21 protein-coding genes and 1 pseudogene are annotated in these 44,357 nt (G+C 46.8%); 5 read left to right on the forward strand and 17 right to left on the reverse strand.

What is annotated here, in order from left to right; genetic code table 11:
- Nucleotides 1-112: 112 nt before the first annotated feature.
- The 3 genes from TOI97_RS11215 to TOI97_RS11225 all read right to left on the reverse strand — a co-directional run bounded on the left by TOI97_RS11215 (nucleotide 113) and on the right by TOI97_RS11225 (nucleotide 3,004).
- Complete coding sequence (locus TOI97_RS11215) at nucleotides 113-688, reverse strand: efflux RND transporter periplasmic adaptor subunit (protein WP_321554219.1); 576 nt, start codon at nucleotides 686-688, stop codon at nucleotides 113-115.
- Nucleotides 689-1,020: 332 nt separating this feature from the next.
- A complete protein-coding gene (locus tag TOI97_RS11220; protein WP_321554220.1) occupies nucleotides 1,021-2,349 on the reverse strand; it encodes a sensor histidine kinase in 1,329 nt (442 codons plus the stop codon).
- Nucleotides 2,339-3,004, reverse strand: a complete 666-nt coding sequence (locus tag TOI97_RS11225; protein WP_321554221.1) for a response regulator transcription factor — start codon at nucleotides 3,002-3,004, stop codon at nucleotides 2,339-2,341. Before TOI97_RS11225 ends, TOI97_RS11220 begins: the two co-directional genes overlap by 11 nt.
- A gap of 258 nt (nucleotides 3,005-3,262) precedes the next feature.
- Here TOI97_RS11225 and TOI97_RS11230 point away from each other — a divergent pair, with 258 nt between their 5' ends.
- The 3 genes from TOI97_RS11230 (at nucleotide 3,263) to TOI97_RS11240 (ending at nucleotide 6,425) form a co-directional block, all read left to right on the forward strand.
- Entirely contained in the window at nucleotides 3,263-3,646 is a 384-nt protein-coding gene (locus TOI97_RS11230; RefSeq protein WP_321554222.1) for a PepSY domain-containing protein, read from the forward strand.
- 61 nt (nucleotides 3,647-3,707) lie between these two features.
- The gene (locus TOI97_RS11235) at nucleotides 3,708-4,181 is read left to right on the forward strand and encodes a DUF2271 domain-containing protein (protein ID WP_321554237.1); all 474 of its coding nucleotides are present in this window, start codon (nucleotides 3,708-3,710) and stop codon (nucleotides 4,179-4,181) included.
- Between the two features lie 18 nt (nucleotides 4,182-4,199).
- Complete coding sequence (locus TOI97_RS11240) at nucleotides 4,200-6,425, forward strand: PepSY domain-containing protein (RefSeq protein WP_321554223.1); 2,226 nt, start codon at nucleotides 4,200-4,202, stop codon at nucleotides 6,423-6,425.
- 142 nt (nucleotides 6,426-6,567) lie between these two features.
- Here the strand turns inward: TOI97_RS11240 and TOI97_RS11245 are convergent, their stop codons facing one another.
- The 10 genes and pseudogenes from TOI97_RS11245 to TOI97_RS11285 form a co-directional block, all read right to left on the reverse strand.
- Nucleotides 6,568-7,206 (reverse strand): hypothetical protein, encoded by a 639-nt coding sequence (locus TOI97_RS11245; protein WP_321554224.1) that lies wholly within the window; start codon nucleotides 7,204-7,206, stop codon nucleotides 6,568-6,570.
- A 90-nt stretch (nucleotides 7,207-7,296) separates the two neighbouring features.
- Nucleotides 7,297-8,673 carry an exopolysaccharide Pel transporter PelG gene (gene pelG, locus TOI97_RS11250; protein ID WP_321554225.1) on the reverse strand — a complete coding sequence of 459 codons (1,377 nt, stop codon included), beginning with the start codon at nucleotides 8,671-8,673 and terminating at the stop codon, nucleotides 7,297-7,299.
- On the reverse strand, nucleotides 8,674-10,188 hold the full coding sequence (gene pelF, locus TOI97_RS11255) for a GT4 family glycosyltransferase PelF (RefSeq protein WP_321554226.1): 1,515 nt from the start codon (nucleotides 10,186-10,188) through the stop codon (nucleotides 8,674-8,676). It abuts the gene before it with no gap.
- A complete protein-coding gene (locus TOI97_RS11260; RefSeq protein ID WP_321554227.1) occupies nucleotides 10,175-11,143 on the reverse strand; it encodes a tetratricopeptide repeat protein in 969 nt (322 codons plus the stop codon). The genes pelF and TOI97_RS11260 overlap by 14 nt, the downstream gene beginning before the upstream one ends.
- The gene (locus TOI97_RS11265; protein WP_321554228.1) at nucleotides 11,121-12,464 is read right to left on the reverse strand and encodes a PelD GGDEF domain-containing protein; all 1,344 of its coding nucleotides are present in this window, start codon (nucleotides 12,462-12,464) and stop codon (nucleotides 11,121-11,123) included. The genes TOI97_RS11260 and TOI97_RS11265 overlap by 23 nt, the downstream gene beginning before the upstream one ends.
- Nucleotides 12,465-12,466: 2 nt before the next feature.
- Entirely contained in the window at nucleotides 12,467-12,982 is a 516-nt protein-coding gene (locus TOI97_RS11270) for a penicillin-binding protein activator LpoB (RefSeq protein ID WP_321554229.1), read from the reverse strand.
- A gap of 23 nt (nucleotides 12,983-13,005) precedes the next feature.
- Nucleotides 13,006-14,283, reverse strand: a complete 1,278-nt coding sequence (locus TOI97_RS13410) for a hypothetical protein (RefSeq protein WP_456077551.1) — start codon at nucleotides 14,281-14,283, stop codon at nucleotides 13,006-13,008.
- Nucleotides 14,284-14,418: 135 nt separating this feature from the next.
- A pseudogene (locus tag TOI97_RS13415) lies at nucleotides 14,419-16,560 on the reverse strand (tetratricopeptide repeat protein); the annotation flags it as partial.
- The gene (locus TOI97_RS11280) at nucleotides 16,538-19,348 is read right to left on the reverse strand and encodes a bifunctional glycoside hydrolase 114/ polysaccharide deacetylase family protein (RefSeq protein WP_321554230.1); all 2,811 of its coding nucleotides are present in this window, start codon (nucleotides 19,346-19,348) and stop codon (nucleotides 16,538-16,540) included. The gene TOI97_RS11280 and the pseudogene TOI97_RS13415, both read right to left, overlap by 23 nt.
- A gap of 407 nt (nucleotides 19,349-19,755) precedes the next feature.
- The gene (locus TOI97_RS11285) at nucleotides 19,756-21,228 is read right to left on the reverse strand and encodes an MFS transporter (protein ID WP_321554231.1); all 1,473 of its coding nucleotides are present in this window, start codon (nucleotides 21,226-21,228) and stop codon (nucleotides 19,756-19,758) included.
- Nucleotides 21,229-21,622: 394 nt separating this feature from the next.
- Between TOI97_RS11285 and yedE the strand changes: the two genes are divergently transcribed.
- Nucleotides 21,623-22,822: a selenium metabolism membrane protein YedE/FdhT gene (gene yedE / locus TOI97_RS11290; RefSeq protein WP_321554232.1), complete on the forward strand. Its 1,200-nt coding sequence runs from the start codon at nucleotides 21,623-21,625 to the stop codon at nucleotides 22,820-22,822.
- Between the two features lies 1 nt (nucleotide 22,823).
- A complete protein-coding gene (gene yedF, locus TOI97_RS11295; protein ID WP_321554233.1) occupies nucleotides 22,824-23,063 on the forward strand; it encodes a sulfurtransferase-like selenium metabolism protein YedF in 240 nt (79 codons plus the stop codon).
- 26 nt (nucleotides 23,064-23,089) lie between these two features.
- Here yedF and TOI97_RS11300 read toward each other — a convergent pair whose 3' ends face one another.
- The 4 genes from TOI97_RS11300 to TOI97_RS11315 all read right to left on the reverse strand — a co-directional run bounded on the left by TOI97_RS11300 (nucleotide 23,090) and on the right by TOI97_RS11315 (nucleotide 43,530).
- Nucleotides 23,090-23,233: a transposase gene (locus TOI97_RS11300; protein WP_407651348.1), complete on the reverse strand. Its 144-nt coding sequence runs from the start codon at nucleotides 23,231-23,233 to the stop codon at nucleotides 23,090-23,092.
- A gap of 166 nt (nucleotides 23,234-23,399) precedes the next feature.
- On the reverse strand, nucleotides 23,400-32,264 hold the full coding sequence (locus TOI97_RS11305) for a BapA/Bap/LapF family large adhesin (protein ID WP_321554234.1): 8,865 nt from the start codon (nucleotides 32,262-32,264) through the stop codon (nucleotides 23,400-23,402).
- On the reverse strand, nucleotides 32,254-34,164 hold the full coding sequence (locus TOI97_RS11310) for an Ig-like domain-containing protein (RefSeq protein ID WP_321554235.1): 1,911 nt from the start codon (nucleotides 34,162-34,164) through the stop codon (nucleotides 32,254-32,256). The genes TOI97_RS11305 and TOI97_RS11310 overlap by 11 nt, the downstream gene beginning before the upstream one ends.
- Before the next feature lie 516 nt (nucleotides 34,165-34,680).
- On the reverse strand, nucleotides 34,681-43,530 hold the full coding sequence (locus tag TOI97_RS11315; protein WP_321554236.1) for a BapA/Bap/LapF family large adhesin: 8,850 nt from the start codon (nucleotides 43,528-43,530) through the stop codon (nucleotides 34,681-34,683).
- Nucleotides 43,531-44,357 lie beyond the last annotated feature (827 nt).

Consider the following 44,357-nt stretch of genomic DNA (forward strand, 5'->3'; position numbering starts at 1 on the left):
ACCGCGTTCGGTTATTTGTTTGATGGCCTCAGCTTTGAATTCAGGTGTAAAACGTGGTTTTGCCATGATGCTCTCCTAAAGGTTTATTCTAACTTAAGGAGTGTCTAGTGTTTTAGGGGAAGTCCATGACATACTGCCCAAGATCAACATGACGCAACCCCAGTGCTCCGGCAAAAGGCGCTCGAATGTGTTTATTACGAATGCGGGCTTGCAATTGTTTGACATGAGCTGCAGCTTGATCACGCTCAGTTTGTCGCTGATGCAGCACCTCTTTAGACGTAGCGCCTGAGTGGGAAAGCTTTTCTGCCCGTGCATATTGCTGTCGTGTAAAAGAAGCTTGAGCCTGTGCCGCTGCTAAGTCAGCTTGTTCAATTGCATCGTCTAGCTTAATCAGCATCGCGCCTGCTTCGATATGTTGTCCAGCTTCAAAAGCAATATCTGCCACACGACCTGCCACCTCAGCTGCTAACATCACCTGCCGGACCGCCCGCAACTCACCAAAAGCCTGCAAGCTCACTGGTGCGATCTCTGGGGTGACAGTAATAGTCTTGACATCAATGGGCCCAGCGACGCCCCAAACACCTGGATTGGTTCGATGTTCTCGCCAATACCATAACCCTGAAACCAACAATGCAAAAACAACCAGAACAATAATAATCGCTTTAAAACTTGAGGACCTCTGGGTCATTGCTTTCTCTCCAATGATGATGGTGCATGAGACGTCCGCCCAAGCAGCGGTCAAACAAATAAACGTACGACAAACTAAGGTTTATCTTCTACTAAGTTTGACGCAGCTTGTTCACAACGTACATCGTCCAAACTGCTGACATCTGCTATAGCAATAACCATCCACATTTAGTAATGTTGCGAGGCTCTTAGCTGTTCCCTAGTAATGATCAACTCGCAAGCGCAGGCAAATGCAGCCTAAGCTGGTTAAGCCTGCAAATATGAAGAAAGCCCTATAGAATCCCAGTCATTATGCCGGCAGCATCCGTAAAGCGCCTATTACAGTACGAGACCTCACACGACTACAATAATATTCAATGACACCTCAAAACCATCGCAGCGACCTCTAGCCGGAGAATATAGATGCAGCTCAATACCAGCACTACTGGTGATGGCATCAACGATGGCTAAGCCAATACCAGCTCCCAAACTTTTACTGTTCGAACGTACAAAACGTTGACGCAATACTGCCAGTTGCTCTGCTGGCACCACAGTACCGCCATTGATGACACGTAACAACCCATCTGCACTCAAGCGAATGATCACCGGTTGCTGTGGATCACCATGGCACAGAGCATTTTCAATAAGATTACGCAACAAAATAGCGAATGCATCAGGATCTAAGTGAGATTTAACCGCTTGCTCTGGTAACTGCAACAGCATACGTCCAGGTGCTTTATAAGCGTAGTCGCGCGCCAGCATTTGTATAATGGGGACTAAATCATTGAGCTGTTCGTTTTGTGTACTGCCTCCTTCTGCTTTAGCCAATTCCAGTAGCTTTTCCGATAAGCGTGACAACCTGCGCAGTGAGTGTTCAATTTCTTGCACTTGAGTTTTGAGCGGCTCATCTTGCAACTGAAGTTGTAGACGCTGCAACTTAGCTAAAGCAATCGCCAATGGCGTGCGTAATTCATGAGCACTATTGGCGGTAAAACTGCGCTCAGCATCCAAAGCACGACGTAAACGGGCCAGTAATCGGTTTACAGTATCGATTAAAGGAGCAAACTCTTCTGGCAAAGCCTGCACTTCGACTTTAGATAGATCGCCTGCATCACGGACCTCCACCAAACGCTGCAACTGAACCACTTGACGCAAAGCACGACGCGTCAGCCACCAGACGCCTATAAAACTAAAAGGTATTAACAGCAACAAAGGCTTGAGCAACGACAAAGTGATACGCAAAAATGCCGCTTGACGATGAGCTAAGGGCTCCGCTACTTCAATATAGATGGTACCTTGCACAGCAGCTATACCATGAAAACGATGGCTGGAAGTTTCATAGAAACCCGCTCGCGGGAGTGTCGCAAAAACACGCAAATCTACATCATGGGACTGCAAGAGTAACTCACCGTTACGCTGGCGCACTACATAAGTCAAATATTCATGGTGAGCCTGTAAAGCAGGAGCACGCTGTGGCCCTGTATCGCTGTCGCGGCTTAAAATATCAGCAATCGCTAAAGGTAAAATACGTTGCGCCGTTTCCTCTAACGCACTATCAAACACCTGATTCATTTCATAGCGCACAATGAAGCTAGCACTAGCCACGGCCACTAACCACAATAAAATCACGCTGGCAATGAGCCAAAGACCCAGACGCTTCTGTAAGCTCGGTTTATGCTGCATAAGACCCCAAACGATAGCCCATACCACGCACCGTCACAATCACCTCTCGCCCTAATTTTTTTCGCAAGCGACTGATATAGACCTCAATGGTATTACTCTCGATTTCCGCACCAAAGGCATATAAACGATCCTCTAGCTGAGCTCGTGATAACAATGCCCCAGGATGCTGAATAAACCCCTCAAACAAAGCCCACTCTCGAGCTGTCAATTCAATTGAGTCACCCTTTCGACTAATACTGTGCCCTGTCAAATCTATACTTAAATCCCCAACCTGCAATACTGGATTAGGGTTTCCGCTATAGCGACGCGCGACAGCCGCCACACGTGCTGATAACTCAAAAAGATCGAAAGGTTTAATAAGGTAATCATCGGCTCCTGCATTCAGCCCTGCAATACGTTCGCTGACCTGATCCAATGCGCTTAAAATAATCACGGGCGTCACAGCCCCACTACTGCGCAGCTGTTTTAAAAAGCAGACACCATGCCCGTCAGGCAACATTAAATCCAACAAAATCAAATCATATTGAGTGGACTGCACACTCGCTTGAGCTTGACTTAAAGTCTGCACCCAATCCACAGCATGCCCATCATCACTGATTTGATCACGGACTGCCTCACCTAAACCCAGTGTATCTTCAACCAATAGCACTCGCATCCTACTCCTCCAGTTTAACGAGGATGCACAACCACCCCCTTGTACTAAAATCAATCGACGTCATAAGCACTACATCCTTTCAATACAGCACTTAACATTAAACCAGACGCCCACTCCTTTGCAGCAAGATACTACAAGCTCTAGCTGACAGCAGCCTGAACAGCTGTTCTCGCTACCTGCACATTTATTTTTAAAAATTCAGCGTACTGTCAGGTTGCCCCCTTAAACTTGCCACTAACCACTCTGAGGAGACCTATCGTGAAAATCCAACCCATTGCACTGACACTTTCATTATTTGCTCTAAGCACCGCAGCTTTGGCTGACGATGACTGCACTGACCCAGTATCTGATTGGCAACCACGGGAAACACTACGTCTACAACTAGAGGAGCAAGGCTGGGATATCCAACGCATTAAAGTCGATGACGGCTGTTATGAAGTAAAAGCATTAGACGCCAACGGCCATCGTGTTAAAGCTGAATATGCCCCTGCTTCACTGAACCTGATGGAAATTAAAATCAAAATTAATCGTGACAATGCCAAAGATAATGAGGACTTTCGTCACCTCATTGAAACTTTCAACAAAGTCACCCCTGCACCACAACATCAAGAGCCATCTACTCTAGCCACCCAATCACAGTAAGAGCCAACCCCAGTGGCGGCTCACCCCGCCACGCACTGCTCAACTTAAGGAGAGCATCATGATGAACAAGATTTTTTTTGCCCTTGGCCTCACCGGTGCACTTACCCTATCGGTACACGCACAGGCACAACCCATAAACTTCACCACACAGCTGAATAACTATGGTGGTGACGGTGCTTACGTCGCCCTCTACCTCACTGACGTAAACGGTAAATACCAAAAAACCCTCTGGATATCCGGCAAGAAAAGCAAATATTACAAGCACTTACGTGACTGGGCACGTGGTAGCGGTCTAAAAGCAGCTGAGTATGACGGTATCAGCGGAGCTAGCATCACCAGCGGAGAGACTTTTACTCATACCTTAGAGGTGGACGACGCCTTCATTGATGCTGGCTATCAATTACGCATTGATACCGCAGTAGAAGATATGCGCGAAAACCGTGCTGAAATCATTGTACCATTGACCCGTTCCGGTGCTGGTCAAGTTGTATCTGGTCGTGGTTATGTACGCTCATTCACCTACGATCTGAAATAACCCCAAGGGACATTCATCATGTTACGCAAGCTTCACGGCTTACCCGGACTGCTCGCTACTTTATTCTTCTTAGTACTGACAACCTCTGGCGCCGTTTTATCTATAGTACCCAGCTTGGAACGCTCAGCAGCCATCATACCTGCCGCAGGTGAACTTTCTGTGGCCCAGTTGGCTGAGCGAGTACTGACAAACTTTCCTACGACCGAACAAATTACCCGCACAGCATCCGGTGAAATCATTGTTTATCACAACGGTGATAATCAACCAAGCGCGGTTTTAGTCAATCCTATCCAGGGAACCTATCTTGCACCTTACCAACCATCCACATGGGCACGTTGGGTTAAGAACCTCCATCGCTCTTTCTTACTCGGTGACAGCGGTCGTGCATTGGCCGGTATATCAGCTGTTTTAATGGTATTGATATGCCTGTCCGGCATCACCTTACTGGTACAACGCTTAGGCGGTTGGTCTGCATTACTGCGCCCGATTGCAGGCTCCGGAAGCCAGCGCGTTCATGCCGAGTTGGCCCGCTTTACAGTGGTTGCTTTATTGATCTCAGCTCTAACCGGCAGCTATATGTCGTCAGTGCACTTTGGGATTTTACCTGATGCCGCCAACAATGAGCCTAGCTTTCCTGAGCAAGTCTCAGGGGGCACCCCCGTGCCTGTAGGCACTTTAACCGCTCTACAAAACGTAGATAGCTTACAACTCAAAGAATTGGTTTTCCCCTACCTTAATGATGTTAAGGATTTTTACTCACTGACTACTACTCAAGGGGCGGGCTATATCGACCAAGCTAGCGGTGAATTACTGCAGTTCACCCCTTCATCCGGCAACAAACAATTACAACACTGGATCACCGTATTACATACAGGTAAAGGCCTTTGGTGGTTTGGTCTACTGCTAGGTTTCGCTTCACTTGGCGTACCAGCCCTGTGCATGACAGGCATAAAAATATGGTGGCAACGCCGTTCTAACACGCTAAAACCAACCGTCAGCGCCAAGAGCGAACAAGCAGACACTATTATCTTAGTTGGTTCTGAAGGCAACTCCACTTGGGGCTTTGCACAAAACTTACAGCAGCAGTTGGTACAAGCTGGTAAAACTGTGCACTGCGCCGCGATGAATGAATTAGCCAGTGATTACCCCAAAGCCACAACCTTATTTATCTTAACGTCCACTTATGGTGATGGTGGAGCACCGAGCAACGCCAATAAATTTCTCGCTCAGTTAGACCTCTTTAATCCTAAACCACAACTGCACTATGCAGTGCTTGGCTTTGGTGATCAGCAATTTCCTAAATTTTGCCAGTTTGGCTTAGATGTGGATCAGGCTCTCAGTCAAAAAGGCTTACAGCGCATACTGCCTATCACGCGCATTAACCGTTGCTCAGCAACAGAGTTTCGCCACTGGGGGGAAGACATCAGTAAGCACCTCAATATAGCTCTGACACTCAACCATAATCCAGCACCGGCAGCAACGACAACTTTTCAGCTGATTGATCGTATCGATTACGGCGTTGCGGTGAATGCCCCCACAAGCATATTACGTTTTAAACCTGTGCAATCATCCAAAAAACTGTGGCATACACTGCGCTTAAAAAAGCGTCAGCCAGTCCCTTCCTTTGCACCAGGCGATTTATTCGGCATCACCCCACCTCAGGGGCACAGCCCACGCTTATATTCACTCGCCTCATCCAGTAACGATGGTGTTTTGGAAATTTGTGTACGTAAACAACCGCAGGGCTTGTGCTCAAACTTTTTACACAACTTACATATTGGCGATCAGATCGATGGATTTATTCAACACAACCCAAGCTTTCGCCCGGCTCGTGGCACCCAACCAATCATTTTGGTTGGCGCTGGCGCCGGAATTGGTCCACTAGCCGGCTTTATCCGTCAAAATGTTGCCCACAATCCAATGTATCTATATTGGGGTGGTCGCAACCCTGAGTCAGACTTTCTATATGAACCAGAGCTCAACAACTACCTAAAAGATGAGCGTCTCTGTGCCTTAAATACAGCCTTTTCTCGTGCAACAGAAAAAGCCTATGTACAAGATGCTATTCAAGCCGATGCGCAAGACCTACGCCAACTGATTGCAAAAGGCGCACAAGTATTGGTGTGTGGTAGTCGTGACATGGCTAATGGCGTCAGCCAAGTATTCGACAATATTGTCCAACCTTTACACCTCAGTGTTGCGCATTTAAAAGCTCAAGGACGTTATTTAGAAGATGTCTATTGATGCTATCAATAAGGTCTCGCTGCAGCTTTAGCAGCGAGCCCCTTTAAACTAAGGTACGAGCTGCAACTGACGCTTATGGACGCTGACATCATAAACATGAACAATACGCTCGGTTCAATTTCTAAGTCCTAAACCTAAACATTTAATTATTACGTTTACGTTCCATTTCTAATTTAGGCAAAGAAAATTGTATATATAAATAACTACCCACTTCTGAGTCAGCAAAAATTGTCAATTCAGCTAAACGTGTATCGTTGGGTGATTTACTCACAGCCTCTGCACTGTTGCTCATTTTCAATAACTCATTTGCCGGTCGCTCAACTAAAATGTAAGAAAGCTTACCTTGAGCCAAACTGATATCTTCAAACTGATTCACAATTGGCAGTATTTTGTCTTTATCTTCAAGGCTATTAGACAGCTGCACCATATCTAAAAGCTGTACAGGTCCTTGTAAAGCGACCAAAGTAAAGCTCTGAGTCAAAGCCCCCATCACCTTGGCAAACAGCGCATCATCATAAGCATTCAATAAGGTTACTGACTTCAAACCGTTATCAGTGAAGGATAAAGCTAAGCTGAATGATTCATTTGTAAAGGGTATATCATCCAGACAGCGGGACATCATGCCCATTTGTGCTGAGCAATCGTAGTAACCTTTTTCCTCTGTAAAAGCAGAGTGACTGTCTCCAAATCGATAACTATCAAATAAGTCAGCAGCCGCAACTTGCGTTGCTATACTCAACGTGAGCCCAATCGTCAGCAAAAATGTGCTTAGTTTTTTCATTACTCACCTTTATTAGATCATTTATTGAACGTCTTGCTTCCCATACTACAGAAAAAATAAGCTCCACCTTAAGTATTCAATAATACTGATCTAGTCAGTACGTAGCATAAAAGTGCTATAAACCAATGAATCCAGCGTTTTAGACAATTGATACAATGCCACTAATGCACAAACCAAAAGCGATAAAGTAAACCCATAACCAAAATATAGCGGCCCCAACTGCTGACTGAGCAAGGTTAAACCTGCATTTAACACCACAAATAATGCACATAAACTTAATACGATGGTGCGCTTATCTAAATAAAAAAACACATTCAGTAAAGCCATAAACACCACTTGAATACTCACCCCCACCACATCAATATAAAACAACGGTAAATGGTAACGGGATATACCCAACCAATCCAAAATATTAGGTGCAAAAATCAGTAAAACCACAATGGTTACTGCTTGAATCTTACAAATAGCAAACAAGCCTTCTCGGATAGCGCCAGTCATCTCATCACGAGCATGATGGATATAGCTTAATGTTCCACCATCACGCACAGCATTAAACAGTTTTTCATACCATTCAGCAAAATCCGTTTCGATTTTTACTAAAAAGACAGCCATACCCAGAATAATGGCTAAATAAGCTAAAAAGATGGGTAAATCATAAAGTAATGAACCACGTAGCGGACCAATGACTTGATGAGAGGTTTCTGGATTAAACCAAAAAATAAACTTATCAATCCAGATGCCAAAGTTATATAGCAACCCTGTCATAATTAAACTGAAATATAATCGCGTACTTTTTAAAAACTCAAAAGAAACCAATTTACCAGATGGATATAAACGTAAGATTTCCGCTAAAAACACGAACAATAAAGTGGCATGACCAATTAATAAAGCGCTGAGCAGTCCATAAACTTTCCATTGATCCAACAATAAGCTTGCCCCGATCATTACGCTATAACCCAACAACATCGTCAGCAAAATTCGATTATAGGCTTTCATCCCCGAGAGAAAGATAATCACAATCCACAAATTACATAGCACCACAAAGTTGCTAAACATCAGCACGCCATACAGCCATGTAGTACCTTGAAACAGGAACACAATACTGATCAAAGCCATTGCACTGGCAGTAACAGTGATCAGTAAAAGAATGCCTAATAAATTGGGCATTACAGTGTCATCACGCTGCTCAAACAGCCTGTCGGAAATATAACGGGTAAAAAACAGTTGCCAGCCGCCAGTAAAAATCAAAGAGCTCGCCATCAAATAAGTGACAGAAATCAAAAACTGCCGCACTTCTAAAGCGGGAACCAAAGCTCCTAGGCTTAATAAACCAATCACCATGACACTTAAAATAGACAAAGCCCATGGACCTGAGCTGATCATCCCTGCATACAAATAGGCCCTTAAAGTTGCTCCATAAGTGTCTTTAGCTAAAATTTTACGCAACTGAAAACCAATACCTGCCATCTACTGCACCTCCGTTGCATGCTGATACAGTGCGCGGTAACGGTCTAACATCAGCGCTTCACTATAAAACCGATTCACACGCTGCAAACCATTTCTCTGCAGTGTTTGCCAATATACTGGATCTTGTAAAATACGACTGATACTGCGTGCACTGGCTAACGGGTCTGCAATCGCCACCACCTCGCCAGCCGGCCCAATCGCTCTATCCTCTTCGCTAATCCCGCAAACCATTTCCCGACACGCCCCTACATCAGTAGCGACCACAGGAGTTCCAGCAGCCCAGGCTTCTAAAATCACCAAGGGCTGTGCTTCACTGATTGATGTCAGCACCATCACATCCATTTTTGGAAGGATTTCTTTGATATTTTGAAAACCTAGAAACTGTACCTGTGCTTGCAATCCTAAGCTTTTTACTAAGCTACGACACTCGCTCACATAATGTGGGTCTTCCTCCTCCGGCCCAACAATCCAAGCCTGCACATCAGGGATGCTATTCACTAGGCTGCGAACACTGCGAATAAAAGTTTTAATGTCTTTAATGGGTACAATCCGACCGATCAAACCAATGACTGGCTTCCCGCCTGTTGCTCGCTGCTCTGGAATGCCTTCCCAAGCTTTTAGATTAATGCCATTAGGAATGATCAAAGTGCGCTGTTCTGCAGCTCCGTCCTCAATCTGACGCAAACGGTTCCCATTATATAAGGACACAATCGGATTGGCTGCCTGATACACCAACAACCCAATGCGCTCAAAAAACCGAATCCATAGTGCACGCATATAACTGGAACTGGGGGCCAAGCCACCACGTAAAGTTTGATCCGAGCTTTCCGCAATCCATTGTGCTTGGGCTAAGTCAATTTTACGTTCTTTAGTGTAAATACCGTGTTCACTCAAAATAAAATTGCAGCCCCAGAGTTTGCGTAGCACACAGCCCATAAAACCAGCATAGCCAGTGGAAATAGCATGCACAGCCTTAGCTCGAGGCAAATGATGCGCCATGCTTGCCAACGCTAGCAAGGGCGCTTGCATGGTACGCACCGTCCAAAAATAGTCTATAAATGAAGGGGCACTGCAATTTTTCTCATAATCTGCGCATAAAACCTGCCAACTGCTTTCAGTGCGCATGATTAAATCCCGCGTCACCTCCCCTTTGAGCAAGGACTCAAGCACCCGCTCACCCGTGGCAAGACTCGGAACTTGTTCGGCATGTAAGAAGTTAAAAAATGCAGCAATCGCCTCTGTATTATTAGGCTCTTGCACCCGCTGTGGCAGATCATTTTTTAAACTCCACGTATCCTCAAGATAGATTTCATCAATATGCTTAACATTCTCTGGAATCTCATATTGACGCTCAGGATAAGCATCCCGCGCTCCACCAATAAATAAAACTGAAAATGTCACATCTGGCATGCCAAGAATCATTTGATTGATCCAACTGGAAACGCCACCGCGTACATAAGGCCAAGTGCCTTCCAATAACAAACAAATATCTGCACTCGTTTTATGCGCTGACATGCCAATAACCCACGATTGCTAAAAAAGGATAGCGCTGACGTATAGCTTCCGGTAATTGAGCCAACAACGCAGGAATCTCATGGTAACGACCCGCTTCATAAGCTATTTCTGCTAGATAAGGGATAACATGTTGTTTATGCATCCCCATCGCTAACGCTTGTGTAAAGCACTTATGAGCCTGCTCTAACTGCCTTTGTTGCAAAGCAATACGTCCTTGCAATAACAACAGTTCTGAGGTTTCTTTATAGTCAATCGCCTGCTGAATATGGAATTGTGCGCGTTCTAACACATGTTCAAACACGGCTCCCTGTGCCAAACCTAAATACGCTAATTCCCAGTAGTTTCGCGCAACTTGTTGATGCAGTTGTGCCAGTTGGGCACCTTGTGCCTCAGCTAACTGCTCCTGCACCCGCTCTAACTGAGTATTAATTTGCGTCTCATACTTATCCAACATCGCATAAGCCAACAAACGAATATCATCGGCTGGGTCGTGCAAAGCTTTTTTTAAAATAGGAATGGCATGCTGCTGTTTCATATTACCAATGGACAGTAACGCATTGAGCCGTTTGTGCTCATCACTTTGTAAGGTGAGTACATCTTGCAAGCTGCCATCGTTAAATAAAACCGAAGCCTTTTCTTTCAGTTGGGTATAGGGCAGCTCAATTTTTTCCTGCACGTTCAAGACAGACTCTTTCTGTCGTTTCGGACAATGTAAACTCGGCAGCACAAACAGTAACAAACCCACAGCACCGACGACCGGCATCAGCATAGCAAAACTCACAAGCAAAGGGAGACTGAGCTGGATCGGAAAACGATATTTCGCTGGTAATAACAACCACGCTAACACTGCCACACAAATGCTGAGCAACACATGAATAGCCAATAGCCCACTCAGCTGCTCAACTTGGAGCAACGGATTGAGCACATCAACGTTAAACAACCAATTGCTGTTCATTTAAGCCACACTCTTGGTAAACAAACTGCCGTACCGCCGCAGATTGTGCTTGATCCAGCTGGAACGTCCTCACTGTTACAGCGAGTCTGGCCAGATTCATATCAGGAAACTGCTGCTCTACCAATGCATTGATTCGCTCTAAATAACTTAACACTCCAGTCGGGCGAGTTAATGGCAACAACACTAATAACACATGAGATCCACGGTTATTTATCACCTCCAATTGTAAATCTAAACCACGCTGACTGTGTTCGAGCAACATTTGCAATTCAGAGTTTTCATTGGTCATTTCAAAAGCACAAAGGGCTGCACTCAATTTATATTTATGAGTATTGAGCACAGCTCGCTGCAACTGTTGCGAGAAGTATTGGGCGTGTGAATCCTGTAACTGCATGACTGCTTTATTTGCGTGTAAGGCGTCAGCAATGTAACCAGAAATTAAGGTCAGCAAATTCAGAGTCTGCTCCGTCATAGCAAAAAAGGGTAACTGCGCAATAGCCAAAATTCCGACCCAATTTTGCTCAGTATCCAATAAAGGTACACAAACTTGCAGCTGAGAAGGGTTTTCACCTTTATCTAGGAGCTCATCACGAATACTAACGGTACGTTTAGCCTCTAAACATGCTTTCAGCAATACATCATCAATATTAATTTGTGGCATCTGCCCAACAACAGTTAAGGCCTTGAGCTGTATTCCTTGTTTTGCATCCACCGGATACAAAGCAGCAGCAGTAAAAGCACTATGCTCACTAAAAATCTGCATGGCTTGCTCTGCAATATTAGCCAAGTCGGGCTGGCGGGACTGTTCAACCGCCTGTAAAGAACGACGTAGAGACTGTAAAGTACTGCGCAAACTGCGGTTCCCCCCAGCAATCCGCAACTCTAAATCATCATGGGAGATCTGCAGTAAGCGATACGAACGAGTAAAGTCATCTAAACGATACTGACGGTACTCATTAGCTCTTTGCAAAAGAATTAACTTTTTCAACCATAGATCATGAAACTCCCCCGCTAAAAAAGTGGCAAGCAATAAGCCCACCATATAACTGATCGGCAGGTGCGTTTGCTGCTCAACACTGAATAGTAACCCTGCAAGTATTAAACTCACGCTAAATAAGCCTGCTAACAACCCATAACGTACCGCTACCAATAAAGGCGCAAACAGCATCCATGGAAAATCAGCGGCCACCAAAAATGGATCCTGTGGGGACAAGCTATACCCAAGTCCAATAGCAACAACAGTGATAAAAACTGTTTCCAACCAAGCACTTAAAGTATGAGTGCGCAGCGGTACTACGTAGTCGTTATAAAGCGTTCGCATAATTACTGGAGGCGTAACTGATTAATAAGTTTATTCAGCACTTTTTGAGCACTGCCCGCTAAGCTTTCACGAGACCAACCAGAACGCGCACCACTGTGACTCCACAAGGTTTGCCCTGTTGCAGGGTCAACCACTTGCAAACTAATGCCTACAGCTGGCTCACCGTCTAAACCATTTTTATACTGCCACTCTTCAATACTTCCGGTGATCACATAATCAAAACCCTGCTGACGGGCCCACTCCCATGCTGTATCTAAGCGTTTTTGATCATCTAACAACGGCATACTTGAGTTTTGCTGGTATGGATACATATACACTTGAATACCTCGTTGTGATAAAACGCTTTGTAAGATTTTCTCGGTACGCTCACCCGCTTGTGGTGCTTGTGAGAAGTTAACTACCGGCAACAACCCCCAACGTGCCTGTTGATTAAACTCAGCCCCCTTATTGCCTGTGGTAACACTGCAAGCACTGAGGAGCACACTAAAAAACACCGCTGCCCAAAGATGTATTCGCATAGCTTTCTTCCTTTTTTATATAATTAACGACCAAAACGTAAACTGTAACTGACGCCCAGAGTTGCACCTGACTGGCTTTTAAGTTGATTTTTTGGAGATGATTGATAGCCAAAAGTAAAAGCCAGCTCATCATCTCCCATCACTTGTACCCCAACCCCAGCAGTCAGTGCATATGTCATTTTATTATCAGGCCACTGACGGCCAATCACACCATCAATAAGCCAAGTATATTGCGGCTCAGTGCGGTTTAAAAAACCGGGCACGCCACGCTGTAAGCTGGTACCAATATAAGCATATTTGTATGTTTCACTAAGCAATGACCCCGTGGTGAAAGGAACACCATCCCCAGGATTACTTGGCAGACCAGATAAGTTTTTATCATTTAAAGCATTGGTTTGATAATCAAAACCAGCCTTTAAGATCCACGTAGGGTGTTCAAAAAACACACTATGTGCCAGCTGCAATTCAAAGCCTTTACCACTGCCTAATTTTTTATTATCTCGGGTTTCATATTGTGTTTTCTCCACCCCCCAAGATATAGAGTCACGCCCTGTGACTTGCCTATAACCACGTAACCACAAGCGATTTTCTTGGCCTAAGCCATACATTAAGCCTGAAGCTTCACTGCGGTCACGCCAGTCATAACCTAAACTCAGACTACTTTTTTGCGATACTTGCCAATTGCTAGCGATGGAAATACCGCTACGTGAACTCACATCAGAATCGCTATGGTTAATGCTTAAATCTAAACTGCCGCGGGATAACTGACGATTCAGCGCTAATTCCACATATTTTTCGTTAGTTAAAGCTCCTTTTTTACTGTCTTTAACTTCAAGCTGCCCTTGATCCGCATTAATGCGTGCATACCAACGATCATCTAAAACCTTTGCAACCGAGGCCTTTGCACCAGAATACACAACACCGCCAAAGTCACGCTGCTGCCAACCTATTTGCGCGCCTTGTGGAAATGTTTTAAGCGCTTCTAAAGCCTGCCGGCGTAATGGATCACGACTGTTCACGCTCTGCTCATCACCTAATTCAGACACAGCTATAGCGGCTGCTCGGTGACCAAAATTCAAGACATTAAGTGCTGCCACTTGCTGTGCTCTAGGCATACGTTGCGCCACTAATAAACGTTGCACTTCTGCAAGGTTCATCGTACGCAGCGCTTCTTCCATTTTCTCAAAGTCACTTATGATCAATTTTTTCTGTTGCGCCCAACGCAGCCAATGACTTTTCTGCTGTTCCTGTTCAGGTAAGCCTAACAGGCCTAATTGCTGCTCAAACCAAAGCTGTAACATGCTCGGTGAACCATCTTGCCAAGCCAACGCCTGATTATGAGCCGTTTTTTGTCCGTAATTGGCCACCAATAAATATAACCACGTACGATAATTTTCTTCTGTGGCTGCTGTGAGCACAGGTGACTCAAGTAAACGGTGACGCAACCTTAATGCAGCATCATAGTATTGAGCCCCCTCCAAAGCATCGGCAAAAGCAGCCTGACTGAGCCAATCCGAGGGATTCAGTTCTAAATGACGTTGGTACCAAACCAAAGCCTCTTTAGAGCGATTTAGCAACTGGTTTGAAGCAGCAAAAGGCAACCATAAACGGCTATCGCCCTGAGCTAACCTATGCCATTTACTCAGTAAGTTTTTAATCGGATCTAACTGATTCGTGTCTAGGTATCACCACAGCAATTGTTCACGAAACACTGTACCTTGGGGATATAAAGCAATAGCTTGCAACCAAATAGATTCAGCTAACTGAGTATCTTGCTCATACCACGCTAAACTGCCGCGAGCGAGTAATGCAGGCTTACTGTGAGCCAGTTTCGGATGCGCTTTGGTTTCATCAACCAAGCGCTGTATTGTTGCCCAATCTTTAAGGTCTAAAGCGAGATAAACCACACGTACAAGGCTTGTCAACGCTCCTTCTGCCTCCCAGCGTTCCATAGCCAACTGCAGCGCTCTCTTGGGGTCAGTCTCACTTAATAAAGCGATCAACTGATCCAGCTCACTACGATGCAGCTTAATATCATTGCGACGCATGTGCTCAAGTGCTAACAATAATTGCTCATCATCTTCCATCTCCCAAGCGACAGATGCTTTTAAACGCCAATAATACGCATCGTCCATGAACTCTTTTGCATCCTGATTTAAAACACGCCAAGCTCCAGGCACATCGTAGTTATACAGGTGCACTTCAGCCCAACGCATGATTTCTTTACTCGTCAGCGTAAAGTGCTGCGCCATGCGCTCCCATAAAGCAATTTCGGCACTGTATTGCTCGGTAAATTCAAGATTTTGTTGCAGGTAACGCCAAGCCAAACGGTGCCGCGGATATTGTTCAATATAACTGCGCAGCCATTGCTCCGCCTGCTCCGGCGTACCGCGCGACTCATGTGCAAAAAAGACTGCTTCAATTTCAATATCAGTGAGTGCGCGCTCCTGCGCAATAGGATGCAACAGCTGTAAGCCACGATCGAAATCAAAAATCTGCAATGCAATACGCCACGCATGCTCATAATGCTTAGGGTCATATTTCAGCTCTAGCGCTCTCATCCAGAGTGTTAAGGCAGCCGGAAAATCATTATTCCATTCCCCTAACTCAGCCATTTTCAACAATAACTCACTATTATTGGGCTGATGCTCCAACAACCAGTGGCGTGCTTGCCAAGCTCGTTGAATATCACCAGCCGCTAAGCTCATATCCACCTCAGCCTGATGTGCATCAATATTGTCTGGTTCTAATAAGAGTCGTAGATCATTAAACTGCAAGGCACTTGACAGGTCTGTAGCTAAAAGTGCTGCATTGACGCCTACACTTAGCTGCTCGAAGGTAAGCTGCTGATCATTCTCATCAAGTAATGCTTGTAAATAGTGCACTGCAGCAGCAGGGTCATCTCCTGCCAGATAGTCCGCCACCACTTGTTGTTGATACTTCAGACGCTGCTGCCCTATGCTTTGTCTGGCTAATAAGGCATGCAAGCGTGCCGATTGATGGTGTTGATTGCCGGCAAAATACCACAGCGCAGCACGCTCATAGTGCTCAACCTGTTGTGCACCTTCAGTGTGCTTTCCCAAGTACTCATAAATACCAGCCGCCACCGGTGCAGCATCTAACCGCAAAGCTAAATCAGCTAAATGCTCTTGCTGATTCACGGTTAACTCTTGGTATTTAAGACTTTGCAAACGCTCGCGTAAGTCTTCATATTTCGCACTCTCTCCCAAACCAAGCGCCTGCTGTGCTGCGATATTAAATTGATAATATGCTTTAACTTGTGAGTTTACTTGCTGCAGCAATAACCAATGGCGTTGCGCATCAGCGAAGCGAGCTAAACCAAGATAGAGGTCAATCAACTTAAGGCGCAGCGCATCATCACCTGGAGTTTGCTGCAATAACAATTCACTGTAACCGGCAGAAATTTCATCGGGATTATTAGCATCCGGTGCAAAAGCACGATCAGTGCTACGCAAAAAAAACAATAAAGCAAGCACCGCTACCAATGCCACAATCACAGCACTGGGAGCAATTAAACGATACTTGTTACGGGGTTTATTCACAGATAAGTTTTGCATCACTCACCCGTTTATGAGGTATAGAGAACTGATGTAAATCCAGCTGTCTTTCTGCGTGATAATTTTTCCCCTTAAATTGCACAGAACAACGTCCTTGATAGCGCACACTAAAGCTCAAGGGGAATTCGCCAGAGAAAGATAACTTAAGCTGCTTCCCATTAACATAATGCCAAGACGTGAGAGGAATATTAGCCTGCTCAAGGCTTGGGGCAGTATCACGCTGCGGTTGCAAATAGAGGACCGCCTGCGCATCACTTAAAGTGATGTAACGTCCCTGCTCTAAATCACGTACACCGGCAACACCTTGCGATTTAAGTAAGTTTGGCCACCCCATTTGCGGATCAATCCGTACCGTACGCAACTGTTCTAAGCCTTTAATCTGCCAACCGCCATCTAAACGCTGAGCTAAGCTGCTGTTATACATGCCCTTAACACGTTGAATATATTGAGTAATCCATAGCGATAGAGGCTCAGCATTCTGCATGTATTGGTAAATATTGTGCATGGTTTTAATCGAAGCTTGTTTGGTACCCGCATAAAAGTGGTAATACAGATTAAAGCCTCTTAAACGGCGCGGTTTATCAGTAAAATCGTAGGTATAAAGCAAATCACGGAAACCATAAAATGGACCGTGCCATAGGTTGGTATAAACGTTTTCATTAATGATAGGCGCATAATATTGCAGGCCACCGGCCGTCGGCCGCAGCAGCGGATTAATCCCCGTCACCGAAGGGTTAGAGGGTTTGACTGCTGTCACCGCTCCATTGATATTCAGCACCCCTTTATCGTAAGTCAGCTTTAAGGTTTCTGCTGATGGCAAAGCATCACCGGTCCAAAAGAATACCTTAACGGGTTTATCTGTTGTCGTTAAACGTTGATTAATATAGTCAATGGAACCCAACACTTCGCGTTCATAATCCACAGTGTCATAACCTGGGATCTCCATCATGTAGCCATACTCTGGATCAAAGTCCTCTTTCTGCTCTGCAAGCTCTGGACGCCAAAAGAATGGATGACTGAAACTATGACTCGCAACCTCTACTGTATCTAAAGCAAAAATTTTGCGTGCAATGGGTTCTAAAACCGATGACAACTCTGGATACTTTCCTTTTGGTCCCACCTCTCCTTCAATCATGGAAACAGAGGTTAAAAATGGATACTTTTTTAAAAATGCTGCTAAAACCACCTCACCAGAATATGGCGTGTCTGGGATTTCTGCCTTTGATGGAAACCCATCTCCATCAATATGCACTGTAGCAATCCGACGCCCGTTTTCCGTGGTACTGTCCACTCGCGGCATAGCTGGCAAGCGCAAAGTTTTCTGTAAAAAAGTAAAAGGATCTATAATCCAACGACTTTGATCCAAACCTTTTTCTAGCACATAAGGATCTAAAGCGTATCCACCCCAAGGTGCTAGCAATACTGGATGATAAGTACGTCCTAGTGGATCAGAGAGCTGTAACACAACCTGGTTTTCGTCATTGGTACTCAACAATGGTTGTAAACCACGTGTACGCACCCGCAATGGCGCCTCAAAATGCCCTAACAACTGTTTAGAGTATTGATCAACTCCGAGCTTCTTGCTGACATCCCCTGAGCGCTTACGTAAGCCTAAGCGTTGTAATAAAGCTGCATTTTCAATGGGCATGCCACCAAAAAAAACTATAGGGATATTTTCCTCAAGGCGCCCTTGCAACCAATTATAAAAAGGCCCGCTATTCACCGGTGGACCGCTTTTAATCCAGCTCACAATACCCGCATACAACTCCGGCATATTCTGCACTGGCAAAGGCTGATCGACACTAAAGTAATCGACTCGATAACCAAAATACTCCAATAAACCGCCTAAATAGACATGCCCACTATTAACCGTCAAATCACCATCACGCTTATCGTAAATAACAGCTAAGCGACGCGGCTGCACTTCAATAGTACTCAAGCCAATAGAATCTAAATGCGGTGTACCTACATAAGGAATAAAACCTTCAACTTGCAGTTTTTTCACCAGTTCACGAGCTTCGACACGACGAGAATAGGGTAAATACTCAATAGCAATCAGCGCAATACCTGCTGCGCGAATAGGATCAAGCTGCTGTTTTAACCAAGCTCGGTCATTGTCACTCACAGCAACATACTGACCATTACTGGGACTCCAGCCGGCATAGATCGATTCAACCGCGACCGCTGCTGGCTTATGTGGCAACTCATGTAGCACTTCAAAGCCGCGATTAAAGATCAACTGAAAACCTGGAAGGTCTTTTTGCAAGCGGCTCAATAACTCAATTAAGCCACTGCGTTGCTGCTGTTGCTGTGCTTGTGGTAATAACTGAAAGCTATCTAAAGTGTCTAAAAATAAACCTTGATAGCCTTGCTCTTGTAAAGCCTGTGCTCGCGCCAATATATAGCGATGCCAGTTCGGATCAGCTAAATTCATCACATGGCTACTCCATGCATGATTCACTGTACCGCTAGTACTGTCCGCTAACCCAGCACGAGCCAAGTGCTGCTTGTCTCCATCAAATTCACCAATGGATAAATAAGCAAATAACTGAGTATTTTGTTGCTGTAAAACACCACGCGCTTCAGCATCAAAATGCGCAGGCTCCACAACTAAAACATCAAACTGAGAAAGTTCAATCAATGGTGGGTTCGCCGCATACCAAAAACCAAGACTGCCTTGCAAAGCTGGGCCAACTTGATTCTGCGCCATACTCTGCGCCCCGAAAACAGCAAGCAATAAAGCGAAAAAAAACTGGGCTAAAGGTATAAAACGAATTGCATTTTTCATAAATTGCTCATACTGACTGTCCTTGTACTAACTCATGGCAACGACTTTTAAAACAATGGCAAGATGACAGACATCAAGGTCTGTCGCAACCTAAAATTTCTCTTTTTGCAACGCACTCATCTAAAATAACTGGCTCACTTCTCTATTGGCTAACAACTCCCTCTCTCAACGTCAGCCTCAAACCGACCTTAAACGCCCTTAAAGTTCCGCTCTCGCTTTTCTACAAAAGCGTCTACAGGCTTCCGTATGATCTTGAATATGATGCGCTAGAGATTAGTAAGCAGAAAATTACTCAAGTTGTCTGCCTATCAAGTTGTCTGCCTATACTGTTCAGAAATATACCAATGGTGCAGGTAAGGCCTAAGGGCTGCATAGTCAAACAGAGCAACGTATTACAGTTGAGTATGTCACGGTATGCCAACGTCACTGCTTCGGCTTTTGCGATCACGCAAGTCTATACAAGCAACAACTAAGGCAAATAAAACAACTAAAGAGACCGTGAGCAATCCCACACTCACTGCAATGGGCCAAGATGTATAAGGCAGCACTGTAAATACTAGCGCGGTAATCACAGCAATCCCCACCGAAGTACCAATACGTTGACCCGTTTGCACAATAGCCCCTGAACTACCAGCATAAGCCAAAGGCACCTCTGCAAGGGTTAATGTTTGATTTGGACTGATTACAGCACCCTGGCCAAGACCAAAGAAGGCTAAAGAGAACAACAACCACCAAATATTTAAGCCCATATATTCATTTAGCAACACCACTGCAACTGTGGCCAGCACCCCAAAAATAGCCAATGCTAACCCTCCAATCACCACTTTACGGCCATAGTAATTAACCCTTTTTCCAGCCCAGTTTGCCGAATAAGCTGATAGCAAAGCTGAAGGAATACCAACCATGCCCGCCTCAAAAGCTGAAAAACCTAACCCCAACTGCACATATAAAGGAATCAAAACCCAAACACTGGTCATTCCTAAAAAATACAACAGCATTAAAATGCTGCCGTTACGGTAACTGGCTGTGGAAAAAATCTTTAAATCCACCATCGGACTATAGCCTCGTCCGGTATACCAACGTTCCCAGCGTGCCCATAGATAAAACAAAAGCAAACCCGCAGGAAGCAATAGCCACATCCACGCCGAAGGATGTGTTTCAACAAAAGGATAAAGCACCGCTAAGACTGCCAACCCGAGTAGCACAGCACCAACCGGATCTAATGAGTTTAAACCTTGATCTTCTTTAGCCTTAGGTTTATGTATTAATGGACGAGGAAACCACAACAAGGCGAGCACAATTGTTAACACCCCTACAGGCACATTAATCAAAAAGGTCAAACGCCAACCTATCTCTAACCCACCCAACTGAATCAGCAAACCACCTATGACAGGACCGATAGCCACTGATACGCCTACGGTGGTACCAAAAAAACCAAAAGCCCGCCCTCGCTCTGGGCCGCTGAAATAATTCTGGATCATCCCCACTGCTTGTGGGTTCATAAATCCAGAACCTACACCTTGGACAAAGCGCGCACCATTGAGCCATTGAGCATCTGGCGCTAAACCAGCAGCAACTGATGCCATAGTAAAGATCACAACCCCAAGGATAAAAATCCCCCCACGCCCCATTAAATCCCCTGCACGCCCTGCACTAACCAATACCACACCAAAGGTCAGTGCATAGCCCGATAACACCCACTGAATATCAGAGCGAGTTGCGTCCAAAGCGTCTTGAATTGAAGCCAAGGCCACATTAACCACACTGACACTCATCAGAGACATAAAAATCGCCATCAACAAGACAGCCAAAACCTTCCAACGCACTGGATCACTGCTTGGATCAAAGGTGTTTCGGTGCTTTGCTGCTGGTTGCGTCATACAAACTCCTAAAAATAAGACTTCTTCAGTGCGCTCATTGCAATATTTAAACACCACTCAGCATATTAAGGGCACTCAACTACAGGGTTACGACTACACAGATTAAAATCCTACTTAAAATTGCAGTCTTCATTATGCGTACGGTCAAATCAAACCAACAGACACAGTACAACACCCTACCGCACCTGATTTACATAAAGACAACCCACCGAACTTATAAAGCGAACTTTTCTCCTGAAGCTAAACGCTGAACACGTTAAAATAACACTCATGTACACCCCTACAATCACCAAGCACAGTAACGCTTGCTACAAACGACTGTGGCAATGAGCGGCATTTTGATACAACAAGCCCAAGTCGTACTCTATCCACTCCCACAACCAAGAGATTACAGATGAACCCAGTGACCACCACTAGTATGTTTCAACGCCATTGGAATCCCTACCTCGTACTTATCCTTGCCGGTATACTCAGTGCGGGATATTTTGGCCTCACTTCGACCGTTTGGGCAGTAACCGGTGAGTTTACGCGCTTAGGCGGTGAGATTCTCGAGTTGTTTGGTGTGGATGTATCCGGTTGGCAATACTACCAAATGGTTAAACTTGATGGTGACACCTTAACTCGTGCCGATGGTTGGATTGTGTGGGGTATGTTTACCGGTGCACTACTGATGGTGTTGCTCAGTAATAGCTTTAAAATCCGCTTACCCCAACAAAAGCGCCGCTATCTACAAGGTTTTTTCGGTGGCATTGTTGCCGGTTTTGGTGCGCGCCTAGCCTTAGGCTGCAACCTAGCAGCCTTCTTTACCGGTGTACCACAGTTTTCCTTTCACTCATGGATTTTTATTATTGCCACAGGTATTGGCACCTATTTTGGCGCGAAACTGAGTCAAACACGCTGGTGGAAAGGCCGCCCAACCTTAACCCGCGGTACTGTAAAACCATCCAAAATTAACAATCGAGTAATTCAACCCTACCTCGGGGTGGCATTGGCTCTAACCTATGCCAGCTTACTGCTATATTTCTTTACTACTGGTAAAAGTTTGCTGGGCTTAGGTGCCCTGTTTGGCCTGTGTTTCGGTATTTTAATTGAACGCGGACAAATCTGCTTTACCGCTGCTTTCCGTGATTTATTCTTAGTAGGTCGCAGCTTAATGAGTAAAGCTATTATTCTTGGCATGGCGGCCAGCTCGATCTTAACCTTAGCCATGATCACCCTGTATGACCTGACACCAATCACCCAAGTGGCAGCCTTGAGCACTTTGGTTGGAGGGGTATTATTCGGCTTTGGCATTGTACTGGCCTCAGGTTGTGAAACAGGAATGATGTATCGTCTAATGGAAGGCCAGGTGCTATTTTTACCTGTATTTGCTGGTAATGTAATTGGTGCAACCTTCTTAGCTTATGCTTGGGACCACCTGGGCATCTACAATGTATTGGTCGCTAGCGGGAAAAAAATCAACTTGATCAATAGCATCGGCCCCGTTGGTGCAATCATTAGCACTTTAACAATGTTGGCTGTGCTCTATGGCTTAACGCTATATCGTGAAAAAAATTACCATCGACACATCCTATTAAAACGAGCAGCGAAATAATATGGAAAAGAAAAAAGAAGCAGACTTCACTCTAGATCTTCGTGGCGAGTCCTGCCCCTACCCTGTCATTTACACCTTAGAAGCTCTAGAGAGCATGAACAAAGGCGAGCTCTTACAAGTGATCACCGACTGCCCTGGTTCCTTCCGTAACGTACCCGAAGAAGCTAAAGCTCACGGTTACACCTTCGCTCAAGAACCAGTAAAAAATGGACAAGAATATTTGTTTTATATCTATGCTTAAGTGCAATAAAGATACGGCTCAACGCTTCATGAACTAACCACCACTTTATAGTGAAGCGCAATGCGATCAAAAATCTCTTTTGCCCTGCTCGATACAGCAGCATCAAATACCTTTCTGCGGTACTTGCTGACAAGTATCAAGTGATAATTGAGCAAAAAGACTAAATGCACATTTGTATCTAAAAGTATTTATTTTCAGACCTCTTTAGACTGAGCTTTGTTTTCTCATACAAACACTTAAGAGGTGGGGGGATTCTGCTAGGTAATTGTTAAAAAATAAAAAACCCTTTGCAGATTACTCTGCAAAGGGTTGATTTACACTAAAGAAGCAATGTGATTAATATATAATTTGCTCGTTATTCAACAAATCATCCAAAGTTTTCGACTCCGCCTGTTCTGTTAATACCAGCAGTTCTTCAAAGCCGAATCCATCGGCTGCACCGTCGCGGTCAATACTTAGTGTGAGTGTTTCCTCTTCTACATTATGCTCCAACTTCAAGAACTCATTCAGATCAATCTCTTCCGAACCCTTCAGTAGTAGGTCAGAAATATCGATCACATCAGCATTGTCGCCCGTACCAAAATGAAAGTCGGTCCAAGTATCAACACCGTTGCCTCCGGTGGCGTCATCCTCATCGAGCAAGTCGAAGTTTAAGGTGTCTGAGCCTAAACCACCCTTAAAGGTGTCATTGCCCGCCGTGCTCGTGATGACATCGTCATACTTGGAGGCAGTGATGTCCACGGCCACGTTAATTTCTAACGTGGCCGTTTCTTTAATACCTGTTACCGAGGTGGTCTCATAGGCAAAGATCTCTATCCCGTAGGCTTCACCGCTCGGTGTATAGCTATAGGTGCCATTTTTCTGAACAGTCAAAGTTCCGTAGAGCCCTTCAACCTCTATGCTGTCAGCGCCCTTGTTTGGGGCACTGACAAAGACTGTTTTATTACCGATTTTCAGTTCAGCAACATTATGACTACCAGCATCATTTTCTAACAATACGCCCATGACAGGGTTAATTGCCGTTGGGGTGTACTCGTCAAAATGGAATGACTGAGTCTCGAACAACACACTATTGGTTAGCATGTGACCACCTCCCTTGACTCGTTCGATTGTGACTGTGTACTCACCTGGGGCTAAGCTTGGAATAGCGACATCCAATGCACCATAGTTAGCAACTAAATCACCATTGTTGACAGCTTGACCTGAAGCAACAACCTGACCTGTTTCATTATTCGTAATGGTATAAGCCAGCTGCGTACCGATAGTTGTTTTATCCGCTTTTAAGATTGCTGATGTCAATGTATTCTCATCAACTGTGAATACTTTAGAAATCTCTGTCGTTGCTCCCGGTACACCATCAATAACCTTTTCAGTGGTTTCTAGGTTTTTCATTGCAACGCTCACATCATTGAAATCATCAATGGCAGTATGAGTGCCAATTTTGATGTTTAGCGTTTCAATAGTGGTGTTGCAGTTAGCATCTTCGGTTACTAACCGGAAGGAGTCGACCTTGCCATAAGGTGGCTCCCAGCCAGTCATATCATTAGGTTTAGTAACACTGTAGGTGTAAGTACCATCGCTATGGATAGTTAAAACACCGTATTCCCCTTGAACAGTAGTAGCTGTGCCTGCCTCTATAGGCTCGTCATTCACTTTCAGTAATACAACATCTGCTTCTTCTGTTGCATCACCAGTGACCTCACCCAAAAACTTGGAAGGGATGTTGTAATCGTAGATTGTATCGTGCGTCACAGAAAGAGTGCTGCCTCCAACAAGTCCTGCTGCACTTTTTCCCTGAAGCATTGCAACGTAAGTTCCAATGGTGAACTCTAGGGTTGCTTCACCCTTTGGCATTACGGCACCACCAATCCCAAGTATATCCAAAGGTATCTCGAACCATTTTACCTCTTTGTGCACTTCTTCTAACTGGCCAGTTTGCTCATTCAATTTGAAAATTACTAAATCAAATGAGGTTGCCAAACTTAAAAGGCTTCCTCCCTCACCTTGGAAGCTCAGTTTCCTTACCTGTCCTTCATCTACGGTGAAGTTCATGGTGCCTTCTGCACCAATTAAGTCTGCACTCAATACAGGTCCTAGCAAACCTAAGTCTAAGACTCCAAAGGCTCCTGCATTCTCAATCTCAGATTCATCTGTATCTAAAGTGACAGTCGGCTCAATATCAACTACGACAGTTGAATCCAACTGTAACTGCTGATCATCAGGGGTAATGTTCAGCTTAATAGTTAGATCTGCAGAAGCAGTATTTCCGGCTGGCGAAGTTACCTCGTAAGAAAAGACATCTTCACTACCGTAAGGGCCATGGAAATCTTCATTAACCTCATACGTATAATCACCATTGGCTTCAATTATTAATTTGCCGTGTTCACCTGTAATAACTGTTTTAGCATTACTAGATATGGCAATCCCATTAATGGAGGTTACTGTAGTGCCTTCCGGTAACTCATCATAACCAAACTGCGGATCATTATCAGTTAAGACATTTCCTGTGGTAGTACCATTGACAGATTCTGCATCAGCGTAATCTGAGATAATATCTTTAGTAAACTTTAAACTAAAGCCTGTAACTGCTTGGACGCCATAACCACCTGCCATAACAAACATCCACTGCCCCTCACCTAAGCTGAAGTCAGTCTCTTTAGACATACCGCCAAGAAGCGCTGCAACAACCCAGTTTTCCTTAACTGTGTGTTGTTCCCATTCATTGGTAGATTCATTCAGCTTGTAGAGGTATAGATCCATGGTGCCACCAAGTTGTATACCACCGGATTGGCCGTAGACAGTAATGTCACGAACCTCATCCTTGCCCACTTCCAGTTGTACAGCTTTACCCTGGAGCTCATTAAGAACACCTGCTCCTAAAACAGGACCTAACCCAGCGCTCACTACAGTAAAGCCGGTTTTGTCCAGATCACTGGGTTTAGGGTTTTCTGTCTTAGTTGGCTCAACATCTAGTACTAAATCAACAGAGTTGTTTGCTGCGGCAAGGGTCTCATCAACCACACTCACCCAACCATTTAAGATGCCGTCACCACTAGTGTTGCCGGCAACGTCGGTTTGACGCGCCAGCACCTCACCATCGGCGTACTCGCCTTCTTCTAATTCAAAGCTGGTACCTGTACCTTCGTTCCACGTGGTGCCACCGTCGGTGGAGTACTGCCATGTAGCACCTTCTTCAAGGCCGCTTACATTAACTGTGCCATCTTTGGTAATGCCGTCACCTGGAATACAGGTGTCGTCGGCTAATTCTAGCGTCAGTGGCGCTGGTGGGGTGATATCTACTTCCACCACTCCTAAACTGCCATTACCACTAGTTATTCCAGCTTCACTTGTCTGACGAACCCGCACGTCACCATCAGCATATTCGCCTTCTGGTAACTCAAAGCGGGTACCTGTGCCGGTGGTCCAATTTTGGCCGCCATCGGTGGAGTATTCCCAGGTTACATCAGTTTCAAGACCGCCCACGTTAACGGTGCCATTACTGGTAATACCGTCAGTAGCATCGCTACCGGTGTCTTCATCTAACTCAAGAGTCGGCGCGTCTGGTGCGGTGGTATCAATAGTCACTGCACCCAATTCACCGTTACCACTGGTGTTACCCGCAGCGTCGGTTTGACGTACCACCACATCACCAGCGGCGTACTCGCCTTCTGGCAATTCAAAGCTGGTACCTGTGCCTTCGGTCCAGTTTTGGCCACCGTCGGTGGAGTATTCCCAGGTTGCATCAGCTTCAAGACCGCCCACGTTAACGGTGCCATTACTGGTAATACCGTCAGTAGCATCGCTACCGGTGTCTTCGGCCAACTCAAGAGTCGGTGCATCTGGCGCTAGGGTGTCAATGGTAAACGTGACTTCATTGGAATTCGCCGAGCTGTTGCCCGCCTCATCGGTGATCACGGCAACGGTGATTGCTGCACCTTCAGCAAAAGCTGCATCCAGTGTCATTTCAACCTGACCAGCGCTGACTTCAGCACCGGTGACGATGTGTTCGAATGTATGTGCTGTGCCTTCACTGTCGGTCAAGGTCACGGTGACAGTATCACCTTCTTCTGTACCAGCAGTCAGAGTGACAACCGCTTGGATTCCATCACTGATTTCATCGGCATTGATGTAGTTATCGTCCGCCTCAGCAATGGCTAAGACCGGTTCATCGTTACCGTCATCACCACCCGGACTGGTGGTATCAACGGTCACTCCATCCAACGCACCGTTATCACTGGTGTTGCCCGCAGCGTCGGTTTGACGTGCCAGCACATCACCAGCGGCGTACTCGCCTTCTGGCAATTCAAAGCTGGTACCTGTGCCTTCGGTCCAGTTTTGGCCACCGTCGGTGGAGTATTCCCAGGTTGCATCAGCTTCAAGACCGCCCACGTTAACGGTGCCATTACTGGTAATACCGTCACTAGCATCGCTACCAGTGTCTTCGGCCAACTCTAGGGTTGGCGCGTCTGGTGCGGTGGTATCAATAGTCACTGCACCTAATTCACCGTTATTACTGGTGTTACCCGCAGCGTCGGTTTGACGTGCCAGCACATCACCAGCGGCGTACTCGCCTTCTGGCAATTCAAAGCTGGTACCTGTGCCTTCGGTCCAGTTTTGGCCACCGTCGGTGGAGTATTCCCAGGTTGCATCAGCTTCAAGACCGCCCACGTTAACGGTGCCATTGCTGGTAATACCGTCACTAGCATCGCTACCGGTGTCTTCAGCCAACTCAAGAGTCGGCGCATCTGGCGCTAGGGTATCAATGGTAAACGTGACTTCATTGGAGTTCGCCGAGCTGTTGCCCGCCTCGTCGGTGATCACGGCAACGGTGCTTGCTGCACCTTCAGCGAAGGAACCAGTTAGAGTCATTTCAACCTGACCGCCAGTCGTTTCGGCACCGGTGACAGTGTGCGTGAACTCATGCGTATCACCAGCACTGTCGGTCAGGGTCACGGTGACCGTGTCACCTTCTTCTGTACCAGCAGTCAGAGTGACAACCGCTTGAATGCCATCACTGATTTCATCGGCACTGATGTAGTTATCGTCTGCCTCAGCAATGGCTAAGACTGGTGCATCGCTACCGTCATCACCACCAGGGCTGGTGGTATCAACCGTGGCACTTGCTGTACCTGGCTCACTTTCATTACCTGCAACATCCGTAATAGTTACTGAGAGATCAAGGGGATCACCCTCAGCAGGTGCTTGAACTTGAGCAGTAATCTGCTTGGCATCAATGTCATCTTGGGTCAGAACGATCGGATCATCTAGACCATTAACGGTATCACCCGCTACGGCATCCGCTGGCAGTGTTACGGTGACCGTTACTTTGCCATCAACAATCTCATCAGCATTGATGTATGCATCACCATCACCCAGCTCAACCGTCGGTGCGCTCGGTGCGGTGGTATCAACAAGGTAATCTTTGCTTGCTGTCGCTTCGCCCACATTACCGGCTGTGTCTGTTGCCGCTACTGTCACGTCAACGGTCTGATCCGCATCAGCAACCAGGTCAGAACCGTCAACCATCACGCTGAATGTACCGTCTGCATTTACAGCTCCAGCGTAGTCTATCTCGTTAACCGTCACGGTGATCGCATCACCTTCGGTGAACTCGCCTGCCACCGTACCGGTGATCGCAACTTGTTCGTCAGACTCTGCCTTATTGATGGTGTTGTCATCAGTGATGTCGTTAATAACGATCTGAGTGGTGCTGTTATTTGGTGCTTCAGTATCAACCGTGGCACTTGCGGTACCCGGCTCACTTTCATTACCTGCCGCATCAGTGATGGTCACTGATACATCCAGGTCTGCACCATGCTCTGGCGCAACAACCGTTCCGACAACGGTGCCGGCCGCGATGTCCGCTTCGGTCAGAACGATCTCTTCGTCCAGACCCTTAACCGTATCACCCGCAACGGCATCCGCTGGCAGTGCTACGGTGACTGTTACTTTGCCACCCTCAATCTCATTAGCAGTGATGTATGCATCACCGTTACCGATCACAACGGTTGGCTGACCGGGTGCCTCGGTGTCACCTGTTTGTGTTGCGTCTGCCGTGTTACCCGCTGGGTCTTTGGCGGTCGCCGTCACATCCTCACTGGTGTCAACCTTGTCTGCAGGAATCGTGGTCGCGCCGGTGGTTGGGTCAACCGTCACAGCTGAATTGTTTGAACTCCACTCATCTGTCGCAGGATCTTTACTCACAACAACCGTCTGTGAATCACCGTTTTCATCCGTGTACACAACAGTTACTTCAGTGGTGTCGTCATCAGCAGGGGTCACAACCACATCACCATCAATATTCGTTTCAATGGTTGGGGCGTCAGGGGCAGTGGTATCAACTGTTACCGTCGCAGTATCTGTATCCGTGTTACCCGCTGGGTCAGTGGCAGTGACAGTAATGGTGTGCTCACCCTCATTCAGCGTTGGCAAGGTATCGTCAGCTAGTGTCCAAGTGCCGTCACCGTTGTTAGTTGCTGGATAATCCACGCCGCCCACTGTTATTACAATGGTTGCATCTTTATCGTTGACCGTACCCTTCAACTCAGGCGTTTCATCATTGGTCAGCAAGTCATCTAACGTAACCACAGGCGCTGTGGTATCAACCGTTACTGCACCTAATTTACCGTTATCACTGGTGTTGCCCGCGGCATCCGTTTGACGTACCAACACATCACCATCAGCGTACCGGCCTTCAGGTAACTTGAAGCTAGTACCTGTGCCTTCGGTCCACGTGGTGCCACCGTCGGTGGAGTATTCCCACGTTGCATCAGCTTCAAGACCGTCTACGTTTACGGTGTTATTGCTAGTAATACCGTCAGTAGCATCACTTCCTGTATCTTCGGCAAGTTCTAGAGTCGGCGTAGTAGGTGCAACCGTATCTACAGTAAACTCAACCGCAGCGCTTTGCTCAGAGGTATTACCCGCAGTATCTGTTACTGTGGCAACAATGCTGTAGTCGCTATCTTGAGTAATACCAGTGGCATCGTTTGGAATGGTCACATTTGAGCTGCCTGCAGCCGCTTCCTCAGCCGTCACAGTATGCTCAATAATTGTCTCATTACCGTCACCATCGGTGATGGTTAGGGTTAACGTATCACCCTCAACCGTGCCTGACGGTAAAGTGATGACCGTTTGAATACCAGCAGCTTGCGGCGCTGTGTCCGAATTAAGCTCATCATCATTAATAAAGCCATCTTCTGCTTCAACAATGCTAACCACTGGCTGAACCTGAGTCGCACCCTCACCTTGACCAGGCGCTGTAGTGTCACCCGCTTGAGTGGCATCCGCTATGTTACCCGCATCATCTTTGGCTGTTGCGGTTACATCTTCGCTGGTATCAACTTGATCGGCTGGAATAGTGATCGCACCCGTTGATGGATCAATGCTGCCGCCTGATGGTAAGTCAGCACTGCTCCAATCACCAGTAGCTGGATCTTTGGTGGCTGTGATGGTCTGCTCATTACCGTCTTCATCGGTGTAAGTGACAGACACTTCTGTGGTGTCATCCGCAGCCGGCGTTACCGTTAACGCACCATCTGTCTGTGTCTTGATAGTCGGAGCATCTGGAGCAGTCGTATCTACAGTAATATTAGTAGTGTCACTCGGCGCTGATGTGTTGCCTGATACATCAGTCACTGTGGCAACAATGCTGTAATCGCCATCTTGAGTAACACCAGTGGCATCGTTTGGTATGGTCACTTTTGAGCTGCCTGCAGCCGCTTCCTCAGCCGTCACAGTATGTTCAACCGTTGTCTTAACGCCTTGGTCATCGGTGATAGTTAAGGTCACTGTGTCACCAGCAATACTGCCTTCAGGTAAGGTCACAACCGTTTGAATGCCATCAGCAATCTCTTCAGCATTCACGCCATCAGCCGCTTCTTCAATCTCAATAGACGGTTTGACAGGATCAATCACACCATCACCATTGGTGTCTTCTTCACCTGGCGCTGTGGTGTCACCCGCTTGAGTGGCATCCGCTGTGTTACCTGCCTCATCTTTAGCTGTTGCAGTCACATCTTTGCTGGTATCAACTTGATCGGCTGGAATAGTAATCGCACCCGTTGATGGATCAATGCTGCCGCCTGCTGGTAAGTCATCACTTCCCCACTCACCAGTATCTGGATCTTTGGTGGCTGTGATGGTCTGGTCATCACCGTCTTCATCGGTGTAAGTGACAGACACTTCTGTGGTGTCATCATTAGCCGGCGTTACCGTTACCGCACCATCTGTCTGGGTCTTGATAGTCGGAGCATCTGGCGCTGTAGTATCTACAGTCGCTGAACCAGTTGTAGGATCACTTTCGTTGCCTGCTTGGTCTTTGATTGTCGCTTCAACTTCAAGCGTCTTACCTTCTTCTAGCGCTGGCACTTTTACGGTGACTTCACCTTTGTTGATGTCTTCTTCCGTTAATTCAGTCTCTTTACCATTAACCACAACGGTATCGCTCGGTTTAGCATCACTGGGCAGGCCAACCGTTACATCAACATTGCCGTCGCCATCAATTTCATCTTCGGTAATAAATTCATCGCCATTACCTACAACTACATCTGTCGGTTGGCTAGGCGCTGTAGTATCAACTGTTACTGCACCCAACGCACCCTTATCACTGGTGTTGCCCGCAGCATCCGTTTGACGTACCACCACATCACCATCAGCGTACTGGCCTTCAGGTAACTTGAAGCTAGTACCTGTGCCTTCGGTCCACGTGGTGCCGCCGTCGGTGGAGTATTCCCAGGTTGCGTCATCTTCAAGGTTACCGACATTAACGGTGCCATTGCTGGTGATGCCATCCACATCGCCGGTGTCTTCAGCCAACGCAAGAGTCGGCGCATCTGGGGCTAGGGTGTCAATGGTAAACGTGACTTCATTGGATTCCTCCGAACTGTTGCCGGCATCATCGGTGATCACGGCAACGGTGCTTGCTGCACCTTCAGCAAAAGCTGCATCCAGTGTCATTTCAACCTGACCAGCGCTGACTTCCGCACTGGTGACGATGTGCGTGAACTCATGCGTATCACCAGCACTGTCGGTCAGCGTCACGGTGACAGTATCACCAGCCTGCGTTCCGTCAGTCAGAGTGACAACCGCTTGAATACCGTCTTCCATTTCATCGGCACTGATGTAGTTATCGTCCGCCTCAGCAATGGCTAAGAACGGCGCACCGTCATCACCACCAGGGCTGGTGGTATCAATAGTCACTGCAACCTAATTCACCGTTATCACTGGTATTACCCGCGGCATCCGTTTGACGTACCACCACATCACCAGCGGCGTATTCACCTTCGGATAATTCAAAGCTGGTACCTGAACCCTCGGTCCACGTGGTGCCACCGTCGGTGGAGTATTCCCAGGTTGCGTCAGCTTCAAGACCGTCTACGTTTACGGTGTTATTGCTGGTAATACCGTCACTATCATCGCTACCGGTGACTTCGGTCAACTCAAGAGTCGGCGCATCTGGTGCGGTGGTATCAATGGTGACTGTACCTAACTCACCGTTGTTACTGGTGTTGCCCGCAGCGTCGGTTTGACGTACCAGCACCTGACCATCGGCGTACTCGCCTTCTTCTAATTCAAAGTTGGTACCTATGCCATCGGTCCACGTGTCACCACCGTCAGTGGAGTATTCCCACGTTGCATCAGCTTCAAGACCACTCACATTTACGGTGCCTTTGCTGGTAATGCCGTCACTATCATCGCTACCGGTGACTTCGGTCAACTCAAGAGTCGGCGCATCTGGTGCGGTGGTATCAATGGTGACTGTACCTAACTCACCGTTGTTACTGGTGTTGCCCGCAGCGTCGGTTTGACGTACCACCACATCACCAGCGGCGTACTCGCCTTCTTCTAATTCAAAGTTGGTACCTATGCCATCGGTCCACGTGTCACCACCGTCAGTGGAGTATTCCCACGTTGCATCAGCTTCAAGACCACTCACATTTACGGTGCCTTTGCTAGCAATACTGTCAGTAGCATCACTCCCTGTATCTTCGGCAAGCTCTAGAGTCGGTGCTTCAGGCGCTGTGGTATCTACAGTCGTTGAACCGGTTGTAGGATCACTTTCGTTGCCTGCTTGGTCTTTGATTGTCGCTTCAACTTCAAGCGTCTTACCTTCTTCTGGCGCTGGCACTTTAACGGTGACTTCACCTTTGTTGATGTCTTCTTCCGTTAATTCAGTCTCTTTACCATTAACCACAACGGTATCGCCCGGTTTGGCATCACTGGGCAGGCCAACAGTGACATCAACATTGCCGTCGCCATCAATTTCATCTTCGGTAATAAACTCATCACCATTACCAATAGATACAGTTGGTGCTTCAGGCGGTTTGGCATCACCCGTAATGGTTTCTTTATCAGATGCATTGCCTGAGGGATCTTTGGCGGTGACATCGTAGTCTTGGCCGTCTTTTAAACCGCCTTCCACGACAATTTCAAAGTGGCCATCTGCGTCAGCGGTGCCAGTGCCCACCACATCGCCTGTAACTGGGTCGGTGATATCAACGGTACTGCCTGGTTCGGCCTCACCACGGATGGTGGTGTCGGTGAGGTTGCCGTTTTCATCAAAATTGTTAGTGATATTTTCAGTCACTGGCACTTTAGGTGCTTCGGTATCAATTGGGCCCGAGCTAACACTGGAGCTAGAGCTTGAGGCAGCTGCAATGCCTCCACCAATTAGCACACCAGCTATAATAATGGGCCACCAAGGTATTACAGAGCCTTGAGTGCTGTAGCCAAGGATCTGTTTGCTGCTATCACCTTCTTTTAATTGCCAAGGTAGTTGTGTCGCATTACCACTTTGAGGCACATATGGGTAAAACATCCCATTTTCAGCCAAGCCCACTAAAGGGGATGGTTTGGGAAGGAGGTAGTAATCTTCAATAACAGCTAGTGGCGTTGTAGAGTCATCATTTATGTAAAGCTCTAAATTATCGCCTTTACGCTTTAGTAGCACAGTTTTAGGGGCGGTGCCTGTGGTGAGTTCTTTTACCTCGTAGGTAACACCTTGTTGTGCTCGCAGAATGGTGGGTTGGCCACCTTCTAAAATAATTTCTTTGAGCACGTCATCTTTGCTATGTACTAAAATTTTAATGTTGCTAGCCATAAGTACCTCTGTTTACCAAGGGCGTGGCCTTTGGGTTTAACGTAAATCAGTCAGTGATCGGTGTGTATTCTGCCAATAGTTCAAGGCTTACGACGGTTTAGCTCATTCTTTACACTGGAGCATAATTATAAGTGTTGCCACCGATACGAACGATCGGGCTGAGTAGTTTGTTTGAGGTGTAGTTTGATGCAACACTAAGTTGCCCTGTGTTTTATAGAATAGGCTCGGCCGCATTATACTAGAATCGCTGCAATCAGTAATGAAAAATAATGTAATGGTAGTGATCGAGGCGCTAAATGCGCACTTTTATCGGATAGCCATGCTCATAAGAAGTAAGCATTACACAGAGGTTTTAATTGTGGCGGATGTGCCTAACATAATTCGAGAGAAACGTTTTATTGGTTAGATTTCTGCACTTGTTTGTAGCAAAAAAAACCCCGAAAACCGTGCTGGCTTTCGGGGTTGGGTGTGTTTAAGAAGCCACCCTTGCGTTTAGAGGCGGGGTGGCGTTTGTGGCTAGTATATAATTTGCTCGTTATTCAACAAATCATCCAAAGTTTTCGACTCCGTATGTTCTGTTAATACCAGCAGTTCTTCAAAGCCGAATCCATCGGCTGCGCCGTCGCGGTCAATGCTTAGTGTGAGTGTTTCCTCTTCTGCATTATGCTCCAACTTCAAGAAGTCATTCAGATCAATCTCTCCCGAACCCTTCAGTAGTAGGTCAGAAATATCGATCACATCAGCATTGTCGCCCGTACCAAAGTGGAAGTCGGTCCAAGTATCAACACCGTTGCCTCCGGTGGCGTCATCCTCATCGAGCAAGTCGAAGTTTAAGGTGTCTGAACCTAAACCACCCTCAAAGGTGTCATTGCCCGCCGTGCTCGTGATGACATCGTCATACTTGGAGCCAGTGGCGTTCATGCCTGCGTTAAAGGTGAGTGTAGCGCTGTCACTGGAACCGGCAATGGAAATCAGCTTGTAGTCAAACACGTCTACGCCATAGGAATCACCATGGGCGGTGTATGTGTAAGAGCCATCTTGCTGCACCACTAAGGTGCCGTGTTCGCCTTCAATGGTAATAGACTTATACAGGTTGTTATCAAACTGCCCATCCACCACGATATCCAATGGCTTACCGTTTACCTCAATGTGGGCCAACTCGGCAATACCTGCACCTTCTTTATAGGTGTCGTTATCGAGCAAGTTGCCTTCTTCCACTATGGTGTTGGCTTGTTCTGCTTGGAACTCGTCTAGGGTGGTGATGGTGCCTTGCAAACTCAAATTGTAGCTTACTGTATTGGCCAAACGTGGATCAATGATCACTTCAACGCGATACTGCCCCTCAGTTAAGCTCCAGCTCAGCTCACCTTTTTCACCCCTAACATTTGGCTTATAGGTTTCAATCACTTGGCCTGTTTTCACATCAATCACACGAATGACAAACTCATCCACACGCGCTGTAGTCGGATTGAGATTATAATTTAAGGTTAAGTCATAGACTTGGTTAGCCTGCACCTCAATTAAGTCTGGGCTGTATGTTGAATTGCCTGCGCCGCCTTTGATGCCACCGGCCTCCCAGCCCCCGTAGGCTTCTTGGTTATCTAAGCCAAAGCGCGCATCACCAGAGTCATCGTTAGCTTGAACGTTGTTGATCACAATGTTCAAGGTGGAGTTATACAGCTTGTTATCAGCACCAAGAATGCTGTAGCTGAAGGTTTCCATGTTACCGATGTCTTTATAAGCGATGTTTTGGTACAACTCATAGCTGTAACTGCCATCTGCATTAATGGTCAGTGTGCCATATTGGCCTTGGATGATATTGTCACCCTCAGCCAATGGTTCACCATCCACACTGTACACCACAGCACCTTCATCTAGCCCAAGATCAGTTTCGACCTTAGCGTTGGTTTGTTCGTACTCGTACAATTTGTCTTCACGAATGTGCAGGGTGGTTGACGGAATCACATTCACGCCACCTGTGGTAGGTACTAATACCGCTTTGTATTCACCTTCATCAAAGCGGAAGGTTTTATCCTCAGAAGTGCGTCCCGCACCCACCACAACGCCTACAATACCAAACCAGTCTTCTTCGATGGTATACAGCTGCCAGAAATCACCGTTAGCAGTGGTTTCCTTTTTGTAAATCACTAAATCTACAGGCGAGTAACCCAGTGCTACTGGTGCACCACCGTCGGCCCAGAAAGTTACATCGCGCACTTGGTTTTCACCAACGTTAATTTCTAAACCGTTTTCAATCGCAATTAGGCCAATGTCAGCGATACCTAAGCCCACACCGACAATATCTGCCCAGGTTTTAGAGCTCAATTGATCTTTAGCTGGTATGTCGATCTCTTTAGCTTCAGGCTTCATATCAAGCCATACAGTGCTGTCAGGCACTATGTTGCTGGGTTTGTCCACTAAATTAATGGTTAAATCAGCACTTGAGCTGTCACCCGTCTTACTGTTGGTAATGGTGTAGGTAACTTTTTCTTGCTCACGAAACTGAGGATTAGCACCCTCATTAAGCTTATAGGTGTAGTTACCTTTAGCTGAGATGGTTAAGGTGCCGTGCGTCAATTGGATGACAGTGGAACCTACCGCAGGTACGTCAACCTCATGAGTGCCCACCCCATCTTTATACGTGATTTTAGTGATGCGGGTGTTGTCTGGCTCATCGATTTGGTCTTTACCGCTTAAGTCAAGGTCAGTTAACACGTTACCTTGCTGCACCCCAGACACACTTTCGTACTCGTTATAATCGACGACGGTGTCCTTCGTCACTGTTAAGGCCGCACCACCAATCACTTTCACACCGGCTTTAGCGCTTAACATGATGTGGTATTTACCCGGTTCGGTAATACTAATTTCACCGTCTTGAGTGAAACCCAAGAATGGCACTGTAAACCAGTCGTCATACACATCATAAAACTTGGTATTGCCGTAAGCGTCTTCTTTGTAGATGATTAAGTCGTAGGTATCACCAATTGAAACACCACCACCTTCTGCAAAAAGCTCCAATACGCGCTCGGTGCCTTCGGCAACATTTAACTCAATGGCGTTATTAGCAAAGTCGAGTACGCCAGCATCAGCTACACCACCGAGGCCCGCAGAAACCACACCAAAGCTGGTGACTTTTTGGCCAGCAATGCTTTCGCTCTCGGTAGCTTCACGCTTGGTAGCAACAATATCGAGGACTAGCTCTTCGGTATTGTCTGATGCTTCTGTGCGGATATTTTCAACGAAAATCTGCGTGTCAGTTACGTTGCCGGCTTTGTCTGTGGCCGAGATCTTGATTTGCGTATTAGGCGCAAACTCCTGATCAAAGGTGACAGTCACATTAGTACCAGCTTGCGCCTCTGTCACTTCAATGGTTTTTAGTGGGTTACCATTTTGATCGGTCAGCACTACTGTGCCCGCTTCGCTGACGTTTAAGGTGAACTCTGTTGGGTTGACCTGTTTAAATTCAACCTCAGGCTTTTGGGTATCCAAGATGGCCTCAGCTGAAATACCATCATTGCTGTTACCAAAGGCATCTTTGATCACTGCATCAACAGTAATTGTCTCGCCTTCGGCGTAGCCATCGGTGGATAGCTGATGTTCAACTTTTTCCGCAACTAAATGCGCTTGAGTGATTGTAATCTCTTCGCCATTGATGACTAAGATATCACCTGCTTCAACACCGGTTTTAGGTAACGTTACAGTGACATTGAACTTGCCTTCTGTAACTTCAGCTGCATTGATGTAATCGGTGTTATCATCGTCACCTATCTTGATTGCATCTGGGCCTAATGCTGTTGGTGCGGTGGTATCACCTGTAATGCTGTCAGACACCTTGGAGGTGTTGCCCGCTTTGTCTGTGGCTTCGACAGTGTAGTCTTGACCATCTGTTAAAGCTGGCACAAGGTTAATGGTGAAGTTACCGTCTGTGTCGGTGACACCTGTACCCACCACAGTGCCGTCAGCAGCTTTAACCTCTACTGTTGCGCCGGCTTCTGCAGCGTCCTTCTTGTCCTGCACTTTACCGCTGATGGTGGTGCCAGTTGCGACACCGGCATCATCAAAGGTGTTTTGCACTTCTTCGATGCTAGGCGCGGCAGGCGACTGAGTATCGACGGTGAAGGTGAGGCTTTCTGAGAGTTCGTTATCTTGTGAAGGCAATACTTGAAGCTCATCGCCTTCAGCTGGTTTAGCATCAGCATCGGTGGTGTATTGCACTTGATACTTACCGTCAACAAGCTTATCGGTGATTTCTAGGTACGTCTTACCATCACCCAAGTCTTTAACTTGAGCATTAACCACCGTTTGATTGCCATCGGCATCGGTGATGATCAAAACGTTTTTGTTGGCGTTAGCAGCTTGACCGGCTGGGATCTCAAAGTAAGGCGTGGCGTCATTGGTGAAGCCGTTATTGCTGAACTGATCGTGCTCAGCAGGCATATCATATTCTGTCGCCACACCACCTTCATCAACCGAAGCAACGTTATCAAAGCCCTTCTCAATGCCCGGTAGTTTAAAGACGTTAACTGGCTCACTTTGGTTGCCTGCTGCATCTTCAGCAGTAAGGTTACCGTCCCAGCCCTCAGGTGCAGGGTTTATGGTGAACTTACCGTCTTCATCTGCTGTAGCAAGCTGATTGCCTTCTGTATCCTTAATGATTGCGTTTGACTCAGTACGGCCTTCAACCTTTGTCACTTTATCGTCAGCACCTACTTCAACACTATCGATAATAGGCTTAGCGGGCGCTTCGGTGTCGGCTGTAGCGCTTACAGTGACTTTCTCTGATTCGTTGTTGTGCTCATCTTTAAGGAAGGCATCGACTGTGAGCTGCTCACCTTCTTTAGGTGCATCAAGCTCGAACTCTACTTTGCCAGCCGTTACATCATCTGCAGTGATGACATAATCAACACCATTCACCACCAAAATATCGCCAGCTTCAGTTAACACAGTGTCTTCAGCATCTTTAGGCAGCTCAATCACAACAGTGACTTTGCCATCGGTAATTTCAGTAGCATTAATAAAGTCGTCGCCATCGTTACCAATTTTGATGGCATCGTCTGCCAATTTCTCGGGCGCAGTAGTATCGCCGGTTACAGTAGTAGGATCAGAATCATTACCGGCCTTATCGGTTGCTGTGACGTTATAGTCTTTGCCGTTTGCTAAGCCACTGTCCACGACGATTTCAAAATTACCGTCATCATCAGCGATACCGCTGCCAACTTCATTGCCGTCTGGATCGGTGATTTTGACGGTGCTGCCAGCCTCGGCTTTACCCGTTACTGTGGTGCTGTTGTCATCCTTGTTATTGGTAAAGCCATCTACTTCTGGCGCATCCGGTTTGTCTTCGTCTGCAAAGTCAGTAATGCTGTCAGGAACGGTCGCTTCTTTTACAACCTCATCCAAGCCTTCAAGTTTGCCAACAATGAACACTGTCTCACCTTCGGCTAAGGCTGGCTCAAAGGTCACTTTATATTCCCATGGCGCCGTGTCATCTTCGCCCTCAGCTTTATTTAGGCGCGTTACGGTGACATCGATTTTTTCACCTTTCGCATTTATGGCGCTAAAGGTATCTGGTTCTTTGTTGTTCGCCACAAACTTCACGATGGTCTCATCGGCCTTGCCGTTGGCAGGGTCGTTGGTATCCCATTGCTCAGTACCCGTGATATGCAAAAATATCTCTGCGGTGGCGCTTGCGCTGGAGGTATTGCCTGCTAGGTCTTTGGCCTCGACCTCAACCTTGTCACCTGCGTTCAGCGGTGGTTCAAAGGTATAAGTATAGGTTCCGTCCTCAATGTCAGGCGTGCCTTCGTGCGTTACACCATTAACCGTAACCTTATAAGTCGCGGTTGGGTCGTCGGTGGTGAAGCTGAACGTGTGGCCGGTTAACTCACCGCTATCTTCGTCCGTATTCTCACTTAAACTCACATCGGTCAGCTCAGGTGGCACGATATCGCCCACACTCGTTACTTCATCTGGTACTACAGCGTCGTCGGATACCGTGTCGCTGGTATTGCCATAACTGTCGGTGCCGGTAATGATGATTTTGTCGCCTGCGCTCAATGCTGGCTCAAAGGTCGCAGTGACTGTATCGCCTTTTGCCGAGTACTCCACATTCCCCGTGTACGTTTTGGGCTGACCATTTTCATCAAGAACGCTAAACGTAAACTCTGCATCCGGTTCATCGGTGTTGAAGGTCAACAGGGTTTGATTGGCTGCACCGTCAGCAGGATCAGAGGTATCCAGTTGCACAATTTTAACAGTGTCAACATTCGGCGCTTCAGTATCGCCCACCACGGTGACCGCTGGCGATGAGTTACCTAGCTCATACTTAGCGGAAACGGTGTATTCTTTTCCATTCTCTAGCACGTTGCCAGCAAACTCAAAATTACCGTTGATATTGGCTTTAACTTCGCTGATCAGCGTACCCTGAGCGTCGTATAACTGCACTAAAGCGCCGCTATCGGTTTTACCTTTAATCACAGTACCTGTGAGTTCACCTTGCTCATCAAAGCTGTTGGTAACGCTGGTGATTTCAGGCTGCATAGGTACTTCAGTATCGCCTGAGGTGATCTCTGTGGGAGTAGCGTCTTTGATGATTGTAGTGTTACCCGCTGTATCAGTGGCAGTGATTACCACCTCTTGGCCTGCTGCTTGTGGCGGGAATTCAGCCACATAAAAGCCATCTTCATCGGGGCCAGTGGCGGTCACAGCGGTATTGCCGATTACCACTGTGTAAGTGGCTTCTGCATCATCACCTCTAAAAGACACAAAGGTGATATCTGGTGTGCCATCGGCTGGGCTCTTGTCTAAAGTAATGGTGGCCACTTGGTCCACTTTTGGCGCAACAATGTCTACGCTGTAGGAATGCTCGGTGGTGATTTCACCTTTAACGCCTGCAGCGCTGCTCGCCTCTACGGTCACATCAATCTGTTCCGCAGCAGCTAAATCAGAACCATCCACCTCGACACTAAAGCGACCATCGGCATCCACGCTCCCCGTGCCAATGACGTTACCGCCCAGTGTGATGGTGATGGTATCGCCTGCGGTAAACTCACCTTTTACGGTGCCGCTCACTGCTGTTTTAGTTTCTGATTCTGCCTTGTTGAGAATGTTGTCAGCAGTAATAGGATCAACAGCCACGCTCGTGCTACCGTCATCTGGCGCACTGGTATCGTCAAAGCGTAGCTCATCCGACACTTGTGTTGTTTCGCTGATGCTGTTGCCTGCGGTATCCGTACCGGTAATGGTAACTTCCGCACCCATGTCTGCGGGTGGTAAGAAGGAGACCTTATGCTGGCCCTCAGCATTGCCTCTGCTCGTTTTTGTGGTGTCACCGATAGTAACTTGATAAACCACACCAGGCTCACCTTTAAAGGTCACCACGGTTTTATTGGCTTCGCCGTTTGCAGGGCTATCGGTATCTAAGTTGTAGCTCTCTAGGTTAACAATGCTAGGCGGCTGAGTATCTACCGTGATTTCACCAAGCTTCGTTGGTTTGCTTGTGTTGCCAAAGGTATCGGTTTGGCGTACTTGAATGTCGCCTTCTTGATAATTACCTTCCTGCAAGATAAAGGAGTCGCCTGTGCCAGCAACCCAGTTTTCTCCGCCATCAGTGGAGTACTCCCAAGTAGCGTCTTGTTCTAAACCATCAACCTTGATTTGGCCATTATTGGTGATGCCATCTTCGGCACTTGAACCGGTATCTTCAGCAAGCTGCGCTGTGGGCGCTGCAGGCGCTGTGGTATCACCTTTCACTTGTGTTGGATCAGACGTGTTACCCGCTGAATCTTTAGCAGTGACGTCATAGTCTTGACCGTCTTCTAAGCCACCTTCCACGACGACTTCAAAATTGCCATCTGCATCAGCAGTGCCGCTACCAACTACCTCGCCCGTCACTGGATCGGTGATATCAACGGTGCTACCTGGTTCAGCCTCACCACGGATGGTGGTGTCAGTGAGGGTGCCGTCTTCATCAAAGTTATTGGTGATGTCTTCTACTTCAGGCTTTGTCGGCGCGATGGTGTCACCGGTAATGGTTTCTTTATCCGACACGTTGCCTAAGGAGTCTTTGGCGGTAACATCGTAGTCTTGGCCGTTTTTTAGACCACCGTCAACCACAACTTCAAAATTGCCATCTGCATCAGCAGTGCCGCTACCAACTACGTCGCCCGTCACTGGATCGGTGACTTCAACCGTGCTACCCGCCTCGGCTTTACCACGGATGGTGGTGTCAGTGAGGTTGCCGTCTTCATCGAAGTTATTAGTGATGTCTTCTACTTCAGGCTTTGTCGGCGCGATGGTGTCACCGGTAATGGTTTCTTTATCCGACACGTTGCCTAAGGAGTCTTTGGCGGTAACATCGTAGTCTTGGCCGTTTTTTAGACCACCGTCAACCACAACTTCAAAATTGCCATCTGCATCAGCGGTGCCCGTGCCAACTACGTCACCCGTCACTGAGTCGGCGATATCAACGGTGCTGCCTGGCTCAGCCTCACCACGGATGGTGGTGTCAGTGATATCACCATTATCGTCAAAGCCGTTGATGACATCTTCAACCACTGGTGCTGCAGGCGCTTGGGTATCACCGGTAATGGTTTCTTTATCCGACACGTTGCCTGAGGGGTCTTTGGCGGTGACATCGTAATCTTTACCGTCTTCTAAGCCACCTTCAACCACAACTTCAAAATTGCCATCTGCATCAGCAGCGCCGCTACCAACTACCTCGCCCGTCTCTGAGTCGGTGATATCAACGGTACTGCCTGGCTCAGCCTCACCACGGATGGTGGTGTCAGTGAGGTCACCATCCTCATCATAGTTATTGGTGATGTCTTCAATCTTTGGTGTTTTAGGTACTTCTGGTTCTTTAGGCTGCTCATCCTCAGCCGGAGTGAATTTCCGTGAGCTAGATCCTGAGCTAGAAGAGGCACTAACAATGCCAGCAATTGCTAAAAATGCTAAAGCAGTAACCACCCAACCTTCAGTGCTAATGGGAGCCTCAGCTGCTACCGCACCAGACTTGATAGCCTCTCCGGCTGCTGCAACATCTGCAGAGCTGATTTCTGAAAACATAAACTCAGAGTTAACGGCATCAAAACTACCCAACCATGTGCTACCGTCCTCACCCTCTAGCACCAACTCACTGTGTTCTTCATCTTCAAACTTATTAAAAAAACCTTGAACACGAACCTGCTCACCATTATGTAAACGAATAATCAGGTCTTCATCTAATTGATCGTAGGCCTGCACCATGTCTAATGACAATGGCAGCTTCACCAAGCTTGTTTCTTGCAGCACTATTGGCGTGCCCCAATCAGCCGCTCGCACGATACCATTTGCTTTGCTAACTATACCTATCGAGTTTTGTTCCATTTGAGAGCACTCCAAATCATGCACACTTAGAAATTGGCTTACATGCACACTTATAAATTGGCTTATATAATAATGCAGCCTACCCACATCTATTCAATCATACCAAAAATTCAAAATAAAAACATTTCACTTAAAACAGTATTGACTAAAAATCAAACACAATTAAGTTATACGACCTCTATATTAAAAAGCGCACATCAGATCAATTTTGCATTTAAAGCGCCAAACCTTATAGCCATCTAAACCAATATAAACCGCGCACAATCTTTTCACTGTAGTCCAGATTTAACAGTTAATTACTATACTTTTGTCGCCCTGACAGCAGGTCATTGCAGGCTAGAATACACATTAAGTACTGCACTGTAGCGTGATTCGAACAGGGCCTGTGCTGAAGGTGAGCTAGGAAGGTGAGTCATCAGACACGGTTAAAAGACCAAGGATGGTTGCACGCAAGAGCCCTTAAGGACACTGGTGTTTTGAGCGTTATGGCTAAGGAAGGCTGTATTGAGCACCCTCAGGATGAGAATGCCACTCAAGCGTTGAATTACCCCTCCGAATGTACATATCAGAACGTGGCGCTGCTCGGGCTGGATGTTACAGTGCAGTACTGACTTCTATCTGCTATCTGCTATCTGCTATCTGCTATCTGCTTCTAATTGTTCGTCCTTTATTTTGCGCACGGCTGATTCAGACTGCATTGTCCTGCAGCTGCTGTTTTTTCTGGGCATAAAAAAACCCCAGTTCATTTCTGAACTGGGGTTTTGCTGTATAAGCTTGACGATGACCTACTCTCACATGGGGAAACCCCACACTACCATCGGCGATAC

Source organism: Denitrificimonas halotolerans (genome assembly GCF_034259425.1).
GTDB classification, from domain to species: domain Bacteria; phylum Pseudomonadota; class Gammaproteobacteria; order Pseudomonadales; family Pseudomonadaceae; genus Denitrificimonas; species Denitrificimonas halotolerans.

Bases quoted from the DNA above. Each gene is read 5' to 3' on its own strand.
- TOI97_RS11215 (WP_321554219.1), bottom strand. From the start codon at position 688: ATGACCCAGAGGTCCTCAAGTTTTAAAGCGATTATTATTGTTCTGGTT.
- TOI97_RS11220 (WP_321554220.1), bottom strand. From the start codon at position 2,349: ATGCAGCATAAACCGAGCTTACAGAAGCGTCTGGGTCTTTGGCTCATT.
- TOI97_RS11225 (WP_321554221.1), bottom strand. From the start codon at position 3,004: ATGCGAGTGCTATTGGTTGAAGATACACTGGGTTTAGGTGAGGCAGTC.
- TOI97_RS11235 (WP_321554237.1), top strand. From the start codon at position 3,708: ATGAACAAGATTTTTTTTGCCCTTGGCCTCACCGGTGCACTTACCCTA.
- TOI97_RS11240 (WP_321554223.1), top strand. From the start codon at position 4,200: ATGTTACGCAAGCTTCACGGCTTACCCGGACTGCTCGCTACTTTATTC.
- TOI97_RS11245 (WP_321554224.1), bottom strand. From the start codon at position 7,206: ATGAAAAAACTAAGCACATTTTTGCTGACGATTGGGCTCACGTTGAGT.
- pelG (WP_321554225.1), bottom strand. From the start codon at position 8,673: ATGGCAGGTATTGGTTTTCAGTTGCGTAAAATTTTAGCTAAAGACACT.
- pelF (WP_321554226.1), bottom strand. From the start codon at position 10,188: ATGTCAGCGCATAAAACGAGTGCAGATATTTGTTTGTTATTGGAAGGC.
- TOI97_RS11260 (WP_321554227.1), bottom strand. From the start codon at position 11,143: ATGAACAGCAATTGGTTGTTTAACGTTGATGTGCTCAATCCGTTGCTC.
- TOI97_RS11265 (WP_321554228.1), bottom strand. From the start codon at position 12,464: ATGCGAACGCTTTATAACGACTACGTAGTACCGCTGCGCACTCATACT.
- TOI97_RS11270 (WP_321554229.1), bottom strand. From the start codon at position 12,982: ATGCGAATACATCTTTGGGCAGCGGTGTTTTTTAGTGTGCTCCTCAGT.
- TOI97_RS13410 (WP_456077551.1), bottom strand. From the start codon at position 14,283: ATGTTACAGCTTTGGTTTGAGCAGCAATTAGGCCTGTTAGGCTTACCT.
- TOI97_RS11280 (WP_321554230.1), bottom strand. From the start codon at position 19,348: ATGAAAAATGCAATTCGTTTTATACCTTTAGCCCAGTTTTTTTTCGCT.
- TOI97_RS11285 (WP_321554231.1), bottom strand. From the start codon at position 21,228: ATGACGCAACCAGCAGCAAAGCACCGAAACACCTTTGATCCAAGCAGT.
- yedE (WP_321554232.1), top strand. From the start codon at position 21,623: ATGAACCCAGTGACCACCACTAGTATGTTTCAACGCCATTGGAATCCC.
- yedF (WP_321554233.1), top strand. From the start codon at position 22,824: ATGGAAAAGAAAAAAGAAGCAGACTTCACTCTAGATCTTCGTGGCGAG.
- TOI97_RS11310 (WP_321554235.1), bottom strand. From the start codon at position 34,164: ATGGCTAGCAACATTAAAATTTTAGTACATAGCAAAGATGACGTGCTC.
- TOI97_RS11315 (WP_321554236.1), bottom strand. From the start codon at position 43,530: ATGGAACAAAACTCGATAGGTATAGTTAGCAAAGCAAATGGTATCGTG.